Origin of the sequence: Prevotella sp. FD3004 (assembly GCF_000746155.1) — a bacterium.
In the GTDB taxonomy this organism is placed as follows: domain Bacteria; phylum Bacteroidota; class Bacteroidia; order Bacteroidales; family Bacteroidaceae; genus Prevotella.
This window is the reverse complement of record NZ_JQKR01000008.1, coordinates 288,358-346,028: the sequence shown is the minus strand read 5'-3', so window position 1 is coordinate 346,028 and position 57,671 is coordinate 288,358. Positions and strand designations below refer to the sequence as shown.

At 49.0% G+C, this 57,671-nt stretch carries 44 protein-coding genes (2 of these 44 only partly in view); 29 read left to right on the top strand and 15 right to left on the bottom strand.

Features of this window, described 5'->3' with window-relative positions:
* The 9 genes from T325_RS01615 to T325_RS01575 form a co-directional block, all read left to right on the top strand.
* A protein-coding gene (locus T325_RS01615) for a TonB-dependent receptor domain-containing protein (protein ID WP_036909784.1) crosses the window boundary here: on the top strand, positions 1-1,099 show its 3' portion. 1,208 nt of this gene lie to the left of the window's left edge; 1,099 of the gene's 2,307 nt are visible here — the last part of the coding sequence; its start codon lies off the left edge, out of view; the stop codon is at positions 1,097-1,099.
* A gap of 20 nt (positions 1,100-1,119) precedes the next feature.
* Positions 1,120-1,989, top strand: coding sequence for a DUF6734 family protein (locus T325_RS01610; protein WP_036909782.1), 870 nt, complete (start codon positions 1,120-1,122; stop codon positions 1,987-1,989).
* On the top strand, positions 1,986-2,483 hold the full coding sequence (locus T325_RS01605) for a hypothetical protein (RefSeq protein WP_036909781.1): 498 nt from the start codon (positions 1,986-1,988) through the stop codon (positions 2,481-2,483). The genes T325_RS01610 and T325_RS01605 overlap by 4 nt, the downstream gene beginning before the upstream one ends.
* 84 nt (positions 2,484-2,567) lie before the next feature.
* A complete protein-coding gene (locus T325_RS01600) occupies positions 2,568-2,777 on the top strand; it encodes a hypothetical protein (protein ID WP_036909780.1) in 210 nt (69 codons plus the stop codon).
* Between the two features lie 86 nt (positions 2,778-2,863).
* Positions 2,864-4,363, top strand: coding sequence for a radical SAM/SPASM domain-containing protein (locus T325_RS01595; RefSeq protein WP_036909779.1), 1,500 nt, complete (start codon positions 2,864-2,866; stop codon positions 4,361-4,363).
* Positions 4,360-6,267 (top strand): S46 family peptidase, encoded by a 1,908-nt coding sequence (locus T325_RS01590; RefSeq protein WP_036909778.1) that lies wholly within the window; start codon positions 4,360-4,362, stop codon positions 6,265-6,267. The genes T325_RS01595 and T325_RS01590 overlap by 4 nt, the downstream gene beginning before the upstream one ends.
* A 2-nt stretch (positions 6,268-6,269) precedes the next feature.
* The gene (locus tag T325_RS12300; RefSeq protein ID WP_051949644.1) at positions 6,270-7,127 is read left to right on the top strand and encodes a glycosyltransferase family 2 protein; all 858 of its coding nucleotides are present in this window, start codon (positions 6,270-6,272) and stop codon (positions 7,125-7,127) included.
* Positions 7,124-9,304: a peptidase domain-containing ABC transporter gene (locus T325_RS01580; RefSeq protein WP_036909776.1), complete on the top strand. Its 2,181-nt coding sequence runs from the start codon at positions 7,124-7,126 to the stop codon at positions 9,302-9,304. The genes T325_RS12300 and T325_RS01580 overlap by 4 nt, the downstream gene beginning before the upstream one ends.
* Positions 9,305-9,592: 288 nt before the next feature.
* Positions 9,593-10,066, top strand: a complete 474-nt coding sequence (locus T325_RS01575) for a cysteine peptidase family C39 domain-containing protein (RefSeq protein ID WP_036909774.1) — start codon at positions 9,593-9,595, stop codon at positions 10,064-10,066.
* Between the two features lie 2 nt (positions 10,067-10,068).
* On the opposite strand, the gene T325_RS01570 is transcribed toward T325_RS01575, so the two are convergent.
* Genes T325_RS01570 through dxs form a run of 4 tightly spaced genes read right to left on the bottom strand, consistent with a single transcriptional unit; the run spans position 10,069 to position 15,769 of the window.
* Complete coding sequence (locus tag T325_RS01570; RefSeq protein ID WP_036909773.1) at positions 10,069-11,046, bottom strand: type I phosphomannose isomerase catalytic subunit; 978 nt, start codon at positions 11,044-11,046, stop codon at positions 10,069-10,071.
* Positions 11,047-11,067: 21 nt separating this feature from the next.
* A complete protein-coding gene (locus T325_RS01565) occupies positions 11,068-12,525 on the bottom strand; it encodes a TrkH family potassium uptake protein (protein ID WP_036909772.1) in 1,458 nt (485 codons plus the stop codon).
* Complete coding sequence (gene trkA / locus T325_RS01560) at positions 12,519-13,874, bottom strand: Trk system potassium transporter TrkA (RefSeq protein WP_036909771.1); 1,356 nt, start codon at positions 13,872-13,874, stop codon at positions 12,519-12,521. The genes T325_RS01565 and trkA overlap by 7 nt, the downstream gene beginning before the upstream one ends.
* Positions 13,871-15,769, bottom strand: coding sequence for a 1-deoxy-D-xylulose-5-phosphate synthase (dxs, locus tag T325_RS01555; protein WP_036910130.1), 1,899 nt, complete (start codon positions 15,767-15,769; stop codon positions 13,871-13,873). Before dxs ends, trkA begins: the two co-directional genes overlap by 4 nt.
* A gap of 106 nt (positions 15,770-15,875) precedes the next feature.
* Here dxs and T325_RS01550 point away from each other — a divergent pair, with 106 nt between their 5' ends.
* The 7 genes from T325_RS01550 (at position 15,876) to T325_RS01520 (ending at position 23,059) form a co-directional block, all read left to right on the top strand.
* Positions 15,876-16,781, top strand: coding sequence for a putative 2-dehydropantoate 2-reductase (locus tag T325_RS01550; RefSeq protein WP_036909770.1), 906 nt, complete (start codon positions 15,876-15,878; stop codon positions 16,779-16,781).
* Between the two features lie 88 nt (positions 16,782-16,869).
* Positions 16,870-17,580 (top strand): lipoate--protein ligase family protein, encoded by a 711-nt coding sequence (locus tag T325_RS01545; RefSeq protein WP_036909769.1) that lies wholly within the window; start codon positions 16,870-16,872, stop codon positions 17,578-17,580.
* A 3-nt stretch (positions 17,581-17,583) separates the two neighbouring features.
* On the top strand, positions 17,584-18,693 hold the full coding sequence (gene gcvT / locus T325_RS01540) for a glycine cleavage system aminomethyltransferase GcvT (RefSeq protein ID WP_036909768.1): 1,110 nt from the start codon (positions 17,584-17,586) through the stop codon (positions 18,691-18,693).
* Positions 18,690-19,070, top strand: coding sequence for a glycine cleavage system protein GcvH (gene gcvH, locus T325_RS01535; protein WP_036909767.1), 381 nt, complete (start codon positions 18,690-18,692; stop codon positions 19,068-19,070). The genes gcvT and gcvH overlap by 4 nt, the downstream gene beginning before the upstream one ends.
* A gap of 56 nt (positions 19,071-19,126) precedes the next feature.
* The gene (gene gcvPA, locus T325_RS01530) at positions 19,127-20,443 is read left to right on the top strand and encodes an aminomethyl-transferring glycine dehydrogenase subunit GcvPA (RefSeq protein ID WP_036909766.1); all 1,317 of its coding nucleotides are present in this window, start codon (positions 19,127-19,129) and stop codon (positions 20,441-20,443) included.
* Positions 20,440-21,849, top strand: a complete 1,410-nt coding sequence (gcvPB, locus tag T325_RS01525) for an aminomethyl-transferring glycine dehydrogenase subunit GcvPB (protein WP_036909765.1) — start codon at positions 20,440-20,442, stop codon at positions 21,847-21,849. Before gcvPA ends, gcvPB begins: the two co-directional genes overlap by 4 nt.
* Positions 21,836-23,059, top strand: a complete 1,224-nt coding sequence (locus T325_RS01520) for a dihydrolipoyl dehydrogenase family protein (RefSeq protein ID WP_036909764.1) — start codon at positions 21,836-21,838, stop codon at positions 23,057-23,059. Before gcvPB ends, T325_RS01520 begins: the two co-directional genes overlap by 14 nt.
* Here the strand turns inward: T325_RS01520 and T325_RS01515 are convergent.
* The gene (locus tag T325_RS01515) at positions 23,056-23,628 is read right to left on the bottom strand and encodes a phosphoribosylglycinamide formyltransferase (RefSeq protein ID WP_036909763.1); all 573 of its coding nucleotides are present in this window, start codon (positions 23,626-23,628) and stop codon (positions 23,056-23,058) included. The genes T325_RS01520 and T325_RS01515 overlap by 4 nt on opposite strands.
* A complete protein-coding gene (locus T325_RS01510) occupies positions 23,625-24,524 on the bottom strand; it encodes a diaminopimelate dehydrogenase (RefSeq protein ID WP_036909762.1) in 900 nt (299 codons plus the stop codon). Before T325_RS01510 ends, T325_RS01515 begins: the two co-directional genes overlap by 4 nt.
* A 200-nt stretch (positions 24,525-24,724) precedes the next feature.
* Here T325_RS01510 and ruvA point away from each other — a divergent pair, with 200 nt between their 5' ends.
* The 4 genes from ruvA to T325_RS01490 all read left to right on the top strand — a co-directional run bounded on the left by ruvA (position 24,725) and on the right by T325_RS01490 (position 36,818).
* Complete coding sequence (gene ruvA / locus T325_RS01505; RefSeq protein WP_036909761.1) at positions 24,725-25,327, top strand: Holliday junction branch migration protein RuvA; 603 nt, start codon at positions 24,725-24,727, stop codon at positions 25,325-25,327.
* A 112-nt stretch (positions 25,328-25,439) separates the two neighbouring features.
* Positions 25,440-32,645 (top strand): T9SS outer membrane translocon Sov/SprA, encoded by a 7,206-nt coding sequence (sprA, locus tag T325_RS01500; RefSeq protein WP_081911001.1) that lies wholly within the window; start codon positions 25,440-25,442, stop codon positions 32,643-32,645.
* Positions 32,646-32,770: 125 nt separating this feature from the next.
* Entirely contained in the window at positions 32,771-34,570 is a 1,800-nt protein-coding gene (locus T325_RS01495) for a fimbrillin family protein (RefSeq protein WP_036909760.1), read from the top strand.
* Between the two features lie 7 nt (positions 34,571-34,577).
* Positions 34,578-36,818 carry a fimbrillin family protein gene (locus T325_RS01490; protein ID WP_197051294.1) on the top strand — a complete coding sequence of 747 codons (2,241 nt, stop codon included), beginning with the start codon at positions 34,578-34,580 and terminating at the stop codon, positions 36,816-36,818.
* A gap of 409 nt (positions 36,819-37,227) precedes the next feature.
* Here the strand turns inward: T325_RS01490 and nadB are convergent, their stop codons facing one another.
* Positions 37,228-38,814 (bottom strand): L-aspartate oxidase, encoded by a 1,587-nt coding sequence (gene nadB, locus T325_RS01485; protein WP_036909757.1) that lies wholly within the window; start codon positions 38,812-38,814, stop codon positions 37,228-37,230.
* Positions 38,815-39,003: 189 nt separating this feature from the next.
* Here nadB and T325_RS01480 point away from each other — a divergent pair, with 189 nt between their 5' ends.
* From T325_RS01480 to T325_RS01455, 6 genes are all read left to right on the top strand, one after another.
* Positions 39,004-40,218 carry a carboxypeptidase-like regulatory domain-containing protein gene (locus T325_RS01480; RefSeq protein ID WP_036909755.1) on the top strand — a complete coding sequence of 405 codons (1,215 nt, stop codon included), beginning with the start codon at positions 39,004-39,006 and terminating at the stop codon, positions 40,216-40,218.
* Positions 40,219-40,232: 14 nt separating this feature from the next.
* Entirely contained in the window at positions 40,233-41,453 is a 1,221-nt protein-coding gene (gene dacB / locus T325_RS01475) for a D-alanyl-D-alanine carboxypeptidase/D-alanyl-D-alanine endopeptidase (protein ID WP_036909753.1), read from the top strand.
* A gap of 15 nt (positions 41,454-41,468) precedes the next feature.
* Positions 41,469-42,740 carry a phosphoserine phosphatase SerB gene (gene serB, locus T325_RS01470; protein WP_177172098.1) on the top strand — a complete coding sequence of 424 codons (1,272 nt, stop codon included), beginning with the start codon at positions 41,469-41,471 and terminating at the stop codon, positions 42,738-42,740.
* 114 nt (positions 42,741-42,854) lie between these two features.
* Entirely contained in the window at positions 42,855-43,859 is a 1,005-nt protein-coding gene (gene mutY / locus T325_RS01465) for an A/G-specific adenine glycosylase (RefSeq protein ID WP_036909752.1), read from the top strand.
* Positions 43,856-45,004 carry a porin gene (locus T325_RS01460; RefSeq protein WP_036909750.1) on the top strand — a complete coding sequence of 383 codons (1,149 nt, stop codon included), beginning with the start codon at positions 43,856-43,858 and terminating at the stop codon, positions 45,002-45,004. The genes mutY and T325_RS01460 overlap by 4 nt, the downstream gene beginning before the upstream one ends.
* A gap of 25 nt (positions 45,005-45,029) precedes the next feature.
* On the top strand, positions 45,030-45,797 hold the full coding sequence (locus T325_RS01455; protein WP_081911000.1) for an acid phosphatase: 768 nt from the start codon (positions 45,030-45,032) through the stop codon (positions 45,795-45,797).
* An 18-nt stretch (positions 45,798-45,815) separates the two neighbouring features.
* Here T325_RS01455 and T325_RS01450 read toward each other — a convergent pair whose 3' ends face one another.
* The 4 genes from T325_RS01450 to T325_RS01435 all read right to left on the bottom strand — a co-directional run bounded on the left by T325_RS01450 (position 45,816) and on the right by T325_RS01435 (position 50,015).
* The gene (locus T325_RS01450) at positions 45,816-46,295 is read right to left on the bottom strand and encodes a C-GCAxxG-C-C family protein (protein ID WP_036909749.1); all 480 of its coding nucleotides are present in this window, start codon (positions 46,293-46,295) and stop codon (positions 45,816-45,818) included.
* 82 nt (positions 46,296-46,377) lie between these two features.
* On the bottom strand, positions 46,378-48,108 hold the full coding sequence (locus tag T325_RS01445) for an acyl-CoA dehydrogenase family protein (RefSeq protein WP_036909747.1): 1,731 nt from the start codon (positions 48,106-48,108) through the stop codon (positions 46,378-46,380).
* 2 nt (positions 48,109-48,110) lie between these two features.
* On the bottom strand, positions 48,111-49,136 hold the full coding sequence (locus T325_RS01440) for an electron transfer flavoprotein subunit alpha/FixB family protein (RefSeq protein WP_036909745.1): 1,026 nt from the start codon (positions 49,134-49,136) through the stop codon (positions 48,111-48,113).
* Positions 49,137-49,142: 6 nt separating this feature from the next.
* Positions 49,143-50,015, bottom strand: a complete 873-nt coding sequence (locus T325_RS01435) for an electron transfer flavoprotein subunit beta/FixA family protein (RefSeq protein WP_036909744.1) — start codon at positions 50,013-50,015, stop codon at positions 49,143-49,145.
* Between the two features lie 227 nt (positions 50,016-50,242).
* Between T325_RS01435 and T325_RS01430 the strand changes: the two genes are divergently transcribed.
* The gene (locus tag T325_RS01430; RefSeq protein WP_036909742.1) at positions 50,243-50,617 is read left to right on the top strand and encodes a DMT family protein; all 375 of its coding nucleotides are present in this window, start codon (positions 50,243-50,245) and stop codon (positions 50,615-50,617) included.
* A gap of 36 nt (positions 50,618-50,653) precedes the next feature.
* On the opposite strand, the gene T325_RS01425 is transcribed toward T325_RS01430, so the two are convergent.
* Positions 50,654-51,217: a hypothetical protein gene (locus T325_RS01425; RefSeq protein WP_036909740.1), complete on the bottom strand. Its 564-nt coding sequence runs from the start codon at positions 51,215-51,217 to the stop codon at positions 50,654-50,656.
* Positions 51,218-51,331: 114 nt separating this feature from the next.
* A complete protein-coding gene (locus tag T325_RS01420; RefSeq protein ID WP_036909738.1) occupies positions 51,332-52,990 on the bottom strand; it encodes a GDSL-type esterase/lipase family protein in 1,659 nt (552 codons plus the stop codon).
* Between the two features lie 161 nt (positions 52,991-53,151).
* Here T325_RS01420 and dnaG point away from each other — a divergent pair, with 161 nt between their 5' ends.
* The gene (gene dnaG / locus T325_RS01415; RefSeq protein ID WP_036909737.1) at positions 53,152-55,089 is read left to right on the top strand and encodes a DNA primase; all 1,938 of its coding nucleotides are present in this window, start codon (positions 53,152-53,154) and stop codon (positions 55,087-55,089) included.
* Position 55,090: 1 nt separating this feature from the next.
* Positions 55,091-56,503: a cardiolipin synthase gene (gene cls / locus T325_RS01410; RefSeq protein WP_036909736.1), complete on the top strand. Its 1,413-nt coding sequence runs from the start codon at positions 55,091-55,093 to the stop codon at positions 56,501-56,503.
* Here cls and T325_RS01405 read toward each other — a convergent pair.
* Both T325_RS01405 and T325_RS01400 read right to left on the bottom strand, forming a co-directional pair.
* Positions 56,475-57,026 carry an RsmD family RNA methyltransferase gene (locus tag T325_RS01405; protein ID WP_036909735.1) on the bottom strand — a complete coding sequence of 184 codons (552 nt, stop codon included), beginning with the start codon at positions 57,024-57,026 and terminating at the stop codon, positions 56,475-56,477. The two genes, cls and T325_RS01405, sit on opposite strands and share 29 nt — an antisense overlap.
* Positions 57,023-57,671: the 3' portion of a DUF3822 family protein gene (locus tag T325_RS01400; protein ID WP_036909734.1), read on the bottom strand. Its footprint extends 149 nt past the window's final position; only the last 649 of its 798 coding nucleotides appear in the window; the start codon falls outside the window, past its right edge — the gene reads right to left on this strand; the stop codon is at positions 57,023-57,025. The genes T325_RS01405 and T325_RS01400 overlap by 4 nt, the downstream gene beginning before the upstream one ends.

Genomic DNA, 57,671 nt, shown 5'->3' with positions numbered 1-57,671 from the left:
CAGGAGTCGAATGATTGCCGAGAAGTTAGTGCTATCTTACCCTGTTGGAAAAGGTGTGTTGAGGTTGGGCGAAGAATACATCAGTTCTCGAACCTACAACCATTTCAATACGGCATATGCAGGTCTGGATAATGCTTCTTCAACGATAAAGGAGGAAAATACAGCCTGTTTCTTGGAGGTGGTACAACAAGTTGGATTATTTAGCTTGGGTGCAGGTCTGAGGTATGAGTATGTGGACTATGATTATGCTGATAAAGTGCATTCAGACTATCACCTCAGCAAGAAGTTTAACAATGTGTTCCCATCGTTCAATGTTGCCACACGACTGGGGCAGGTACAGATGTCATTGTCGTATAGCGGCAGAGTGGAGCGTCCGACCTATTCGAACCTGAATGCAAACGTCTCTTATCTGAACAGGATGACATACGAGTCGGGTAATCCGCGCCTTCTGCCCACCAAACTGCACTCCCTGGAGTACATGTCTGTATGGAAGAACTATTTTGCACAGGTGTCGTATTCCTATTTTGACAATCCAATTGTGAACACCACCAAACCATATAGTGAAGATGGTGAGATGACGATTCTGACTTACGATAATTTTAAGAAGAAGCATTTCCTGCAAGCCTTTGTGGGGGGACAGTTTAAGGTTGGTGTTTGGCAGCCACGGGTTAATGTGGGTATGTTTACACAATGGTTCAGTATTCCAGTGGGTGGTAGGAATAAAAGCATGAATATCCCCATAGGAATCCTACAATGGCAGAATGCAATCCATCTGCCTCAGGACATTTGGCTGAACATTGATGGGCAGTGGACTACATCTGGTCATGACAAGAACATCTATCTCAGCAGTTCTTCCTATGTCAATGCCAAGTTATATAAGGAATTCTGTAAAAAGAGACTAAGTGTCACTCTGGAGGCTCGCGATATCTTTAACGGTTCACGTCCTGATGTCACACTCTATAATGATGCTGTCACCATGTTCCAACGGAACTTCAGTGAAATGCGTTGTGTGATGCTGACACTACAGTATAATTTCAACGTCACTCATGACCGTTATCGTGGTACGGGTGCAGGAAATACAGAGAAAAAACGTTTCTAATCATTATAATATCCAGAATTATGAAGAAACCAAAGATCGTACAGAGCTACTGGAGCAAAGCGTATCAGAATTCGCCGAACGGTGGATGGGCATGCAAGGAGGCTCATTATATGAGCTGGGCACTGAGTTGCCTGCAGCTGAAACAGTTCTACGACGAGGTGGAGTTGGTGACGGATAGTGAAGGCGCTGATTTGCTAATCAATAAGCTTCATTTGCCTTATACGTCATGTAATACCACCTTGGATAAACTCTCCGACGAGAATCCGGCACTTTGGGCGCTTGGTAAGATTGCTGCCTATGAGGCACAACAGGTTCCATTTATCCATGTGGATGGTGATGTCTATATATGGAAGCCATTTCCCACGCGAATGGAGAATGCCGATATCCTGGCCCAGAACATAGAGAGGAATTATCCCTATGGCATCAACTTGCTGAATGAGATGTATGAAAAGAATTTTTCATTCCCTTTCCAGCCTTCGTCGGCTGATATGTGTGAGACGAATATGGGAATTATTGGTGGTCATGACCTCGGTTTTTTCAACGATTATTGTTCCTTGGTTTATCGTTTCCTGGATCTGAATCGGGACAAGTTGGGAAATCTTTCGGGTGGCGTAAGCAGTGTCAACACTATCATGGAACAATATCTGATGTATGAATTTGCAGAGATGCGTGGTAAAAAAGTGGAATACTTGATTGCTGACCTACCTCATACCGAGATGTATAAACTCACTCTGTTCAGTTTGTTGCCCAGAGATGTCAGCTTCGTACATAACATTGGTACTAACAAAAAGCGGGAACTAACGAGTGATCGTCTGGCAAGACTGTTATACTGTGCACATCCTGAGTGTTATGCACATATTATAAACTTATTGAAACAGCATACAATATGATACTAAATAAAGAACATCAGTTATATCGCGTAGATACGGCAGCCGATCTGGCTTATCTGAAGTCTTTGTATGTCAAGGAACTGGATCGCACGTTAGATGCCTCATTCGAGGCCGAAGCTACCCGTAGCATGTACAACTATAAGTTTCAGAAGGGGGCAGAACAGGCGACTTTGAGATTAAGACTGAATCCTTATCTCGTGTTTTTTGAAAATCAGTTCGCAGATAAGAACCATACACTGAACAAAGGGTTATGCGTGTTGTATCCGTCAACGTTGGTAACAGGTAAGACTGAAGGCCATGCCAAGTTCGTTGGCAACTCCGGAGCATTGTTATATGCTTGGTCAAAACAATATGAGAAATCGTCTTTCAGTGTAGATGAGGTCATATCGATGTTTGTGGCAATCTTTGGCGGAGTAAATACGGAAGTCGCGATTCGGAAAATGAGAAGAATTATTGAGATGTATATAACAGATTTACTCTTGGTGATTGAATAAAAAAAGAAAAAGACAAAGGGATAGCTTGTGCGCAGAGATATTCTAACGTCTATATAGTGTTTAACAATTTAAAATTTTACAACAATGAAAACAACAACTAAAAAAGAAGAGAACGTAATGAATGTAGCTAACCCAACAGAGATGAAGGAGAATCCTGTTCTGTCTTCAGAAGAACTGTTCAATGTTGAGGGTGGTGAGGATGTTGATCTGGACGAAGACTGCTATACTCAGCAGTGCGTAATTGGTGCCAATATTTGCATCAATGTATCAACAGCTTGTGTGATTGCGAACTAAAAAGAAGAAGGTTCTAATCAGAAGGGAAGTGATATGCATGTTTTGATAACAGGTATATCCTTCCCTTATCAAAAAAAGGAATTAAAATGGAAACAAAATATTATTTAAATCCTGACTATACCATTCGTAAAGATGGTAATAGGTATCTGCTTCACTCCAGATTCATGAAGAAGTATGATTCAGATACGGCAAAGACTTTGATCCATCCTTATCATGCTAGATTGTTGTCGCTGTTCTCAGGTGGTAGTTCGGCAGAGCAGGCCGCAAGCGTTATAGCTGAAGATTTGGGCGTTACTCAGGCAGAGGCAAGGAAAATCCTCGTTCCTTGGATGAATAAAGAAAAGTTTTGCATTAAGATAAACAACTCTAATGTGAAGATTCCCAAGAATGTTTTGGTTCCATCCGATAGTATCGTAGACCAGCGTGACATCGTACCATTCAGTATTCCTAAATCCCTTGTCAAGGATGTGGATTTGTCAACTAAGAGACTTCAAATTCCTTATCTGATGACGTTCATGCTGACGAACACCTGTGTCACGAAGTGCTGTTATTGCTATGCTGATACTCAGACCAAGGTGAAGCAGCACCTTTCCACAGAACGAATCTTCGAGATTATCAGGGAGGCTAAGCGTCTTGGTGTTTACAATATCTTCCTAATTGGTGGTGAGGTGTTCTTGCATCCTGACTGGGAGCTTGTTCTGAAAGAACTCACTGATAATGGTTTCGGCCCTGATACTATTTCAACGAAGGTACCTATCACGCCAAGAATCGTAAAGGGATTGTTGGAGAGTGGTTATAAGGGAACGCTCCAGTTGTCGATAGACACCCTTATTCCAAATATTGCTGTTGATACGTTACATGTCAATCCATGCTATGTGTCAAAAGTAAGGCAAGGTTTGGATTTGTTGGAAGAAGCAGGCATCTCTTATAGAGTAGAGACCGTTCTGACCAAGGCTACCTGCACAAAGAAAAACATCGATACCTTGTTTGATTTTCTGAAGGGAAAAGAACATATCAAGAGCTGGGAAATCAGAACAGCCATGTTCTCTAACCAGAAGTCCATGGATAACTTCAACTCTATTAAGGCAACGGTGCCTCAGCTGGAAGAGTTATATGCTTATGCAGAGGATACACTCGGAAAAGAAGCTTCATTCTCAATTTTGTTCCCACGTACAGAAATTGATAAGGCATATTATTCAGCAGAGGGTGGAAGCTCTACATTCAGAGGTGCAAAATGTTCGGCTTTGAATGATCACCTGTTTGTTCTGCCTGATGGCAAATGCACTATTTGTGAACAGTTATACTGGAATCCGAATTTTATTATTGGTGATCTGACGAATGAAAGCATTTCGGAAGTCTGGAATTCTGCAAGAGCAAACAGACTGTTGAATCTGAAGCAAGAGACAATAAACAAACAGAGCCCATGTAGTGCTTGCAAATTGTTTGATGATTGTTTCAGAATCAACAGAAACAGATGTTGGACTGATGTCATCAAGGCTTATGGTGCCGATCGATGGGATTTCCCTGATCCCAGATGTAAGTTCGCTCCCAAAATGAATAACAACATATCTTATAAGGCCGGATGAGACAATTACTGATCTTCTTGACTTTATTCGTAGGGCTGCCGACTAAGGCTGATGAGGGCTTATGGGCTATCCATGACTTCCATCCCTCAACACGGGGTTCTTCTCTTTGTTTCTACTCAGAGAACGTACCTTCCATAAAGGATGCTATAGTGGCTGTAGGTGAGGGCGGATCGGGTAGCTTTATTTCTAATACAGGACTTGTATTGACCAATATGCATGTCATCAGGTCGTTGGTGGCAAAGGGTAGTGGGATGGAGCATGTCATGGAAAATGGTTTCTGTGCCAGTCCAACAGCTCCGGAATTTAAACTGAAAGGCCTGTATTTGAAGCAATTGGTTAGGACAGTCGATGTGTCTGCTGAGGTTGCTCAAGGGTTGTCAGAAGGTCAGAAATGGGATTCTCTGGTAAAAGAGATTTGTTTAAGATACCCACCTCGCCAAAAGGGGAATATTCAGGAAGTCAAGCGAGAGTTCTATGGTACCAGTCATTTTCTGCACGAATATTCTGTGATAGATGATGTCCGTCTTGTTTTTTGTCCTCCCCGGCACATGGCTTTTTATGGTGGCGATGCTGTCAACTGGCATTGGCCGCGGATGAGTGCCGACTTTGCGATATTGCGGGCTTATGTGAGAAACGGTGATGGTGAGTCACAACCATACTCCCCCGGATATTATCTGAAAATGTGCGAACATGGGGTTCTTCCCAATGAGGAAGTCTATGTGTTAGGCTTTCCTCGTGGTGCCTCTAATGACTGGATTTCTGCAGATGTAGATGAAAGCATTCTTTATAGTATGGTAAGGCGTGCAGAGATTCTGGCGTTGAGAATAGGCGTTATCAAGAAATATCAGGGTGATGTGTCCTCATTGGATAACGAGCGACTTAAGATTCTTGGTAGAATTACAGGGGCTATGCGCTATATGGTACCTGAGAAACTGCTGGCCAGGGAGGATTCGTGCAGTGTGTTGCTCCGCAAACAGGATGTAGGAAAGTTCCAGGATTTCTGTCGTTTACGGCATCAGGCCGATTCGCTGGTCAGATTGATAGGCCCTTTAATAGAATATGACGATGACTATCGTAGATGTATTCAGGCTATCCAATTCATCAACTCGGCAGGACTGGTAAAAAATAAGAATAGGTTTACGACAAATGTCTTAAGTCAATTAGTTGATAGAGTGTTTAGCTCGTCGGATATTGCAATGGAGAAAGCAATGACAAGATGTATGCTGAACTATCTTTCTCGTAAACATAGTATATTTGTCCCGAAGCCCATCAGAAATGGGGAAATGGGGGTGAATGATTATGTTGAAGACGTATACAGCCGTTCCTCTTTAGTCCAGAAAGATACAGTAAGGTCTATATTGTCAGGTAGTCGACAAGTGCACCATGATCCAGCCATTAGCTATCTCGAGTATACAGACTCGGTTTATCGGTCTGATGTCGGCACACGTTTGGTCTCTTATGCCAGCCAACTTAATGGAGTGAGAGATAGAATTCTTGCTATGCTTTATGATTGTGGCTTGATTCGCTGGTCAGGTACAAATGGAACTTTACGGGTGTCATATGGAAGAACTGGTGTGCAGTGTTGGGCTACAAGCCTGAATCGTGAGATAGGCAACGCTTGGTCAGGCTATGGCTATAAGTTAGGAGATCATTTGTCTGATGATAAACAGGTAGTGATGAACTTTACTACTAATTGCCATACATCAGGCGGGAATTCCGGTAGCCCAGTAATCAATGAACGTGGCGAGATGGTTGGACTCAACTTTGATAGAGTTTTCGACGGCCTTTGTGGAGATTACTATTATCTGCCCTCTGTTTGTCGGAATATATGTGTAAGTGTTGATTATATCATACAGATATTGCTGTCAAGGAATGATTCAAAACGAATACTTAAAGAACTTTGAATATGAAAGATAGTCATAACGAAATATTTATATCTGCTGTGCTCACCATGCACAATGAGGAGTCGTTTATATGTCAGTGTATAGACTCTGTTCTGGCTCAGGACCATAAAAATTTTGAGCTTATTATCGTTGACGATGGATCAACTGACAGATCGTGTGAGATTGTGGCATCTTACCGTGATCGTAGGATCCGGTTGTACAGAAACCATCAGAATTATATCCAGTCACTGAATCTGGGCATATCCAAGGCGTCTGGAAAGTATATTGCTCATATTGATGCCGATGATGTGATGTGCAAGTCACGGTTTTCAGAACAGATTCATTATATGGAGCAACATCCTGATGTTGATATCTGTGGAGCTTTTATGGATTCCTTTGGTCGGTTAAATACTGACTATACGGCTCCAACGGAGAACTTACGTATTATTTCCGATCTGCTGTGGGGTGTACAGATATTCCATCCTGTTATGATGTTTCGGACTTCATCGTTAATTGCTCGCGGTATGAAGGACCGGCTTTATAATCCACAATGTCCCTTGTGTGAGGACTACGACCTTCTTGTTTCTTCTGCATTACAGGGTATGTCGTTTGGTAACGTCGCGCAGAAACTGGTTCATTATCGACTTTCTGACAAACAGTTGACATGTGCCAAGGCCAAACAGGTGAGATACTATATGCTTCAGGTTAGAAAGAAATACTATGATTATATAGTGGCGGCCTTATTGAACTCAAATAAGGAACAGAATATGCCTGCTATCCAGGCATTAACCGATAGGTATGTAAGGAAAGAGATGAAGAAAACGGATTTCCTGAAGGGTATATCGGATATGTATTATCATTATTTATCTGAGGTTAGATGAAGGTTATCCGACAAAGAGATGCTATGCAGTGTGGAGTAGCTTGTCTGGCTATGATCTCCTGTCATTTGGGTAAGAAAATATCCTTGACAGAGGTCTCTAACTATTGCCATGCCAGAACGACTGGAGTCTCTTTAAAAAGCATCTCCGATGGTGCCAAGGCTATCGGACTGAATAGCTGGGCTTCATGTATATCTGTTGATAAGCTTTCGCATGGTGACAAGCCTTGTATACTTCATTGGAATCAGAAGCATTTTGTGGTTCTGTATAAAGTTAAGGACGGAAACGTTTTCTATGTTGCAGATCCAGGAAAAGGACTGATAAAATATAATCGTGAGGAATTTGAACGTCATTGGGTCAGTACCAAGGGAAATGGTCAGCATATGGGTATTGCCATGTTCTTTGAGCCTACATCAGAATTCTATGAAAAGAATGAAGATCGTATTGATGAAAGGCGTTCTTTCAGATTCCTTGCCAGCTATATCATGGAGTATCGGCGGTATTTCATGCAAGTCTTTCTTAGCCTTCTTTTTGTATGTCTGCTGCAGTTGGTCATGCCATTCCTTACACAAGGTATTGTTGACCTTGGAATAGCACATAAGGATGTTCACCTCATTTTTGCTATATTGTTGGGTGAGTTGGCAATTGTTATCGGCAAGACCTCAACAGATTTCATCCGCCGCTGGTTGCTGTTACATATATCCATGCGAATCAACATTTCCTTGGTAAGCGATTTCTTTATTAAGCTGTTACGACTTCCGATGTCTTTCTTTGAAACAAAGCTGATGGGCGACTTGCTTCAGAGAATGAACGACCATTCCAGAGTACAATTGTTCCTAACCAACCAACTGTTGGGCGTAATGTTTACTTTCTTTAGCTTTATTGTCTTTGGTAGCGTCCTCTTGGTCTATAATAAATTGATTTTTGGCGTATTCTTGTTGGGAAGTATTATCTATGGCCTTTGGATTGCCTATTTCCTGAAAAGGAGAAAAATCATTGACTATGAACTATTTGAGCAGCAGGCTATTAACAAGAATAGAACCTATCAGTTTGTTACCTCTATGCAGGAAATCAAGTTGCAGGATTGTGAGAAACGTCGTAGATGGGAATGGGAAGATACACAGGCTGATCTTTTTAATGTCCAGATGAAGTCACTCAAGTTACAACAAACTCAGGAAGCTGGAAGTGTGTTTATCAATGAGGTTAAGAATATTTTTATAACAGTGCTGGCTGCAACTGCGGTTATTAATGGACAGATAACTCTTGGTACGATGCTAGCCATACAGTATATTGTCGGGCAATTGAACTCGCCAGTGGAGAACCTGATGACCTTTGTCTATTATCTTCAGGATGTCAAGATATCATTGGACCGAATTAACGAAATCCATCAGGCAGACAATGAGGAAAGTGGGGATGTTAAGCTGGATAGCTTCGATGGACACAAGGACATTATCATCGATCATGTGGATTTCAAATACGATATGCATGCCCTTCAAAATACATTGAATGATATCTCATTCACCATTCCTGAAGGCAAGGTTACAGCTATTGTTGGCGCCAGTGGCAGTGGCAAAACCACCTTAATGAAGTTGCTGTTAGCCTATTATCCGGTTCTGGCTGGGTCAATTCGGATTGCGGGACATCAGATAAAGGACTATAGCTTGAAGTGGTGGCGTCGGCACTGTGGCGTTGTAATGCAAGAAGGCATTATTTTCTCAGAATCTATCGCTCGTAATATTGCTGTTAGCGATGGAGCCGTGGATGAACAGCGTTTGGATGAGGCTGCCAAGATAGCCTGTATCTATGATTTCGTAATGTCTCTTCCACTGAAATATGATACGAAGATAGGACGTGATGGGCTAGGGCTGAGTCTTGGACAACGTCAGCGCATCCTGATTGCTAGGGCGGTCTATAAAAATCCAGATTTTATTTTCCTGGATGAGGCTACTAATTCACTTGATGCTAAGAACGAACGTGAGATTGTAGATAACCTTGACAAGTTTTATCGGGGAAAGACCGTCGTCGTTGTGGCTCATAGGCTAAGCACTATCAAAAATGCGGATCAGATTATCGTGTTGGATCATGGTCGTGTTGCTGAAAGTGGTAACCATGTCTCTCTGATACAAAAGAAGGGATTGTACTATCATCTGATAAAGAACCAACTAGAATTAGGAAATTAATGATGAGTAGAAAAAATATAAATCAGAGCCATATCGAGATAAGATCAGAGAAGGTTCGTAGGATCATTGGCGCCAATCCTCCAAAGTTCGTAAGTTGGGGCATTATTGTTATCATGTTACTGTATGTGGCATTGTTCGTTTTTGTGTTGAGTCTTCCTTATCCTTATGGCGGGGGAGAAACAATTTTTCAACATCTTTTCCGGATTTGATACACTTAATAATTCCGTCGTGGGATAGAAAGTGTTAGAGGAAATTCATGATGTGTAATCATTATAAAAAAGAAGTGCAATGAGAATAACAGAAATAATAAAGAAGGTATGGGAAAGGCTTAGAAGGTTTCCTTGTTACATTCAGTCTGATATGATGGATAGCAGGCCAGCGGCTTTGGCCTCGATGGCTTCATATTATGGTAAGAGGTATAGCCTTTCTGAACTTCGGGAACTATGTTCCCCTCCTGAAAATGGTGTGAGTATGCAGGGAATAGAAGATGCCGCAAGAAAGATCGGCTTTGAGACCCAGTCAATAAAGACAACTATCGCAAGACTTTGCCGGAAGAACCCTATTCCTTGCATTCTTCTTTGGGATAATGCTCGTTTCGTTGTGCTTTATGACATCAGGAAATCACTGCTCACAGGTCAGAGATACTTTTATATCTCTGACCCGAGCTGTGGTAGGATGAAAGTCAATGAAAACGAGTTCTGCTTGTATTGGTGTAATGAAGACGGAGAAGGCATAGCCTTACTCATGACGCCTTCTGTATAAGTTTACACGTAAGTCTCGAGAAACTTTACTTCGCCCTCGACCTTTACCTCGCTTGTGGTGGCGGGTAGTAACACTGTGTCACCCATTTGGAAAGGCATCTCCTCGCCATTGCAGATGAGACGGCCTTCGCCCTTTACGGCTATCAGGATGACAAATGAGTCGAGCTCGGAGTAATCGAGAGTCATGGGCTCGTTGAGGTCGTAAACGGCAGTGGTGAAGTAGGGGCATGTAGCCACCTGTACGCCCTCGTTCTTTACAGGTTCGTATTCTGCACGGTAGTTGGGCAGTACAGTGTAGTCGATGCTCTCTGCGGCCTCTTTGGTGTGAAGCTCACGATAGTTGCCGTTTTTGTCCTTGCGCTTGAAGTCATAGATACGATAGGTTACATCGGATGTCTGCTGAATCTCGGCCACGAAACAACCTGCACCAATGGCGTGAATGCGGCCTGCGGGGATGAAGAACACGTCGCCCTCGTTTACCTCATAGCGTGCAAGTGCGTCGGTGATGGTGTCGTTCTCTACCATCTGCTTATACTGCTCGGGAGTAATCTGCTGTTTCAGTCCGTTGTAGAGTTGGGCACCAGGTGTGGGTTCTAGGGCATACCACATTTCTGTCTTGCCACGGCTCTTACCTTGGCGATGGGCTATCTCGTCGGTGGGGTGTACTTGGATGGAAAGGTCTTTTTGGGCATCGATAAACTTGATAAGTAGGGGAAACTCGTCGCCAAAACGCTCATAGTTTTCCTCGCCAACCAGTTGGCCTTTCAGTTCACGTACCAGCTGGTTCAGACTCTTGCCCTTATGTGGCCCGTTGGCTACAATGGTCTCGTTGTCTTTCACACCAGAGATTTCCCAGCTCTCGCCTACGTTCTCGCATCCCTCCGATAGCGAGCGCTCAAGTTGCGAGTCTAAATGTTTGAAGGGGATGATCTTGTCACCTCCCCATAGTGTCTGCTTCAGCAGCGGTTCAAATTTAATCATTGTTTTGGTTATATTAATTAATCAGTTTTCTTTCCAGAAACTTCGGGTGAATAGCACCAGCACGGTCATAATCTCTAAACGTCCCATGAGCATCAGTAGACAGAGAATCCACTTGATGTATTCGGGAAGAATCGACCACGACATGACGGGGCCTATCTGAGTGCCGAGGGTGGGGCCTACATTGCTGACACAACTCAAGGCTATGGTGATGGCGTTTGTATTGTCAATGCCTGCCACAATCATGATTGTGGCGGTGACGAGTATCATTAGCATGGTCAGTGTGAAGAAGGCGAAAAGCGTGATGAGCTTTGACTGCGGGATATTTTGGCCGTTTACCTTCACGGGCAGTACTGCATTAGGGTGCAGGCTCTGCCTGAAGTTGTTGCGTACTACCTTCAGCAGCATCACGCCACGAATGCACTTGAAACCACCACTTGTACTACCGGCACATGCTCCGAGATACATCACGACGCCTAAAATCACCCAAGTGACATGAGGCCATGTTCCTGCATCTTCATTAAACATACCTGTGGTTGTCATGAATGATACCACTTGGAATAGGGCACTACGAAATGCATGTTCGAAATCGTAATCCATCCTGCTGATGAGCAGGTACATGATCCATAGCGTGGCACCAGCCATAATGCTGATGTAGAGCCTGAATTCGGAGTTTGTGAATAGCGATTTCAACTTCATCTTGAAGATTGTTATATATAATAAGGTGAAGTTGATACCAGACAGGAACTGGAATGTAATTGATATGTAGTCGATAGTGGGAGAGTGGAAAAACTCCGTACTCTCATTGTGGATGGAGAAACCGCCTGTGGCCGTTGTTGTCATCGAATAGTTCAGTGCTTCGAACCAGTTCATGCCTGCGGTCCAGAATGACAGGCCGCAAGCAAAGGTCAGGATGAGATATATGCTCCATATCCATTTTGCCGTCGTGCTGAGTCGCGGGTGCATCTTTGCCTTGATAGGGCCGGTGGCCTCTGCGGCAAACACCTTCACGCTACCACCTACCAGTGAAGGCAGGATGGCGATGGTGAAGAACACGATTCCCAAACCGCCTATCCATTGCATCAGCGAGCGCCAGAACAAAATGGCATGCGGCAGGCATTCCACGTCGTCGAGAATGGTTGCTCCTGTTGTTGAGAAGCCCGACATGGTTTCGAAATAGGCATCGGTCACGTTGGTGATGCTACCATGGATGAGGAAAGGGAACATGCCAAAGAACGAGAAAACCACCCAAGCCGCTGTCACCACCACATAGGCGTCGCGACGGCTGAGACTGTTTTCTGAGTTACGTCCTAAGTACAAGAAAAAGAAACCACTTCCGAACGTCAGCAACAACGACATCAAGAATGCCATCAGATCATCCTCGTGATACGAGAAAGCCATCAGGGCGCAACTCGACATGAAGAATGCCTCGATAAACAGCAGTGAGCCTATGATTTTGCTGATGATACGGAAGTTTACCATATCGCGTTTTTCTTAAAGAACTTCTCTATATGATTAAGTTTAGCCTCGTGGCAGAATACCATGACGGAGTCGCCTGCCTCGATCTGTGAGTTACCGTTCACGAGCATGCCCTGCCCCTTACGGACCAGTCCGCCAATGGTGACACCGAAAGGCATGCCCAAGTCTTTGACGGGCTTTTTGGTGACCTTTGATCCCTCAGCAGCCGTGAATTCTGCCACTTCTGCATCGACCAGCATCAGTGACCGTAGATTGTCGACATCTGCATCAAGCATCATCTGGAAGATGTGGCTCGCTGCTATGGTTTTCTTGTTGATGATTGTACCTATATCAAGGCTTTCGGCCATACTTACATAGTCGAGGTTCTCAACCATGGCAATGGTCTTACGCACACCTACCTTCTTTGCTGTCAGACAAGCCAGAATGTTGGTCTCGGCGTTGCCTGTCAGTGCCACAAAGGCCTGAGTGTTCCTGATGCCTTCTTCCTCAAGCAGGCCTAGGTCTCGTCCATCACCGTGTATTACCATTGTGTCGTTGTTCTCTAGCAGTTCGTTTAGCCTTTCGCAACGGGTAGCGTCTTTCTCTATGATTTTCACGTTCATATAGTCGGGCGCTGTCAGAGCAGCACGTACGGCAGTTTTTCCGCCCCCCATGATGATGACGTTTTTCACGTCAGTATAGTGCTCCTTACCCACAATCTTGCGGATGTAGGGTATGTAGTCCTTCGTTGTCATAAAGTAGGCGAGGTCGTTCACGCGCAGTTCATCCATACCTGCAGGGATAATCGTCTCTCCGCCACGCTTGATGGCTACGATGTGATAAGGATCGTCGGGGCCGCAAAGGTCTCTCAGCGGCAGATTCAGAATCTCGGCCGTCTCACGCAGTTTAATACCCAGCAGAATCAAGGCTCCATCATGCACATCCCAACGCTGACGTACCCACGACATCTTCAGTCCGTTGTTGATGTCGGTGGCAGCAAGCACTTCGGGATAGATAAGAGAGTCGAGCCCTAGGTTTCTGAAGAATGGCTGTAGGCTGGGCGACAGGTATTCATAGTTGTCGATACGCGCCACGGTTTTTTTAGCGCCCAGAGCATGAGCCAGTATGCAGGCATTGATGTTGGTGCTTTCCTCTGGAGTTACACCTACAAACAGGTCGGCATGCGGCGTACCAGCCTCTTTCAGTGCTTTAATGCTCGTGGGAAGTGCGCAATAAGTCATTACGTCGTACTCGCTGAGACCGCTCAGGCGATCCTCGTCAGCGTCTATCAGTACACAGTCCTGATGCTCGCGCGACAGCAGTTTCGACAGATGAGTTCCTACGGCACCTGCACCGACAATAACGATTTTCATATTTCTTTGATAGCCTTGATGATGCTTTCTTCGTCGAGTCCGACAATTTTCTGTAACTCGCAGACCTTACCATGTTCTACGAAGCTGTCGGGAAGACCCAGTCTCACGATGCGAGGTTCATAGCCGTGGTCGTTCATCCATTCCAGAACAGCTGATCCTAGTCCGCCGCTCTTTGTGCCGTTCTCCACGGTGATAATTTTTTTGAACTTCTTGCCAACTTCTTCCAGAATATTTTCGTCGATGGGTTTCAGGAAACGCATATCGTAGTGAGCCACGCTGATAGTGTCGCCTTCTTGCCTCATCTGTTCTATGGCGCGTGTTACATTATTACCTATCGGACCGATGCTCAGTACTGCTACGTCGCTGCCGTCGTGCAGTTTGCGACCTGTGCCCACCTCGATTTCCTCCAACGGACAACGCCAGTCTTGCAACTCACCGCCGCCTCTGGGGTAACGGATTACGAACGGTCCCTTATTGGGCAACTGGGCTGTATACATCAGTCTGCGCAACTCGTGCTCGTCTAATGGCGAGGCAATTGTCAGGTTCGGTATGGGGCGCAGTGCTGCCAAATCGAAGGCACCATGGTGTGTGGGACCATCTTCGCCTACCAGCCCTGCGCGGTCGAAGCAGAACACCACGTTAAGATTCAGCAGGGCTACATCATGGATGATGTTGTCGAAGGCACGTTGTGCAAAGGCACTGTAGATATTACAGAACGGCAGAAGTCCGTCTTTGGCCATACCACCAGAGAAGGTTACAGCATGTCCCTCTGCGATACCGACGTCGAAGGTGCGCGAAGGCATTTCCTTCATCATAATGTTCATAGAGCATCCACTGGGCATGGCGGGCGTCACACCCACGATTTTCGGATTCTGCTTGGCCAGCTCCAGCAGGGTATGTCCAAACACATCCTGATATTTCTGAGGTTTCGTGGGGTCGTTGTCCACAAGGCGCTCGCCCGTATCAGGATTGAACTTGCCGGGAGCATGCCATACGGTCACGTCTTTTTCTGCGGGCGCATAACCATGTCCTTTCTGCGTGTGCAGATGGAGCAACTTTGGGCCCTTCATATCCTTCATCTGGCGTAGAATACGCACCAGCTCCTTCACGTCGTGTCCATCGAAGGGGCCGAAGTAGCGTATGTTCATTCCTTCAAAGATGTTCTGTTGGTGCGAGATGGCACTCTTCACGGCATTCGTCAGACGGATGATGCCCTTGCGGCGATCTTCGTTCAGCATGCCTTTGCCATGTAACCAGCGCGCGGCCTTGAAGCGTATGGCGTTATAGGTCTCGTTGGTACTCAGGTTCAGCAGATATTGTTTCATGCCGCCAACCGAACGGTCGATGGACATGTTGTTGTCGTTCAGGATAATCAGCAGGTCGTTGGGTGATGACGATACGTTGTTTAGACCTTCGAAAGCCAGTCCGCCACTTAGGGCGCCGTCGCCGATCACTGCCACCACATGGCGATTGTCTTTGCCCTCCAACTTGGCTGCCACAGCCATACCAAGGGCTGCTGATACAGAGTTGCTGGCATGTCCGCATGCAAATGTATCATACTCGCTCTCAATTGGCGATGGGAACGGCTTGATGCCGCCTAGTTTACGATTGGTACAGAATTGATCACGTCTTCCTGTTAATATTTTGTGACCATATGCTTGATGGCCCACATCCCATACAATACGGTCTTCGGGCGTGTCATACACATAATGCAGTGCCACGGTAATCTCTGCCACGCCAAGACTCGAAGCCAAGTGTCCGGGGTTTACTGCAACTTCCTCGATAATGTCGCGACGCAACTCATTGCAGAGTTGGGGTAACTCATCGACAGAGAGCTTACGCAAATCCTCAGGGTATTGGATCTTGTTTAAGAGTGTAAATTCAGTTTTTTCCACACAAATCATTGTTATTTTGGCGGCAAAGTTATACAATTTTTATCAAAATACAAAAAAAATCAGTATTTTTGCACCCTGAAATCTGAATAGAACTTAAATTATATATATGAGATACGGAATTATTGGCGTTGGTGCCATTGGTGGCTTTTATGGAAGTAAACTGGCTTATAGTGGGCAGGAGGTCCATTTTCTGTTGCATAGCGATTATCAGTTTGTGAAAGAACATGGTATGCAGGTGGATTCGTGCGACGGGTCATTCCATCTTGACCATGTGAATGTCTATCAGAATGTTGAAGATATGCCCAAGTGCGACGTCGTTCTTGTGGGATTGAAAACAACCAACAATCATCTGCTTGCTAAGTTGTTGCCGCCTCTACTTCACGAACATACCATTGTTGTACTTATCCAGAATGGCATCGGTGTTGAGGCCGATGTACAGCAGATGTTCCCTAAAACACAGCTTGTAGCAGGACTGGCGTTTATTTGCTCGGCCAAGACGGAGCCAGGACGTGTAAACCATCAGTGCTATGGTAGCATCAATCTTGGTAACTACTCTTGTAAGGATGAAGCACGCTTCCAGCAGATTTTAAACGATTTTACAAATGCGGGTGTTCAGGCAGCTTCCGTACCTTACGAAGAAGCTCGCTGGAAAAAGGCTGTCTGGAACATGCCCTTCAATGGCATGACCGTAGCTCTTGACACGCAGACCGATCTCTTGCTGAAGAATCCCGACACCCGTCAGCTCATCCGCGATCTGATGATGGAGGTGATTGGAGCAGCTCAGCATTTGGGTGTGACAGGTCTTACCGAGGCGTTTGCCGATAAGATGATTGAGACCACCGACGTTATGACACCCTATTCACCTTCGATGAAACTCGACTACGATTTCCACCGTCCGATGGAGATTCACTATCTTTACAGTCGGCCTATAGAAATAGCCCGCGCAGCAGGTTATCGCATGCCTAAACTTGAGATGCTTGAGGCCGAATTGCGTTTCAAGGAGCAGGCTTGATTTTCTTTCTATAATAAATGCTAAAAGGTTTGGTAGTTACATAAAAACTTCATATTTTTGCAGAAAGTTTAATGACTGCACCTAAAATATGAAATATGTCGCCTTGCCATTTACCGAAACCCGTCGCCTGTCGTTCTATCTGGCGATGGAGGAGTATGCGGCGCGCCATTTCGACGAACCCGACTACTTCTTTATGTGGCAGGTAGAACCAACGGTTATCATCGGGCGTAATCAAGTGCTTGAGAATGAGGTGAATATTGATTACTGTCGTAGTCATGATATCAAGGTGTTTCGTCGCAAAAGCGGAGGAGGCTGCGTTTATGCCGATAGGGACAACGTGATGCTTTCATTTGTCTCTTCTGAGGAAAATGTCGGTCTGGCTTTCAACCGTTTTATCAATATGGTGTTGCTCGTGCTCAGAAAGATGGGCATCGAGGCCACAGGCACCAGTCATAACGATGTGCTGATTGGCAATCGTAAGGTGTGTGGCACAGCCTGTTATCATTTGAATGGCCGTAGCATCGTACACTCAACCCTGCTCTACGATACTAATATGGATCACATGCTCCAAGCCATTACCCCAGGACCTGAAAAGTTGGAGAAAAAGGGCATTCAGAGCGTGCGTCAGCGCATCACCTTATTAAAGAATCATACATCGTTCTCTCTCTGCGAAGTGAAGGCGTTGATTCGCGACACTTTATGTGTGGGTGAGCGTGTGCTTACTGCCGAGGAGGTGAGCGGAATAGAGCAGTTGGAACAGCAGTATTTTCGTGAAGACTATATCAAACAATTACAATAATCTATGGCAATCAAACAAGAAATAGAAAAGAAAGAGAAGCGTACTTGTCTTTATGACAAGCATATCTCATTGGGAGCTACGATGGTCACCTTCGGCGGCTTCGACATGCCCCTATTATATCAGTATGCAGGCATTGCGCCCGAGCATCTGGCCGTGCGCGAGAAGGTGGGTCTGTTTGATGTATCTCACATGGGCGAGGTCACAGTGAAGGGGCCGGATGCTGAGCGTTATGTGCAGCACATTTTCACCAACGATGTTGCAGATGCCCCTGTTGGCAAAATTTACTATGGTATGATGTGCTATGAGAACGGAGGCACTGTTGACGATCTGTTGGTATATAAGATGGGTGAGAACGATTTCTTTCTCGTTATCAATGCCGCCAACATCGATAAAGACTGGGCTTGGATGCTGCAACAGGCCGAAGGTTTCGACATAGATTTGCAGAACCGCTCCGACTATTATGGTCAGATAGCAGTTCAAGGTCCTGAGGCAGAGCATACCGTCGAGGTGGTGCTGGGACTGCCTTGTGCCGAACTCACTTTTTATACTTGTAAGGTTATAGGCGATGTCATCATCTCCCGAACAGGTTATACTGGTGAGGATGGCTTTGAAATCTATGCCTCTCACGACTACATCCGTGACTGCTGGGACAAACTCATTGCTGCTGGAGTACAACCCTGTGGCTTAGGTTGTCGCGACACCCTGCGCTTCGAAGTCGGCCTGCCTCTCTATGGCGATGAGCTTTCTGAGGACATCACCCCCGTGATGGCTGGTCTTACACTGTTTGTAAAGTTTGACAAGCCTGAGTTCGTTGGCCGTGAGGCTTTGTTAAAGCAGAAGACCGAAGGCCCTCAGAAAAAACTTGTGGGTATCGAACTCTTCGACAAGGCCATCCCCCGTCATGGCTATACTGTACTGAATATGAATGACGAGCCAATTGGCGAGGTAACGACAGGCTATCACACCTTGTCAACCGACAAGAGCGTATGTATGGCACTTATCGACGCTGCCTATGCTAAACTTGATACCGAGGTGCAGATTCAGATCCGTAAGAAGGTATTCCCTGGTAAAGTGGTCAAAAAACAATTCTATAACAAAAGCTATAAAAAATGAGTAAGGTAATTGAAGGGCTCTACTACTCGGAGTCACACGAATTTGTAAGAGTAGAAGGTAACGTTGGTTTCGTAGGAATCACAGACTATGCCCAGAATGCATTAGGTAATGTGGTTTATGTAGATATGCCCGAGATTGACGACGAGGTCACGGCAGGTGAGGAGTTTGGAGCTGTTGAAAGTGTTAAGGCTGCCAGCGATTTGATCTCACCCGTCAGTGGAACCGTTATCGAGATTAACGAGGCTCTTGAGGATGAACCCGAGCTCATCAACCAGGATGCTTTCGAGAACTGGATCATCAAAGTCGAACTCAGCGACAAGTCCGATCTCGACAACCTCATGGATGCAGCTGCTTACGAAAAGTTCTGCGAGAAGTAATTTATTAGGCACGGATTCTTAGTTCGTCCAGGAATCCGTGCCAAAAAGAATATTTTATGGAATATAAATATTTCCCCCATACAGAGGATGACCTGCAGGCGATGATGGCGAAGGTTGGGGTGGAGAGCCTTGATGGCTTATATGCTCAGATTCCAGAGACCATCCGTTTCAAGGGCGACTATGAGATGCCGCTTTCTATGAGTGAGCAGGAGGTGCGTCAGGTGTTCGAGAAACTCGGCAACGAGAACAGACAGCTCACCTGTTTTGCTGGCATGGGTGTCTACGATCATTACACCCCGTCAGTCATTCCCAGTCTGCTGCAACGCTCCGAGTTCCTCACCTCCTATACTCCCTATCAGGCAGAAATCTCACAAGGTACGCTTCACTACATCTTCGAGTATCAGAGTATGATGGCTGAACTTACGGGTATGGACATATCCAATGCCTCGATGTATGATGGTACCACAGCCTGTGCCGAGGCCATGATGATGGTTGTTGCCGCAGGTAAGAAACAGAACAAGGTGCTTGTTTCGGGTTGCCTCACCCCTCAGAATCTTAAGGTGCTTAAGACCTATGCCCTCCATCGGGGCATTGAAGTTGAGGTGTTGCCCATCCGCGATGGCGCTACTAGCCTAGACGATGTGAAGACCCGTCTTGCTGAAGGTGGTTATGCCGGTGTCATCGTTCAGCAGCCTAATGTCTATGGTATCGTGGAAGACTTTACAGGCTTTGCTGATGCCTGTCATGAGCAGAAAGCCCTCTTGGTAATCGATAGTGTTGCTGCCGACCTCGCTGTATTGAAGACCCCAGGAGAATGGGGGGCTGATATCGCCGTTGGCGATGGTCAGAGTCTTGGTATACCTATGCAGTTCGGTGGTCCTTACGTGGGCTATATGTGTTGCACAGAGAAACTCATCCGTAAAATGCCAGGTCGTATCGTCGGCATGACCAAAGATAATCGTGACCAGCGCGCCTTCGTGCTCACTCTCCAGGCCCGCGAGCAGCACATCCGTCGACAGAAAGCCACATCAAACATTTGTTCCAATCAGTCTTTGATGGCGCTCTTTGTAACGGTTTATATGTCGCTCATGGGACGTCAGGGCTTGAAAGAAGCTGCAGAGCTCTCCTATGCTGGCGCTCATTACCTCTGTGACGAACTACTGAAAACGGGGCGCTTTAAACTGGCTTACAACCAGCCGTTTTTCAATGAGTTCTTTGTGAAGTACGATGGCGATGTTGATACGCTCTATCAGCGCTTCATCGAAGCAGGGATCCTTGGTGGTGTCCGTATCGAAGATGGCTTACTTTTCACTGTCACAGAGAAGCGTACGAAAGAAGAAATTGATAACCTCGTAAAAGTTGCTGGATTATGAATAGTCGACTTTATGGAAATCTGATTTTCGAACTCTCGAAAGAGGGCCGTAAAGGCTATAGTCTGCCAAGAAACAATTATGGCACTTATGAGATTCCTGCCTCGATGCGGCGTGCTGAGGAGGCAGCCCTGCCCGAATGCGATGAGTTGACGGTGGTACGTCACTATACCAACCTCTCTAACAATAATTTTGGTGTCGATACCGGCTTCTACCCCCTCGGCTCGTGTACAATGAAGTACAATCCGAAGATTAACGAGGAAATGGCTGCTCAGCCGCAGTTCCAGAACCTGCATCCCCTGCAGCCCGAACATACTGTTGTCGGTGCTAGGGCGCTTGTCATCCTGTTGGAGAAGTCGCTCTGTGCTCTCACAGGATTGGCGCACTTTACCTTCAAACCCTATGCTGGTGCCCATGGCGAGCTCACAGGTTTGATGGTGATCGATAACTATCACCGCTCACGTGGCGACATGGCCCGTAAGAAAGTGATCGTGCCCGACTCTGCCCATGGAACCAATCCTGCCTCGGCAGCTGTCTGCGGATTAGAGATTGTTGAGGTGAAATCATTGGCTAATGGTCAGGTGGATTTCGAGGACCTGCAGCGTATTGTCGCTGAGCAGGGCGCTGAGATTGCCGCTATGATGATGACCAATCCCAATACGTTGGGCCTTTTTGAGACCCGCATTCCTGAGATTGCAAAGCTCATCCATGACTGTGGCGGACTGATGTACTACGACGGGGCGAACCTCAACCCGATGCTCGGTGCCTGCCGTCCTGGTGATATGGGTTTCGACGTGATGCACATCAACCTCCACAAGACGTTCTCTACGCCTCATGGCGGTGGCGGTCCCGGTTCCGGTCCTGTGGGTGTACGTGAAGGCTTACAGGAACACTTTCCTTTCGTATCGCCCTATCATGGCAATTTCGGTGTCATGATGCGCGCCTATGCCTATATTCTCTCATTGGGGCGCGATCAGGTCAAGATGGTTGGTCCTTTGGCTACGCTTAATGCCAATTACATCAAGGAGTCGTTGAAGGATGTCTATGAACTTCCCATCGACACCACATGCTGTCATGAGTTCGTGTTCGACGGTCTGAAGGATAAAAGTACGGGTGTCACCACGATGGATATCGCCAAGCGTTTGCTCGACTACGGCTATCATGCCCCCACCATCTATTTCCCGCTGCTCTTTCACGAGAGTCTCATGATTGAACCTACAGAGAATGAGTCGAAGGAGACACTCGATGGTTTTATCACCGTGATGCGTCAGATAGCAGAGGAAGCTAAAGCCGATCCAGAGTTGGTGAAGTCGGCACCCCACACGACGCCTATCGGCCGTGTCGACGATGTCCTTGCTGCCAAGCATCCCGTAACAACGTATAAACAGTTGAGGAATGAACAAAACTGATTTGATTATCATCGGCGCGGGCCCTGGCGGTTACCGCGCCGCAGAATATGCTGCTAAGCAGGGACTGAAGGTTACGATTTTCGAAGGCGATGAGGTGGGAGGTACTTGCCTCAATGTAGGTTGCATCCCCACGAAGACCTACGTCCATTCTAAAACGTTTGCCGAGGCCCGTGAGCGCATGACTCAGGTGGTGTCCCAGCTCCGTCAGGGCGTCGATGGAATCCTGTCGCATCCTAATATCACACTGGTGCGCGAGAAGGGCGTTTTCATTGATGCCCATACGGTAAACGACTTCACTGCCCCTAACATCATTATTGCAACAGGTTCCGAAACCAAATGGCTTCTTCTTGAGGGCGTTAAGACCGATTCGCGTGTGGTCGATTCCACTGGCTTGCTTAACCTTAACACCCAACCAAAGCGTCTTGTGATTATCGGTGCAGGTGTCATTGGTATGGAGTTCGCCAGCGTCTTTAATCGCTTCGGCTCCGAGGTAACGGTGATTGAATACATGAAAGAGTGTCTGCCAGCCCTCGATAGCGATATTGCCAAGCGTCTCCGTAAGACGCTTGAGAAACGTGGCATCACCTTCAATATGAAGACCGCCGTACAGAACCTTGCCGATATCGATGCCGACGTTATTCTGATGGCTACAGGTCGTAAACCCCGTGTGCAGGCTGATTTTTCCAAGGCTGGCATTGAGTTTGATGAGCGTAAAGGTGTAGCTGTAGATGATAACTTCAAAACTACCGTGAATGGCATTTATGCCATTGGCGATGTGAACGGCTGTCAGATGTTGGCCCATGCTGCCGAGATGCAGGCCGTCCACGCCGTCAACCAGATTCTAGGTAAGGAAGATGGTATCCGTTTTGATATCATGCCTGCTGCAATTTTTACAGAACCAGAGGCAGCTTGCGTAGGATCTACGGAAGATCAGCTTAAGGAACAAGGTGTCGCTTATACCTGTCGGAAATCTTTCTGGCGTGCCAACGGCAAGGCCCTTGCCATGGGGGAGACCGAGGGATTGCTGAAACTTTTTGTGGCCGATGATGGTCTGATACTCGGCTGTCATGCCTATGGCGCTCATGCTGCTGATATTATCCAGGAGGTCTCGGTCCTGATGTGCAAGCACACAACTGTCACAGAACTGGCTGACATGGTCCACATTCACCCGACATTGTCTGAAATATTAAAAAACGCTGCAGAAAACTAATCTGCAGCGTTTTTTAATATGTCTTCTACCACTTTGGGGAAGTGTTTCATTTCGAGTTGGTGCTCTTTCTCGGCGATGTCATCAACAGTGTCATCGGGGGAGAGGGCTACTTTGAACTGGGCAATGATCTCACCCGCATCGCAGACGGGAGTAACCCAATGGACGGTCATGCCTGTCTCCGTCTCGCCAGCAGCCTTCACAGCCTCGTGTACATGGTGCCCCCACATGCCTTTGCCGCCATATTTGGGCAACAGGGCAGGGTGGATGTTGATGATCTTATGGGGATAGGCCTCAATCAGAAAATCGGGTATCAGTGGCAACCAACCTGCTAAGACAATGAAACCGATGTCGTACTTCTGAAGCAGAGGGAGCATGACATCGGGATTGTGGAGGTCGGCCTTCGGCGCTACTGCCGTGGGCACGCCTAAACGCTCGGCACGGACCAGTGCGTAGGCATCAGGCTTATTACTGACAACGAGAGCGCAGTGTACGCTCTCGGAGTCAGTAAAGTATTTTATCAGGTTTTCGCAGTTAGTACCGCCGCCTGAAACAAAAATCGCTATATTCATACTAAATGTTCAATCAAATCGGCGCGGTCGCCAGGAAGCATGTCGATGACAGGAATCTCAACCATGGTGTAGCATCCAGGCTGTAGGCGCATTGATGCACGGGCCACATTGACAAGAACCTGACCTGTCAGGGCGGGGTTGTTGATTGACATGTTGAACTCGAGGCGCTGGTTCTGGGTCTTACCGCTCACACCCTTGCGAACAAGGTTTACGCCATGACCCATATCGCGCACGTCGTCGACGCTTTCTACCTGGAATACGTGGGTTTCGTCGCTGGCGAAATAAGGATCGGCTTTGATGTCCTTCGTCACATCTTCGAGTTTGGCACCCTCTTCGAGCTCTACGTATACCATACGGCGGTGAATGCCCTCACCGAGGGGAATGGTCATGGAAAGCGCATTCTTGACACCCTTCTTAGAACGTACGCATACGCTGTGACCCATTGACATACCAGGGCCGAAGTTGGTGTAGCTCAGTCCTTTGGGAGCGAGGCTCTGCATCAGGGTGCGTACGATAGAGTCGGAACCTGGATCCCAACCTGCAGCAATCACGCTGACGGTATTAGTTTCCTGATTGAGCTTCATCAGACGCTCACGGTAGCCACGGATATTGGTGTGGATGTCGAAAGAATCGACAGTGTTGATGCCGAGGGGCAGAATCTGGTTGGCATACTCCTCACAGCTACGGGTTGGGGTGGCCAGAATGGCTACGTCTACATCCTTAAGGTCGCGGATGTCTTTCACTACTTCGTACTGTGCGAGTTCTGCAGGCTTGTTCTCAGCGCCATTGCGGCGTACGATACCTGCTACTTCCATGTCGGGGGCTGTCTCCAGTGCCTCGAGTGCATACTTACCAATGTTGCCGTAACCTACGACGGCTACTCTGATCTTCTTCATATCTTTTATAGTCTTTGTTTAAAATTTCCTCGTTTGCGGTTGCAAAAGTAATGCTTTTCTATTAAATACGTTACAAATTGACGAAATAAATTATCTAAAAACTTTCAATATGTGATAAATCGCAAGCTTATGCACCCGAAATACAATAAATTGTTAGTAAAGCGCGTTTAAATAGGTGTATATATACAAAAGTGTAAGTTATGATAGAATACATTAAGGGGGAACTGACCGAACTGACCCCTGCCTTGGCAACCATCGAGGCGGCTGGTATCGGTTATGGACTGAATATCTCGCTCAACACGTTCAGTGCCATTCAAGGAAAGAAAGAAGTGAAGCTTTATGTCTATGAAGCTATTCGAGAGGATGCTCATGTTCTCTTCGGGTTTGTGAGCAAGAAGGAACGCGAAATGTTTCTCCTGCTGATTACCGTGAATGGTGTAGGGGCTAATACGGCGCGTATGATGCTCTCGGGTATGAGTGTGCCCGAGTTGTGCAATGCCATATCTACGGGTAATGCGCGACTGATACAGAACGTGAAGGGCATTGGAAAGATGACTGCCCAGCGCATCATCGTTGACCTGAAGGAGAAGATTGTGTCGCTTGGCATTGCCGAGGAGATACCGAGTGGCGGACAAATCAGTGTGCCAGTAAACAATCAGGTGAAGGACGAGGCCGTGTCGGCTCTCACGATGTTGGGCTTTGCCCCGGCTCCCTCGCAGAAGGTAGTGCTTGCCATTCTGCAAGAACAACCTGATGCCCCTGTGGAACAAGTTGTGAAGTTAGCATTAAAGATGATTAAATAGTAAATTATAGGCACGGATTAACACGGCTCTCTTATGGAGAGACACTGCTTTTTCTCGCAAAGAGCCGTGTCTTTATTTATAAAGCTGTGTTAATCCGTGCCAAAATTATTCAATGAATCGCTATATTGGAATACTCTTGGCTGTTTTTCTCGCGTGCGTGAGCGCGCGGGCACAAAAGCCGACTCTCAGGATGCCCGATAACATCCGTGAGACGGTGGAGTATGACGACCAGCGAAACATGTACTACGTGGGACAGAAGTTGGGCAACACTTACCTTACCGTCCCTACGCCCATGACACCAAAGGAATATCAGAAGTGGGTGGAGGCCAAGGCCCTGCGCGAATTTTTCCGACAGAAAGATTCTACCAGTCTGCAGACGGGCGGTAAAGACAAGTTCTCATTCTCAGAAATGCATTTCGACCTTGGACCTGCCGAGAAGATCTTCGGTCCTGGTGGCGTGCGCATCAAGACACAGGGAACGGCCGAGCTGAAGGTTGGAGGGAATATCAAGAATATCGACAACCCCTCGTTGCCCATTCGTAACCGTAAGACCACGGCCTTCGACTTCGACGAGAAGATTAACCTCAATGTGAATGGCAGGGTGGGCGACAAAGTGAACATGAACCTGAACTACAACACCGACGCAACCTTCGACTTCGATACGCAGAACTTGAAAATAAAATACGAGGGCAAGGAAGACGAGATCATCAAACTCGTAGAAGCAGGTAACGTAAGTTTTCCTTCCAATAACTCGCTTGTCAAAGGTGCCAGTAGCCTTTTTGGTGTACGTACCGACATGCAGTTTGGCAGACTGAAACTGCAGACGGTGCTCTCGCAGAAAAAGTCATCGACCAAAAGTGTATCTTCCAAGGGTGGTGTACAGACGACAGCTTTCGAGCTCGATGTGGCCGATTATGAGGAGAACCGCCACTTCTTCCTGTCGCATTATTTCCGTGACCGCTACGATCAGGGCATGTCAACACTGCCCAATCTCACGACGGGTATTGAGATCAAGCGCGTGGAGATATGGGTAACCAACAAGACGGGAACTACCTCGAACACACGTAATATCATTGCCCTGACTGATTTGGGCGAGAACCGGCGGCTGAGCAACGGTATATGGCACACCACAGGTCAGAGCGTGCCGGGCAATGGCGCCAACGACGAGTATGCCGTCTTAGCGAATAACTATGCCGAGGCACGCGACATAGATATGACAAACACCGTACTGGGAGGCATTGCGGGTTTTGAGAACGGCGTGGACTATGAGAAACTGTCGAGCGCCCGCCTGTTGACCTCCTCAGAATATTCTATCAACAAGGCGCTTGGCTATGTATCGCTGAGAATGGGACTGCAGACCGATCAGGTGCTGGCTGTGGCCTACGAGTTTACGTCGGGTGGTGTAACCTATCAGGTCGGTGAGTTTGCTGCCGATCTGACCGATACCAAGAGCGCTCTCTTCGTGAAATCTCTGAAGAACACTTCGAACACCCCTGCTCAAGGCAACTGGCAGCTGATGATGAAGAACGTGTATTATCTGGCGTCGCAGGTGGAGAAGAGCAAGTTCCGACTCGACATTAAGTTCCAGAGCGACACGGCAGGTGTCTATCTCACCTATATCCCCGATGAACGCGTCAAGAACACAACGCTTCTGAAACTCCTGGGTTGCGACCGCTTGGATAATAACAACAAGCCTAATCCCAATGGCTATTTCGACTTCGTAGAGGGCTATACCGTGAGCGACGGTCGTGTGTTCCTGCCATCTGCAGAGCCTTTTGGCAACTATCTGCGCAAGAAACTCCAGGCCGCAGGTCTCGACTCGGTCACAGCAGAAAAGTATGTCTTCTCAGAGCTTTATGATCAGACAAAGACCATTGCCAGACAGACGGCAGAGAAAGACAAGTATCTGCTTGTGGGTCAGTATAAGGGCACCTCGGCCAACGTCATCTCCCTTGGTGCCTATAACGTGCCTCAGGGTTCGGTCGTCGTCACTGCTGGTGGCATGGTGCTCACTGAGGGCTCTGACTATACGGTCGATTACAATGCGGGCGAAGTGACCATTCTGAATCAGAGTATCATCGACGCTGGAACTAACGTCAATGTATCGCTTGAGTCGAATACCGAGTATGGCATGCAGCGCAAGACGATGGTGGGTGTGAACTGGGAATACGACTTCTCGAAGAGTTTCCAGATAGGCGGAACGCTGATGCATCTTCACGAGCAGGCCCTTACCTCGAAAGTGGCCATGGGATCGGAACCTCTGAGCAACACAATCTGGGGACTGAGTATGAACTGGAAACAAGAGAGCCAATGGCTTACCTCAATGCTTAACAAGATTCCCTTCCTGCACGTAAAAGAGCCCTCGCATATCTCGTTTACGGGTGAGTTCGCTCAGCTTGTTGCGGGTACGGCCCGTGGCACACAGGATAATGCCTCGTATATCGACGACTTCGAGAATACGAAGAGCTACATAGACCTGAGCAACCCCAAGTCGTGGACCCTCTCGAGCGTGCCCTCCATGTTTCAGGAGAGCAGCGACAAAACAGGTGTCAGCAGTGGCATGAACCGTGCCCTGCTGGCGTGGTATAACGTTGACCCGATCTTCACCCGTCGTAGTAGCACGCTCACGCCGGCTCACATTAAGAGTGATTTGGAACAGCTCTCCAACCACTACGTGCGTGAGGTGTATGTGAAGGAACTCTATCCCAACCGCGACCAGAGTACCTATAACGGCGCCACTTCTACGCTGTCGGTGCTCAACCTGGCCTACTATCCCCAGGAGCGAGGTCCTTACAATCTGACGCTTGGACTGAACAGCGACGGTTCGTTACTACAACCAGAGACGAAGTGGGGCGGCATGATGCGACGTATCGATACCAACGACTTCGAACAGGCCAATATCGAGTATATTGAGTTTTGGATGCTCGATCCCTTTATCTATACCCGTCAGGACGGTACGGCTTCCGAGTATAGCGGTGATCTCTATTTCAATCTGGGTGAGGTGAGCGAGGATATTTTGCGCGATGGCAAGAAGTTCTACGAGAGCGGCATGCCCGTCGATGGCAGTCAGGCTTTTACCACCACCCAATGGGGTAAGATTCCCCAGCAGACCACGCAGACCTATGCCTTTGCTACCACCTCGGGTTCGCGCCGCCAACAGGATGTGGGATTCAATGGCCTCACTGACGATGAGGAACGTCAGTATGGTGCCTATCGTGAGTGGCTCGACGCCGTAAGTGGCATGATTACTAACGACAGCATCCGCACGGCATGGCAGAACGACCCTGCAGGCGATGACTACCACTACTTCCGTGGTCGTGACTACGATGCCGAGCAGAAGAGTATCCTCGACCGTTATAAGCGCATCAACAACCCTCAGGGCAACTCACCCGACTCTGACCAGCAGACCGAGGGCTACGACACCAGCTATAAGAGTGGGCCTGATGTGGAAGACATCAACCAGGACTATACCCTCAACGAGTATGAACGCTATTACCAGTACAAGGTGCGCATCTCGCCAGAGGTCCTTGATGCCTACCGTAATGGGGTGGCTCCCGACGACTGTTATATCACCGATATGCGTACCAGCAACGTGAAGCTTCGCAATGGTCAGACCACCGACGTGAACTGGTATCAGTTCCGCATCCCTCTCTCTGACTATGAGAGCAAGGTGGGCTCTATCAGCGACTTCACCAGTATTCGTTTCGTGCGTATGTTCATGACAGGTTTCCAGCGCCCCATCGTGTTGCGCTTCGGCTCGCTCGATCTGGTGCGTGGCGAGTGGCGCGTCTACAAGCAGAGCCTGAATACCTCGGTGGCTGAAGGCGGAACGCTGGAGGTTAGTGCGGTAAATATTGAGGAGAACAACGATAAAGTGCCTGTCAACTATGTACTGCCGCCAGGCATCAGTCGGGTCACCGACCCTTCGCAGCCCCAGCTGGTAGAAAACAATGAGCAGGCTCTCGACATGGTGGTCAAGGAATTGCAGCGTGGCGAGTCGAAGGCCGTCTATCGTAATATGAACCTCGACTTGCGGCAGTACAAGCATATGCAGATGTTTACCCATGCCAACCACCTCGTGCCCGATGTTACAGGTCTGCAGGATCATCAGTTGGCTGTGTTCATCCGTCTGGGCAGCGACTATAAGAACAATTACTATGAATATGAGATACCACTCGAACTGACACCCGATCGCAGTGACTACAGCCGTTATTCCACGGCCGACCGCCGTATGGTGTGGCCCGAGGCCAATATGCTCTACATCAACCTTGACGTGTTCACCCGTTTGAAGAAGGCCCGTAATCATGCGAAGGCATCTGGCGCAGCTGCTTATAATCGCCTCTATAGTGAATATGACGCCGAACACCCGTCAAACACGATCAGTATTCTCGGTAATCCTACGTTGGGCGAGGTGAAGGTGATGATGATAGGTGTACGTAACATCTCGGGCGAGGTGAAGTCGGGTGAGGTGTGGGTCAATGAGTTGCGCCTGCTCGATACCAACAACGATGGCGGTTGGGCAGCCTCAGGCACCATGAACGTGCAGCTTTCCGACTTCGGCATGGTGAACCTCTCGGGCCGTTATATCAGCGATGGCTTCGGCGGTTTGGAGGAAGGGGTGATGCAGCGGTCTACCGACACTCAGAAAGAATACTCGGTCACCACTTCGCTCGAGTTGGGTAAGTTCTTCCCCGACAAAGCCAAGGTGAGCGCTCCCCTCTATTATTCTGTGACGAAAGAGGAGACGCGTCCCCGCTACAATCCGCTCGATTCCGACATGCGTCTTGACGAAGCCCTCGACGGTGCTGCCGACCGCCATGAACGCGACAGTATAGAGTCGATAGCCGTCACCAAGACCCGTAATACCAACTTCTCGCTCTCTAATGTGCGCTGGGGATTGAAGACCAAGCGCCATCCGATGCCCTACGACCCGGCCAACTTCTCTTTCTCCTACAGCCACGCCCACCGCAATACCTCGGGCAAGACTACAGTCTATGAGCGTGAGGATCAGTGGCGCGGTGCCCTTAACTACAGCTACTCGCCGGTGTATAAAAGCTGGGAGCCTTTCAAGAACCTGAAAGGCAGGTCGAAGTGGCTGAACCTTCCTAAGGCACTGGGCTTCAACTTCCTGCCACAGAACATTGCCTTTAACTCTGAGATGACGCGCAACTACTACGAACTTCAGGAGCGCGACCTCGAGAATCTGGAAAGCCAGAAGCTGCCCCTCACGTTCTCGGAGCAGTTCCTCTGGAACCGCGATTTCTCCGTGCGCTGGGATTTCACGAAAAACCTGCACTTCAACTTCCAGAGTGCCACGCGTGCCGAGATAGAGGAACCTTATACCCCCATCAACAAAGACCTTTATCCCGACCAGTATCATGCTTGGAAAGACTCTGTGAAGCAGAGCATCCGTAACTGGGGTACACCGCTAGATTATCAGCAGCAGGTGACGGCCTCTTATCAGTTGCCACTCAACAAGTTGCCCATCTTTGACTGGGTAAACAGCGACGCCTCTTACAGTGCCCACTATACATGGGTTCGTGGAACGGAACTCGACAACGGTACCTCGCTGGGCAATACAGTCACGAGTAACCGCAACCTCAATATCAATGGCTCGTTCAATCTCGAGACGCTCTACAACCATTCGCCGTTCCTTAAGAAGGTGAACGAACGTTTCCGTAAGGCTCCCTCTGTATCAAGACAGAGCGTGAAGGCCGTAAGTAGCAAGGCTACATCAGGGAATCCCGAAGAAAAGCTGTTGCCAAAGAACAAAAATGCCTATCAGCGTGAAATAACCCTCAAGACCGATACCACCCTGATAGTGGCCCATAACAAGAATTCCAAGCGTCTCATCGTGTCGGCCCGTACCAAGGATGGCCGCCTCTATGAGTTAAAGTACAAGGTCGTCGACCAGAACAGGATACTTATCAAGAACCGCGACACTGTGCAGCTGAAGCTCAGCATCACCGCCAAGCCTTCGTCGGAGAACGAGTGGTGGTATAAGCCTGCCCAGAATGTGGCCCGCGTGCTCATGATGCTGCGTTCTGTCAACGTCAGCTACCGCACCCAATACGCCATGCACCTGCCAGGCTTCCTGCCTTGTGTCGGTGATATGCTGGGGCAACGCACGGGCAGTGTCATGTCGCCGGGACTCGACTTCGCTTTCGGCTTGATGGGCGACGGCTATATCGATAAAGCCATGGACAACCGCTGGCTGCTTATGAACGACAGCGTCGCCACGCCTGCCACCATCAATAGTACGAAAGACCTGCAGATACGTGCCGTACTGGAACCTGTCCGCGATCTGAAGATCGACCTTAATGCCTCACGTACCGACAACCGTTCGCAGAGCATCCAATATATGTATGAAGGGCGCCCCACCACCTATAGCGGCTCGTTCAACATGACCACCATCTCTCTTCGTGGTGCCCTGGCAGGCATGGGCAATGCCAACAGCGGCTACCACTCTTCGGCCTTCAACCATTTCCTTGATGTGCTGACGGGCTTCCAGGCAGGAGCCGACAAACCCTATGCCGCCGAGGTGCTGGTACCGGCCTTCCTCTCAGCCTATACTACGGGAGCAGGTAAGTCGCGCGCCATTTTCCCCGCCATCACACGCTTGCTGCCCAACTGGACCATCCGTTATAGCGGACTTTCTAAACTGCCTTGGGTGCAGGAACATCTCAAGAGTCTGAATCTGAATCATGCTTATAAAAGCGTCTATAGTGTGGGCGGCTATACCTTGCCCAGCATCCCCACCGTCAGCATCAACGAGTCGTTCTCGCCCTTGCTGGGTGTCGATGCCACCTTCCACAACGACCTTACGGCTAAGATGGAATACCGTACCACTCGTACGCTCAACCTTTCGATGACCAGCATCCAGCTCAACGAGGCTCTCAGTCGCGATTGGGTGGTTGGCCTTGGATATAAAATCAAGGACTTCAATATCTTCGGAACCAAGGGCAACCGCGTGGTGAAGAAAGCGCAGACAGGCAAAGGCAGTCGCAGCTCACAGCGCTCTGCTGCCGCCACACAGTCGTCGAAGACTGGTGTGAACCACGATCTGAACCTGCGCCTCGATATCTCCATGCGCAAGCAGGCGGCCATCACCCGCGACATCGCATCAGGCGTGTCATCGGCTTCCAGCGGCAACTCTGCCTTTAAACTCTCCTTCATGGCCGACTATACCCTTTCGCGCCTGCTCACGCTCACCGCCTACTATGACCAGCAGACCAACACGCCGCTGCTTTCTTCATCGAGCTATCCCACTACGACCTACGACTTCGGGCTCTCTATGAAATTCTCGCTTACCCGATAATTATCAGTCTACTTTGACCTAAATCAATATAAAGCGGTCGTCTATTAACTTTCTTTAGCGTTTTTTTTTTTTGATTCACACATTTCTTCGTATATTTGCCCCCAAGTAAGATAAATCTATCGGTTATGAACATGAAAGCTAATATAACTATTCTGGCTGTAGTGTTACTATTTGGGGCTTGTACTTCCGACGATGAAGGCGGGCAGAAGGGACTCGTGCCTATCACCCTTACGACAACCACCCTTGTGAACACCTCTCTGGCTACCCGCACCACAAGTACCGACCTTCAGTCGTCGCAGTTTGCCAGCGGCCAGACGTTCTATGTCTATTTCCATAACAGCGGCACCACATCGATCGATCATGCGACGTATACGGCAGATGGCTCTGGCGGCACCACGACCACGACAACACCTTACTTTACTTTGTCGGGCGCAAGCACCGACGTGCTGGCCTATTACCCCTCATCGGTAACAGAGGCCACCACCTCGTTTGTCGTGGAGGCCGACCAGAGTACTGATGCCAGCTATCGCGCCAGCGACCTGATGTATGCCTCAGCCACTATTCCTAAGGTCTATCCCGTTTCTACCGGTGCGCTCACCTTTGCCCACAAGATGGCGAAGATACGCGTTAATGTCACTGTTAACGCAGGTGTCAGTGTGAGTAGTGTTAAGTTGAAGAACATCAAGCGTCAGGCTCCCTTTACGGCCTCTACCGGTGCGGTCGGTACGGCAGTGGCGTCGGGTAGCACCGATGTCACTATGTTCACCTCGGCAGGCGAGACGTCGAATTTCAATTGCGTGGCGCTAGTGCCGCCTCAGAGCATTACAGCCAATACCACCTTGGTTACGGTCACCACGGCCAACCACACGTTGGTCTATGAAGTGCCGTCAACCGTCACCTTCGCCAGTGGCTATCAGTATGTGTATAATGTATCAGTGTTTGACACTCAGCTCATTGTAACAACCAACGTCACCGCCTGGGATACTACTCCTGCCGACCAGGCAGGTCAGGGCACGCTCAACCGCCCCAAACTCCCCATAGAATACATCGCCCCATACAACATGCAAACCGCCACCCTCATGGCAACGGATAATAATGCTGATCATAGTGGGTATTTTTGTTGGAATGAAAGCCCGGATGTAATCGGTGGCGTTGGCACTCCATCAGACTGGACACATGGTGCTAAAGATAATATTAAGGCTATGATTAGAGGAACCGCCGTTCCTGGTTATCACATGCCATCAAAGGCGGAGTGGTGCTCAATTATGGCACCATATTTTGCACAGACCACAGATAGAACCGATATGAGTATGGGTGGCGAAACAGGTACACGTATTAAATATAAACTTGGTTCTAAAGATTCAAAAAATTTGGTTGAAAGGGTTGTTTGGGGTGTTAAGAACGATAACGGAACTTATACTCATGATGTAAATCGTGACTTCTATAACGATTATTACTGTCCTGCCGATTTGGACCATGTAGGTTATGGCTTGCGTTTCAAAGAATCTACGGGTAATGGTCAATATACTTGTGCCTATCGTTATGAATATAAAACATCAGACGATGCTGTAGGTGGCGTAGGCAGAGCGTCACTTACTGTTCAAGTAATATATGTTGGAGCTAATCCAAATATTACTATTGATACAATTAGCGATGAAGATTGGTGGACTAATCCCGAATATACTGTGGTTCTGCCTTGCTGCGGTTTTTCTACATATACTAATCATTGCGACATTCTGATTGCTAATTCTTATAGTAATGATGCACGTGTAACAAGTAAGGCTGACGGTTGTTACTGGGCAGCTACTGCGATGGATGCGTCAAAGGCCTATCACGTGGCCTTGACTCCAACAGCTGTAGTTGGTAACCATAGGAATCCACCAGGTCACGGCTTCTCCGTCCGCCTGTTTAAGGATGCAAATTGATTATAGTATGAAGAAGAAAAACATACTGATGACAGCGGTTGTTGTGCTGCTGGCTGCCTGTACCTCGGACGACGAGGCACGGTTTGGGAAGTCTATGCCTATCAGACTGGCTGTAGCTGTGGAGGAGAGTGCGCAGACTCGCGCAGGCAGCAACGTGCAGAACACCGAGCTGCTTTCTGGCGAGGCCGTCGACGTTTATATCAAGAACGCCAGCACCAGTGCCTGGATAGCGAACCCGCTAGCGTGCACCGTCTCGGGCACCAGCGGCGACCTTACTTCTGCCAGTACCTTGTATTATCCTTACGACGGGTCGTCGGTCAGCATGTATGCCGTGCACCCCAGCGTAGCCTCTGGCGCCACGTTCACCGTGAGTGCCGACCAGACCAGCGATGCCAATTACGCTCAGAGCGACCTCACCTTTAGCAAGGCGGCTACCTATACTTACTCGACGGCTGTCCAGACGCTGCCGATGACGCATCTGATGGCGAAGGTCATCGTCAATATCAGTCTGCCCACAGCCACCCCGGCCTGGACCCTGACCAATCTGAAGCTCCATGCCAAGCGCTCGGCGGTGGTGACCTATCCTGTCGACAACAGCGACGGCTACACGCTCTCGGCTGCCTCGGACGACGGTGAAATCAGTATCTCTGAAGGTGGAGCAGTGCTCATCCCGCCGCAGACCGTCACCAGTGGTTCGGCCTTCGTCAGCTTCGACATCCCGGGCGTAGGTCCCTACGTCTACCGCCTGCCTGCCGACCGCACCTTCGAACCCGGCAAGCAGTACGTTTACACTATTACGGCCATGTCAGGCACGTTGACGTATGCTGAGACCTCTATATCCCAAACCTATAACACCACCCCGTTTACCAATCCGCTTACCAATACCGGTAGCGGGCAGGTTGTCTATACCAGCAGCAATACCAATGTGGCTACTGTTCATTCCACCACAGGCGAGGTAACGCCTGTTAGCGTAGGTTCCACCACCATCACCGCCCAGATCGTTGACGGCTTAAATAATTATTACACCACAAAGACGGCCAGCTATACGTTTACAATGACAAAAGCCGCCCCCACCTATACCGCGCCCACAGCCAAGTCCCTAACATACAATGGCTCGGCACAAGTGTTGATCAATGCCGGTAGTGTTACGGGTGGTACTATGTACTATAGTCTCGACAACTCTAACTGGTATACTTCCGTTGATAATTCCAACATGAAGAAAACCGATGCCAACACCAGCGGCTATACCGTATATTACAAGGTCTTTGGTGATGCTAACCATTCAGATATTGCTAGTCAAAATCTTAAGGTGACTATTTCTAAATACACACCTACTTGGGGCAGTTGGAGTAATAGTACGGCATCGGTAGGTGTTGGCTCTACGTTTACCCGTACCATACCATTGTATGGCGTTAATAATACTGCACTCACTGTTTCCTATTCGTCAAATGCCACAGGTAAAGCAACGGTAAACAGTAGTGGAGTTGTAACGGGTGTAACTATCGGTTCTGCCACCATCACGGCCTCGTATACTGCCACGACGAATTATAACGCCCCATCATCGCAGTCATATACGGTGAGTGTGACAGATCCAGGCGTGGCGTTTAATAGCGTTACCAGTTCACATCTGAAGTACTTTATTGCAAGGAATGGAAAAGCATATAAAACAGCAGCAATAGCAAAGACCTGTAGCGGTTATGATGCTGTAGGCGTTATCTGTTATGCAGGAGCAGTTAGCAATTACTTCAACAAGTTTATCGCCATTGCTCTGCAAGATGTGGCAGCCTGCACATTCCCCAATGTTACGTCTGGAGTCAACACTTTTGCGAACAATCGTCCTGTAACGGTGGGAAGTACAACTTACAAGACTTGTACGATAAAATATTATGATAGAGTAACAAATCAGAGTAGTTATAAAACTAGAACAAGCGGTGTTGTTCAGGGTTGGCGTAATCCGAGTATGACTGATTGGCGTTATATTATCCATGGATTAACTAATGGTAATCCTAGTGCTACTAACCCTTCTACATTTGTTTCAGGTCTTGTGCTTGTTAATCCTACGAATATGCTCAATTATATAAATACTGCCTGTGGCAATACTAATCTACAGGCTCAATATTATTGGACTAGTACGGAGCTTTCGACTGCGATAGATAATGGTGCCGTTGTCTTTGGCTTTACTCATGGAGAATTTGGCTATGACGTTGGCACGAATCCAAAATTGGTTCGTCCCGTATTCGCATGGTAGGTATGTGCTAACTCACATAGAACTCATACAGGGACAGGAGTCCTATTAGGAAAAATAATCATCCCCGCCGTGTGGCAGGCGGCGAGGGTAAAATCTTGTTCGAGTCATGACTACAGCTAATAGTGACGGGTTCTTGTGTGGCAGATGGTAGTTGAAAAGTTGTCAGAGAACAGGTGTATTATTGACAGAGACTATCTCTTTGATTGCAAAATAGACTAAATTGCTGACCAATTTAGTCTATTTTGCTCTGCAATTTAATCTAAATTGGTTTGCAAAATAATCCAAATTACATTTAAGGGTGTAATGAATGCCATGACGGGTGCCTATGTCTGTCGGACAAAGCACCTGTCATTGTCAATTATATAAGGGGTATATGGATGGCGTTTGCCTTCCTTGCCAGAATACTTAATTACTTGTCGTAAGCGTGGAGAGGGTAGTCGGTGGTATAGTGGAGACCGCGACACTCCTTGCGCTCCAAGGCCCAGCGGGTGATAAGATAACCCACGTTGATCATGTTACGTAGTTCGCAGATGTCTTTCGACGCCTTTACACGCTTGAAGAGGCGCTCGGTCTCCTCGTAGAGCATGTCGAGGCGGTCCCAGGCGCGATGCAGGCGCAGGTCGGAGCGAACGATGCCCACGTAGTTCGACATAATCTGGTTGACCTCTTTGACGCTCTGGGTGATGAGCACCTGTTCCTCGTTGGTCATCGTACCCTCGTCGTTCCACTCAGGCACCTTCTCGTTGAAGTCGTAGAGATCGATATGTGCCAGTGAGTCCTTGGCAGCCGTTTCAGCATAGACTACGGCCTCGATGAGAGAGTTGGATGCCAGGCGGTTGCCGCCGTGCAGACCGGTACACGAGCACTCGCCGAGGGCATAGAGGCGCTCGATGGAGGTCTGTCCGTTGAGGTCGACCTTGATGCCGCCGCACATGTAGTGGGCTGCGGGACGTACGGGGATATAGTCGGTAGTGATGTCGATGCCGATGGAGAGGCACTTCTGGTAGATGTTGGGGAAGTGCTTGCGGGTTTCTGCGGGATCCTTATGGGTGACGTCGAGGCACACGTGGTCGAGGCCGTGGATCTTCATCTCCTTATCGATGGCGCGGGCCACGATGTCGCGTGGTGCCAGCGACAGACGCTCGTCGTATTTCTCCATGAATGTCTCGCCGTTGGGCAGCTTCAGGATGCCGCCATAGCCGCGCATGGCCTCGGTGATGAGGTAGGCGGGATGTGTCTCCTTAGGATTGTGGAGCACGGTGGGGTGGAACTGCACGAACTCCATGTCGGCAACCGTTCCCTTGGCACGGTAGACCATGGCGATGCCGTCGCCAGTGGCGATGACGGGGTTTGAGGTGGTCATGTAGACCGCACCACAGCCGCCGGTACACATCACGGTGACTTTCGACAAGTAGGTGTCGACCTTCTGTGTGTCGGGATTGAGCACGTAGGCGCCGTAGCAGTGGATGTAAGGCGAGCGGCGGGTGACCTTGGCACCCAGATGGTGCTGGGTGATGATTTCGACGGCGAAGTGGTTCTCCTTGACGGTGATGTTCGGGTCGTGGCGCACTGCCTCCATCAGTCCGCGCTGTATCTCGGCGCCAGTGTCGTCGGCATGGTGGAGGATGCGGAACTCAGAGTGCCCGCCCTCACGATGCAGGTCGAACTGACCGTTACTCTTCTTGTCGAAGTTAACGCCCCAGTTGACGAGCTCACGTATCTGTTCAGGTGCCTGGCGCACCACCTGTTCTACGGCCTGACGGTCGGAGATGTAGTCGCCCGCGATCATGGTGTCCTCGATGTGCTTGTCGAAGTTGTCGAGCTCGAGGTTGGTGACCGATGCTACGCCACCCTGTGCGAAAGAGGTATTGGCCTCGTCGAGCGAGGTCTTGCAGATCATGCAGACACGGCCCTTCTGGGCCCTTGCCACCTTGAGGGCATAGCTCATACCAGCCACACCAGCACCTATCACGAGAAAGTCGTATTTGTAAACCATCTGTTGACTTGTTTTGTTCTGTTATCTGCTGCAAAGGTAACAAAAAAGTGAAAAAGTAATAGGGTAAAAAGGTGAAAAATATAATAAATAGGCTAAAAAAGGAAGAAATCCTTTTATTTTTTTACCATTTTACTTTCTTCACTTTAATTATTTTTGTATCTTTGCACCGAACCCCAAGCACAATAAATTATGAAGAGACTATGGCTAATCATCATGCTGCTGGCTCCTTTGGCTGTGTTCGCCCAACAGGTTGTTGTGAGCGGCAGTGTAACGAATGACAAGACGGGCGAAGGTTTGCGACAAGTAAGTATATCTGCCGGCCGCGTGTCGGTAGTCACTAATGAAGACGGCGCTTTCTCGCTGAAGCTCGATCAGCTGCCTGCTACCATCACGGTATCGCATATCGGATATAAGACACGCAAGGTGGCGCTGACAGAGGGTAAGGCCGAGAACTTGAAGATCAGCCTGGCGCCAACGACCATCCAGCTGCGTGAGATTGTGGTAACGAAAGCCAACCCCAGGGAGCTGGTAGACATCGCCATCAAGAAGATTCCCGACAACTACAGCAGGGTGCCAGAACTGCTGCAGACGTTCTATCGCGAGACGGCCATGAAGCGCAAGCACTATATCTATGTGGCCGAAGGTGTGGAGGATATGTACAAGACACCTTACACCCGCAACATAGGCAGAGACCGAGTGGCGATTGTGAAGGGACGCCGTCTGCTGAGTCAGAAGCAGGGAGATACGCTGGGAATCAAGGTACTGGGCGGACCAGTGCTGCCGGTGCAGCTCGACGTGGTGAAGAACCAGGAGATGCTGCTGAATCCGGAAGACCTCGACACCTACGACTTTGCCATGGGTGTGCCGGAGTATATCAACGACCGCCTGCAATATGTGGTGAAGATCTCGCCGAAATATCCGATGCCCTATGCCCTCTATAACGGCACGCTCTACATTGACAGTGAGCGACTGGCCTTTACACGCATTGAGCTCGACCTCGACATGAGCGATAAGGACAAGGCCACAAGGACCATGCTGGTAAAGAAACCTATCGGCGTGAGGTTCAAGCCCCGTGAGCTGTCGTGCGTGGTTGACTATCGCTATGAAGACGGTGTGACGCGCATCAGCTACCTGAGGAATATCTTCCGCTTCAACTGCGACTGGAAGAAGCGCCTCTTCAGCACCTCGTTTACCGCAACCTGTGAGATGGTGGTGACCGACAGTCAGTCGGATAGCGTGCTGCCGATAACGAGTCGTAACTCGTTCGACTCAAGGGATGCGTATTATGACAAAGTAGAATATTTCATGGATCCGGAATACTGGAGCAAATATAACATTATAGAACCGTCGGAATCGCTGGATAAAGCCATTAAGAAACTGGTAGCGACATACCGACGAAACTGAATGATAAGTTTAAAGTGAAAAGAATATATATTGCAACTCTCTTTGTAGTAAACTGTTTTGTTGGTTTGCAGGCGCAGACCGACAAAATTGTTTCTGATACTATAGTAACTGATACCATGGCGGTAGAACTGCCGTGGCCGCAGAATATCCAGGCAAGACTCGACTCGCTGGTGCAAGACCCGCTGTTGCAGCGGACACAGCTCGGACTGATGGTGTATGACCTGACGGCCGACTCGACGCTGTATGCATTCAATGCCAAGCAGACCATGAGGCCCGCCTCGACCATGAAGCTGCTGACGGCTGTGACGGCCATCGACCAGTTGGGGGGTAACTATAAATTCCGCACCACTCTGCGCTATAAGGGCGAGGTGAGAGACAGCGTGTTTACGGGCGACATCTATTGTGTGGGCGGCATGGACCCCATGTTTGAAAGCAAGGACATGAAGGCTTTTGTAGAGAGCGTAAAGGCTCTTGGGGTGGACACCATCCGCGGGCGACTGGTGGCCGTGAGCAACTTCAAGGAGGAGAACTTGCTGGGCGAAGGCTGGTGCTGGGATGACGACAACCCGCAACTGGCTGCGCTGCTCGTAGATAGGAAAAATGAGTTCATGCCCCGCTTCGTTCAAGGGCTGCGTGATGCCGGTATCGTAGTTGAGGCGCCCTGTAGCAGCGATGTGGTGCCCAGGGATGCGCTGACTCTCAGCGTGTGTAGTCATTCCATCAAGGAAATACTGGAGCCCATGCTGAAAGAGAGCGACAACCTCTATGCCGAGTCGATGTTCTTCCAGATAGCTGCCCTTCAGGGAGTGCGCCCTGCTAAGGCTGCGCATGCCCGACAGCTGATAAAGAAAACATTGGGCAAGGCGGGGGTGAGTGAGATTCCCTATAGAATAGCCGACGGTAGCGGACTGTCGTTATACAACTATGTGACGCCCGAGATACTGACCCGTCTGCTGACTTATGCCTATCGCAATACCAACCTCTTTATGAATCTCTATACAGCACTGCCCATTGCCGGTCAGGACGGTACGTTGAAGAAACGTATGAAGGAGCCTGAGACCAATGGTAAGGTGAGGGCCAAGACGGGTACGCTGGCGGGCATCTCGTCGCTGGCGGGGTATGCCATGACGCCCAACTACCACATGCTGGCTTTCTGCATCATCAACCAGGGAATCATGAAGAACGCTGAGGGCCGTGGCTTTCAGGATAAGGTATGTGCTGCACTTTGTAAGTAAGAAAAAGAATAGAATATGGATAATAAGCAAGTAAACGATTTATCGCTTGCTACTGAAAGGATGCAAGAACAGATATTAGTAAGGATAACAGGTCAGGATCGCCCGGGACTCACAGCTTCTGTGATGGCGATTCTCGCTAAATACGATGCGCAGATACTTGACATCGGTCAGGCCGATATACATTCAACTCTCTCGTTGGGTATTCTCATCCGTATGGACGAGATACACTCGGGACAGGTGATGAAAGAACTGCTGTTCAAGGCCACCGAACTGAATGTGAACATCGGATTCTCACCTATCAGCGACGATGAGTATGAGGACTGGGTGGGGCATCAGGGTAAGAACCGTTATATACTGATGGTGATGGGACGCCAGTTGGAGGCCCGCCAGATAGAGGCTGCCACGAGGGTGATAGCCGATCAGGGACTGAACATTGACAGTATTCTGCGCCTTACAGGTCGCAAGAGTATCAAAAACCCCTCTAAACATACCCGTGCCTGCATAGAGTTCTCACTGCGTGGTGAGCCCGCTGACCGTCAGGAAATGCAGTCGAAGCTGATGAAACTGTCGAGTGAGATGGAGATTGACTTCTCTTTCCAGAAAGACGATATGTTCCGTCGCATGCGCCGACTGATTTGTTTCGATATGGACTCTACACTCATCCAAACGGAGTGTATCGACGAGCTGGCTGAGCGTAACGGGGTAGGAGCTGAGGTGCGTGCCATCACAGAGAGTGCCATGCGTGGCGAGATAGATTTCAAGGAGAGCTTCACCCGTCGTGTGGCCTTGCTGAAAGGACTCGACGTGAGTGTGATGCAGGAGATTGCCGAGAACCTGCCCATCACTGAGGGTGTAGACCGACTGATGACTATCCTGAAGCGTTGTGGTTATAAGATAGCCATCCTCAGCGGTGGATTTACCTATTTCGGTGAATACCTGCAGCGTCGCTATGGCATTGATTATGTGTATGCCAACGAACTGGAGATTGGCGAGGACGGTAAACTCACTGGCCGTTATGTGGGCGAGATTGTTGATGGCCAGCGTAAGGCTGAGCTGCTGAAGCTTATCGCCCAGGTGGAGAAGGTGAATCTGGCTCAGACGATTGCCGTGGGTGACGGTGCTAACGACCTGCCCATGATCTCTGAAGCTGGTTTGGGCATCGCCTTCCATGCCAAGCCTCGTGTGGTAGCTAATGCTAAGCAGAGCATCAATACCATCGGTCTCGATGGTGTCCTCTATTTCCTCGGCTTCAAGGATTCGTATCTCGGCGATCAAGGAAAATTGTAATTTATAATTAGGCACGGATTAAACGGATTAACACGGAATTGTCTTTTTCTTGATACGAAATCTGCAATAAGATAACAGCGTAATCCGTGTAATCCGTGCCAAAGATTTGATTCGATGGAATTTGCAAGCGCGTTGTTGGAATGGTTCCGTGAGAACGGGCGCGATCTGCCTTGGCGACAGACACGTGACCCGTATGCCATCTGGCTCTCGGAGATTATCCTGCAACAGACTCAGATAAAGCAGGGCTGGGACTATTGGGAGCGTTTTATGCGCCGCTGGCCCAGCGTGGAGAATCTGGCGGCAGCTACGGAAGATGAGGTGCTGCGGGAGTGGCAGGGCTTGGGCTACTACAGTAGGGCACGCAACCTGCACTTTGCTGCCAAGCAGATCGTAGCTCTTGGACGTTTCCCCAATACTTTAGAAGAGATTAAGCGGTTGAAGGGTGTAGGCGACTATACCGCTGCTGCCATTGGCTCTATAGCTTTCGACCTGCCTGCGGCGGTGGTTGATGGTAATGTATACCGTGTCCTCGCCCGTCACTTTGGAATCGACACTCCTATCAACACTACGGAAGGAAAGAAAGTGTTTATGGCGATGGCGCAGAGTCTGCTACCACCGAAAGAAGCATCAGCCTATAATCAGGCCATCATGGACTTTGGGGCTATTCAGTGTACGCCCCAGTCGCCTCGATGTCTGCTCTGCCCTTTGGCTGAGAGTTGCGAGGCTCTACGCTCAGGCAGGGTGGGTGAGCTGCCTGTGAAACTGAAGACGCTGAAAGTGCGTGAGCGCCACCTTATTTATATATATGTGCGCTGTCATGGTGAGACTGCTATTCGCCGTCGTGGCTCAGGTGATATCTGGCAAGGACTGTGGGAACCGGTGTTTGCCGAGACTCCCGCTGATGTTCCGGCCGGTGCCTTGTTGTTGCGCCAGAATGTGAAACATGTGTTGACTCACCGTATTATATATGCCGACTTCTACCTGTTGGAAGTCGGAGAGAAGCCAGTGCTTCCCTCTGATTATATCTGGATTCCCGAATCCGAGATAGATAACTATGCCTTACCTCGACTGATTGAGATCATGCTCGAAAATATTACTAACAATTTTAATCTATTATGAAGAAGTTGACGATTCTGATGACAGTATGGCTGACAATGGCCGCTACTGTCCAAGCACAGGAAGAGCCTAAACTCGTTGTTAAGCCTTCCGGACGTATCCTCATGGATGCTTCCTATGTAGATTCAGAGCATCAGGAGGACAAGTTGAAAAGTGGTGTTGGTATCCCTGACATGCGTGTGGGCGTGGGCTTCACCTACGGCCAGTGGAAGGGAAAGATTGACATGGGCTATGCCTATGGTAAGGTGAACATGAAAGATGTGTGGATACAGTATGACTTTGATAAGAAGAACTTTGTGCGTGGAGGCTATTTTATCCACCAGTACGGCTATCAGAGTTGTACCAGCTCGTCGTTCAAGGAAACGATGGAAGAGCCACAGAGCAACGCTGTGTTTAATAATGACCGCATGCCGGGTCTGATGTTCGAACATACCGACAACTCGTTGCTGGCTACGCTTAGCCTGGTGGTTGAGACCGATGCCATGAAGCAGACCACCGACCAGACAGGCGATGAGGCTGTAGGTGCCCTGACTCGTCTGGTATATCATCCTTATACCGAGCGTGGCAGGATGTTTCATGTAGGTATAAGTGGTGGCATCGAAGGTGCTCGCTATAGTAGCGACGAGACACTGAACCACAAACAGTTCACACTCACCAGCCGTTGGCCTATGCGTGTGGCTAAAGTCAATGCTCAGCAGGCGGTGGTTACAGATGCCAAAGTGATGTATAAGTTCTCGCCCGAGGTACTCTATTCCTCTGGACGCTTTGCGGTGGCGGGTCAGTACTTCTGGAACAGGATCACCCGCGAAAACGGTTTGCAAAGCTTTACGGGCAGTGGCGCTTATGTCACCCTGCGCGGTCTGATCAAAGGGCGTAATTACAGCTATACGATGACCGACGGCGGTCTGGCTACACCAGATCCGGGCAATATGGAACTCTGTCTGCAGTACAACTATACGTCGCTCTCTGATGCCAGTGCAGGCATCCGTGGCGGCTATCTTAGCGATTGGGCGCTCTGCTACAATTATTACCCTAATAAGTATATGATTTGGCGTGTGCGTGCCTCATGGACCAAGGTTACCAATCGCAGTGGCTTCGACGATAATAGCGCAACCATTCTCGAAACCCGTTTCCAAGTTAAGTTCTAATATATTAACATTAAAAATCCTGATTATGAAAAAGCTAATGATGATGGCTGTCTTCATGGTAACAGCCGTAAGTGCCCAGGCACAGAGTGATGCAGAACCGTATTTCACCACAAAGGAGATGCCCGACATGCTTAAGTGGTGTCCTGCTCCCCCTGATACTGTAGGAACTCACTTTGCCTATGATATCATGCAGTATTTCTGGGGAAAGGAGATGAGAAACTGTAAGGAACGTGCCGACATTGCTATCCGCGATGCCGTCTATGGACTCGATTGTATTATTCGTGAGTTCAGCGAACCTTTCGGACTGACAATCTCAAAAGAAGAAACACCTGAGATCTATAAGGTGATGCGCGATGGTACGGCGACTTGTGACAGTATTTGTACACTACCCAAACGCTACTACATGCGTAAACGCCCCTTTATGCGCTTCCACGAGCAGACGCTCACACCTGATGACGAACCGGCATTGAGCCGTAATGGCAGCTACCCGTCAGGTCATACATTGCTTGGCTGGAGTTCTGCTCTGTTGTTGTCTGAAATCAATCCCGAGAGAGCCGACACGATTCTGGCTCGTGGTTTGATGTATGGTGACAGTCGTGTTATTGTTGGAGCTCACTGGCAGAGTGATGTTGATGCAGGACGTCTGGCGGCTTCGGTGGCTTATGCCCGTCTGCATACCAGTGAACGTTTCCTTTCACAGATGCGTTTAGCTCGTCTGGAGTTCCGTGTTAAGACGGGTCTTGCTACGCCCGCCGAAATCAAAATGTACAAGAAGTCTCATGCTAAGAAATAAAAAACAAAACCGCGTTTCTTACGCGGTTTTGTTTTTCAGGTATTCTGCAAATATCCTTGCGGCGCTTTCCACTTTGGCGACGCAAGGTCTTGTCTTGTAATATTCGGCTGTACGCTCTGAGGCAACATAGTTGCATGCCGCCTTTTCGTAACCTTCCAGTCCCAGTATCTCGGCGCATATCAAGCTGCCGTTCTCCTCTTTCGATTTCGCCAGCAAGTCCTGCACCACCTTGTAGCAGGCACTCTTACCCTCACGGTCTGGGCCTTCCGTCTGTCCGCAGTCGAGACCTACAAGCATCACGATGCCCGACACGGCGCCGCACATCATCCTCATACGTCCTACACCGCCACCAAAGCCTGCGGCTATCTTCTTGGCCAACGTATCATCAAGTCCATATAAGTCGGCAAACGCCGCCACCACACTCTGGCAGCAGCCATAGCCCGCCATAAAGTTCTCTACAGCCCGTTCTACTCTCTCGTCTAATTCTTCATCAGTCATGTTCTTATTATTTTTTTTAAGACATAAAAGGAGCATACTCATCAAGAGAATGCTCCTTCTTATTGATGTAAGAGGGCTGCGATTACTCGGCAGCCTCTTTCTCTACTGCACGGAAGCTGTCGAGATCCTCTACCTGGAAGTTCTTGATGTAAGCAGCCTTACCGCAAACATCCTCCTCGGTCATGCGAACATAGACGTTGGCGCTCTTCTTGAAGAGCTCAGGAGCCTTGCTGGCATCGCGGATGATAAGCAGCGACATCACGAGCTCGGCAGTCATATCGTAGAGACGACGAGCCAGGAAGTCCTGAGCGTCCTGATTCTCCAGAGCCTTGACATTAGCCAGAGCCTCCTCGTAAACGGGGATGAGCTTCTCGACACGAGCCTTCAGACCAGCTACGCAGTCGCAGCACTCGATAGAAGCAGCCATCTCCTTGATGTTGTTCAGCATGGTGCCGTTGGTGATGTAACGGATAGCAGCCACTACCTGCAGCTGAGTGGTACCCTCGTAGATAGAGAAGATACGTGCGTCGCGGAACAGGCGCTGGCTCTTGTACTCCATGATGAAGCCCGAACCACCATGGATGCTGATAGCATCGTAGGCGTTCTGGTTGGCATACTCGGAGTTCATACCCTTAGCCAGTGGGGTGAAGGCATCAGCCAAACGCTGGTACTTCTTCAGCTCCTGCTTCTCCTCGGGTGTGAGCTTGCGGTCGCGCTCGATATCCTCGAGGCATTTGTATATGTCTACATAAGCGGCTGTCTCGTACAGCAGTGAACGACCAGCATCGAGCTTAGCCTTCATGCGAGAGAGCATGTCATAGACAGCGGGGAAGTTGATGATAGCCTCACCAAACTGCTGACGCTCCTTGGCGTAAGCCAGTCCCTCGTTGTAAGCCTCCTGCTCAACACCTACACTCTGTGCGGCGATACCCAGACGGGCACCGTTCATCAGAGCCATCACGTACTTGATCAGACCGAGACGAGTGCTTCCGCAGAGCTCTGCCTTAGCATTCTTATAGGTGAGCTCACAGGTAGGTGAACCGTGGATACCCAGCTTGTGCTCGATGTGACGAACGTCAACACCACCCTGGCGCTTGTCGTAGATGAACATCGACAGACCACGTCCGTCCTTGGTGCCCTCCTCAGAACGAGCCAGCACGAGGTGGATGTCGCTATCACCATTGGTGATGAAACGCTTCACACCGTTCAGGCGCCAGCAGTTCTCCTTCTCGTCGAAGGTAGCCTTCAGCATCACGCGCTGCAGGTCAGAACCGGCATCTGGCTCAGTCAGGTCCATTGACATACCCTCACCAGCGCAAACACGGGGGATATACTTCTGGCGCTGCTCTTCGCTACCGAACTCATAAAGGGTATCGATACAGCTCTGCAGACTCCAGATGTTCTGGAAACCAGCATCGGCAGAAGAAATCATCTCAGAGAGCATTGAGAATACGGTGTTAGGCAGGTTCAGACCGCCGTAACGACGAGGCATAGAAACACCCCATAGACCTGCCTTACGGGTGGCGTCGAGGTTCTCGTAAGTCTTAGAGGCGTAGATCATACGACCGTTCTCGAGGTGTGGACCTTCCAGGTCAACGCTCTCAGAGTTAGGCTCGATGATGTTAGCAGCCACGTCGCCGGTGATGTCGAGAATCTGCTTGTAGTTCTCGATGGCATCGCCCAGGTCAACGGGAGCGTAATCGTACTTCTTGGCATCTTCGAAGTTGCGCTCCTTGAGCTCAACGATGCGCTTCATCAGAGGATGGTTCAGATAGAATCCAATCTCTGGGTGGTCACTATAATAGTTTGCCATTGTTATTTCGAATTTTGCTTGTAATACTTAATGAGCTTGGGTACAACCTCCTCGACAGTGCCGTTGATGACATAGTCGGCAATCTTGTTGATAGGGGCATCGGGGTCACTGTTCACAGAGATAATGATACCAGAATCCTGCATACCAGCGATGTGCTGAATCTGTCCAGAGATACCGCAGGCGATGTAAACCTTGGGATGAACGGTAACACCTGTCTGGCCAATCTGACGGTCGTGGTCCAACCAGCCTGCATCAACAGCAGCACGGCTACCGCCAACCTCACCATGCAGCACCTTAGCCAAGTCGAACAGCAGGTCGAAGTTCTCCTTCGAGCCCATACCGTAACCACCGGCAACCACGATGGGCGCACCCTTCAGGTTGTGCTTAGCAGCCTCAACGTGGTGATCGAGCACCTTAACTACGAAGGCCTCGGGGCTAACATACTTGCTTACCTCTGGGTAAACAACCTCCTTGCGGCACTCGCCATCGTACAGAGCCTTCTGCATAACGCCAGAGCGTACAGTAGCCATCTGTGGACGGTGGTCGGGGTTAACGATGGTAGCTACAATGTTACCACCGAAGGCAGGACGAATCTGATAAAGCAGATTCTCGTAGGTTTTGTTGTTCTTCTTATCCTCGAAAGGACCAATCTCCAGCTCTGTGCAGTCAGCAGTCAGACCAGAGGTCAGTGATGATGATACACGTGGACCGAGGTCGCGACCGATAACGGTAGCACCCATCAAGCAGATCTGTGGCTGCTCCTCCTTGAAGAGGTTAACCAGAATATCAGTGTGGGGAGCTGAGGTGTAAGGGAACAGGTCCTTAGCGTCGAAAACAAACAGCTTGTCAACACCGTAAGGCAGAATCTGATCCTCTACCTTACCCTTGATGCCAGTACCGGCAACAATGGCGTGGAGCTCAACCTTGAGTTCATTGGCGAGCTTGCGACCCTTGGTCAGCAACTCCTGAGATACTTCCTGTACCTGAGTACCTTCAATTTCGCAATATACAAATACGTTATTAGCCATATCTCGTTATCCAATGATTTTCTCGTCCAACAATTCTTTGATCATTCCCTCGATATCAGCATCAGAAGCCGTCAAAGTCTTCGACTCCTTAGCCTGGAACACGATGTTCTTGATGGCCTTTACCTTGGTTGGTGAGCCATTCAGACCGCACTGGTTTACATCGCCATCCACGTCGGCCACGCTCCACTGGTTCAGCGTGAGCTCAGGGCGCTCGTCGTACAGATAGTCGTAAGCAGTACCCTCGGCAGGACGCTCCATAGGACAGGTAGCGCGCTTATACTTCATCACCAGCTTAGCATTCTGGGGGCGACAGGGAGCTGCGCTTCCGTTAACGGTGATAACAACAGGCAGAGGAGCCTCTACAGTCTCTACACCACCATCGATCACACGCTTGATAGTAGCCTTACCATCCTTTACTGAGAGAACCTCCTCAGCGTAAGTAACCTGGTTAAGACCCAGTTTCTGAGCCACCTGAGGACCTACCTGAGCGGTATCACCGTCGATAGCCTGACGACCACCGATAACGATGTCAACATCGCCAATCTTCTTGATGGCAGTAGCCAGAGCGTAAGAAGTAGCGAGGGTATCAGCACCTGCGAAGAGACGGTCGGTAAGCAACCAACCTGTATCAGCGCCACGATAAAGTCCCTGACGGATGATCTCACCTGCACGTGGGGGACCCATCGTGAGGATTCCTACTGTTGAGCCTGGGTTCTGCTCCTTCAGGCGAAGGGCCTGCTCCAAGGCGTTCAAATCTTCTGGATTGAAGATGGCGGGCAGGGCAGCGCGGTTTACGGTACCTTCGGCTGTCATTGCGTCCTTACCCACGTTTCGGGTGTCTGGCACTTGCTTGGCCAGCACAACAATCTTTAAAGCCATATAATATTAATAATGTGTAAATATTGATGTCCTTTTTTTAATCGAGCGCAAAGGTAGTTCTTTTTGAGGATATAGCCAAATAAAATGCACAAAAACAATTGAAATGTGCACAAAAGAGCCGATTTGTGCAATAATAACTTCATAGCTATAGTAAATTTTTCACTATTCGCTATTCACTTTTCGCTTTTCTTTGTATCTTTGTCCCCGTTTTCTTAAGATAGATTGTTATGACAAATGGTATTTATACGATTCTGTTGCTCATTATGAGCAATGTGTTTATGACCTTTGCCTGGTATGGGCATTTGCGCCTTCAGCAGTCGGGTATCTCTACCAACTGGCCCCTCTATTTGGTGATTGCCTTCTCATGGATGATAGCATTCTTCGAATATTGTTGTCAGGTTCCTGCCAATCGTCTTGGCTTTGTTGACAATGGCGGACCTTTCAACCTTGTTCAACTCAAGGTGATTCAGGAATGCATCTCTTTGGTGGTCTTTGCAGTTATAGCCAACTTGATCTTTCAGAAGGAACAGTTACACTGGAATCATGCCGCAGCTGCCCTTTGCCTGATAGCTGCCGTCTATTTTGTATTTATGAAACCATAAATAAAGATTCCCGCCAATTGGCGGGAATCTTTACTATCATTGTTGCTTGTCGATATACTTCAGTATTTCTGCACGTTCGTCAAGTTCTTTGATACCATCAGTATCGGGAATAGTGTTGCCATCCTCGTCGTAGTCTGATCCCTCATAGAACGAGTGGAAATTGTCAACATACCAATCGTCGCGTTCAAATACCAAGTCGAGAATCACCTTCTGGTCGGCATAGTTATGAATGGTCAGCGTTACGGTAGCGGCAGAGTCGCTGATACTGTTCACCTGATCTAACTCATATCGCCACTCGGGGTCAATGTCTTGCCCCATTACCCAGTGATCGAAGTCGCGATAGATGGTACCGTCCTTTTCGCTCAGTTCCTGCGCTTCGCTGTCGAGTCTCAGGAAACTCAGTGAACAGCATAGGCTGTCGTTCTTGTAACTGTAGATTGTGTCAATACGCTGTGAGATATACTCCTGCGAATGTTTGTCAAAAGCAGTCGTGTCTGTACTCGAAGCGTAAACATAATCGTTAGTTCCCTGCTTGTTGCCACAAGCAGACATGACGATGGTAGCCACGGCTACCATACTGAAAACAATCAGTTTCTTCATCATTTCAATCTCTCTCTAATATATTTTGGTTTATAGCTATTTGGCCGCAAATGTACAACTTTATTTTTAAATAACCAAAATAAATCTAAGAAAATCAACGTCTGGGCTGATTTGCTATCTCTTGAGATAGGAGGCGAGTGATGAGTGGTTCTGTTTCAGACCCTTGGCTAGGCTACGGGCATTCATTTGGGCTCCCTTGTAGGAAGTGTGTGTGTGGTCGTGGTTGAAATAAACGGCGGCCTTCTGCTTACACTTCTCAGAATCGCGCCCGGCATATTTCTTATCCAAAAAGTCGGCAGATATGTTATGGACGTCGATAAATTCTACGCCAGTCTGACGGATGACCTCGCGATACCAACGGCCATAGCTGTCATCGCGGCGCTCAATCTTGCCACCAGGCCATTCGTTGCGTGGTGTGAGAGAGAGTAGGATGGGGGTGGCTCCCTTCTCGCGAACATCGTCGATGAATTTCTTCAGATACCAGCCGAAGGAGTAGATGAGCTCATAGCGCCCTTCATCCTCAATCTGATAGACATGACAGGTGTCTTGGGCGCTGGCAATGACGGCGCGTGCCTTTTTACTGGTTAAGTCGCCAATGTCGTTGTGACCAAACTGTAGCAGCACGAAATCGCCAGGCTGAAGACTGTTATAGATTCGTTCCCAACGGCCTTCGTTCAGGTATTTACGTGTGCTGCGCCCGGCAATGGCCTGATTGGTGACGGTGATTTTGAGGGTGTCGAACACGGTGTTGGCCAGTGTCCCCCAGCCCCACATGCCGGAATGGTCGGACTTGTCGATGTTCTTCACGGTGGAGTCGCCACAGATAAACACCACGGGTTTGCCCTTCTGACGCTTTACGTTTGCCATAGGCAGTGCTACGCCTATCATCATCTGTTGCAAGGGCTTGAGTTGGGGATTGTTTGAATAGTAGATTCCCTCAGCGGCAGAGCGGGCGTTAAGGCGGGCTCCGAAGGCAGAGGTGTGAATCTTGTCGCCGTAGAAGTGGTATTTCTGTTTCCAGAGACTATAGCTGTCGAGTTTTGCACCCGAAATCTCATTCAGGTCGACGAAAGGCACCCCCTCAGTAGCAGCAACGTAGGCCGCCCACTGGGTTTGTGGTTTGCGGATGATTAGTCCTTTATCGTCGCGAGCATCACGTGGGGTGAGCGACATGAGGATGGGGTTGGCTCCTGCCTCACGGATCTCACGGATATAGCAGCGCAGGTAGTGCCCATAGCTGTAGACGGTGTCGGGGATTTGCTTGCGGATGTTGAAACCTACTATCATGGTGTCTTCGGCCACACCGTCGATGACACCACGGGCACGCTTCGCATCGAAGAAGTCAGCATGGTCGTTATGACCTATGGATACGATAACCCAATCTCCAGGTTTCAGGGCTTGGCGAACGGCTGGCCACAGGTCGGTATAGAAATTGCGGGTAGACATACCACCCAGAGCCTGATTCTCAACGGAAATCTTACGGCCGTCGAAGAAGTCACTGGCATAGTACCCCCAGCCCCACTGGCCATTGCTCCCATTGCCCAAGGTGCCGTTGCGCATGGTACTGTTACCTATCAGGAATAGTACAGGGTTCGATCCCTGACGGGTGGAACCGGGGGCAGGGCGATTCATCAAAGCCTTGGCGATGGAGTCGGGCGTGTTGTCTATCACCTTTTCTTCACCTCCGGGCGTGGGCAGATCGTCGAAACGTTGTGCATTGGTTTGCAGGACATAATAAGTTGAGAGTGCTATAAGCAGTAGTAGTCTTCTCATCGTCGAAAATATTTTTAAGTGTTTGCGCTGCAAAGTTAATAAGAATTTTGCAAATTACAAAATTATTCGTAACTTTGAGCATTGCCCGAAGGTACTTTCGCTCGAGAAAACCCAAATAAAATTTGGATTTCTCCTCGCTTATTCGTACCTTTGTCGGCGTTATGATAGATAGAGCGACGATAGATAAAATCATGGACGCCACGAACATAGTCGACGTGGTGGGAGAGTTCGTGACCCTGCGAAAGGCTGGCGTGAACTATAAGGGCCTGTGCCCCTTCCACGACGATACCACCCCTTCGTTCATGGTGTCGCCATCGAAGCAGATATGCAAGTGCTTTGCCTGTGGAGAAGGAGGAACAGCTATCAACTTCCTCATGAAGCATGAGCAGATTACTTATCCGGAGGCCCTGCGCTGGTTGGCAAAGAAATACAATATCGAGATACAGGAGAAAGAACTGACTGACGAAGAAAAACGGGAGCAGAGTGACCGTGAATCGATGTTTATTGTCAACGAGTGGGCACAGAAGTATTTTCAGGACATGCTGAAGAACGACCCTGACGGCATTGCGATAGGAAAGCAATACTTCCGTAGTCGAGGCATCCGTGATGATATCATCGAGAAGTTCGGACTAGGTTATGCCCTTCAAAAGCGCGATGCCCTCGCCCTTGCTGCTCAGAAGGCAGGATATCAGGTAGAGTTCCTTTTAAAGACAGGTCTGTGTATTGATGGTGAGAAAGGCATTCATGACCGATATGCAGGGCGTGTGATCTTTCCTTGGCTGAATGTGAGTGGAAAAGTAGTGGCCTTTGGAGGCCGACTGCTTGACTCGCGTACTAAGGGCGTACAACAGAAGTATGTGAACTCGCCCGACTCGGAAATCTATCATAAGGAACGTGAACTCTACGGACTCTATCAGGCCAAGAAGGCTATCGCCAAGGAAGATTGTGTGTTTATGGTAGAGGGTTATACCGACGTGATAGCCATGCACCAGTGCGGACTGGAGAATGTGGTGGCTAACTCGGGTACGGCACTCTCTATCCACCAGATTAAACTGCTAAGGCGGTTCACGCAGAACATTACCTTATTATATGATGGTGATGAGGCCGGTATCCATGCTGCCATGCGCGGTACCGATATGCTGTTGGAGGAGGGTATGAACATCAAAGTGCTTTTATTGCCTGACGGAGACGATCCCGACTCATTCAGCCGTAAGCACTCTGTCCAGGAGTTTAAGGAATATATTGAGCAGAACCAGACAGACTTCATCACCTTTAAGGCTAAGGTTACGGTTGAAGGCATCACTGATCCTGTGAAACGCTCTGAGGCCATCAGCGGCATCTTGAAGAGTATCTCGGTGATTCCTGATAAGATGTTACGTGACGAATATGTACGTATCCTCTCTCAGCGACTGCAACTGAAAGAACAGACCCTCGTAAATGCGATGAACGATATGATTCGCAAGAGTCATGAGGAGAAAGAGAAACAGGCTGAGCGTGACGCAGAACGTCAGAGCTCAGAGAATGCCTCCCCGACATTTATCGGTCTGCACACCATCGATGAACAGACCCACGAGGTGGAGCGTCTGTTGGTGCAGTGCATCATCCGGGATGGCGAAAAGGTAATATATAAGGATATTGAGACCGAAGACGGAGGAAAAACCGATTTGACGGTGGCTCAATATGTGGCTTTCGACCTCGGATCCGACGGGCTCTCCTTCCACGACGACCGATATAACCAGATACTGCAAGAGGCCGTAGAACATAGTGGCGAGGAAGGCTTTAAGGCTGAGACCTATTTTATGCAGCACCCTGACATCCAAATCAGTCAGCTGGCTGTAGAACTTGGCATCGACCGTCATCAGTTGGGTAAGAGCTTCCAGTTGAAAGACCGCGATGGAGCCTTACTGCAACATGTGCTCCATCTGGTGCTTGACTTGCGACTCGACATCGTGGAGAAACGGTTGAAGGACATTCAGGCCCAGCTGAATACGGTGGGCTCTGATATGGAGAAAGTAAAGGCCTTGTTGGCCGACTACAAAGAGACTCAGCAGTTGCGTGACGCTTTGGCTAAACAACTTGGCAATGACATAGTAGTATAGGATGATAAGTTGGAAACTCATATTATTCAGTGTCTACCAGATAATCGTGATTGTGGCGATTATCCATGTGATACTCGACAATCGTCAACCTGCGAAGACGATGGCTTGGGCACTGGTGATATGGTTCGTACCTGTGGTGGGTATTGTGTTCTACCTCTTCTTTGGCATCAACACCCGCAAGGAACGTTATGTGAGTGAGCGCAGCATGAACCTGCTGACCAAACGCTCCATGCTGGAGTTCGCTGAGCAGCAGGATCTTAAGCTACCCGATAAGCACAAGCCACTGATCGATCTTTTCGTGAACCAGAGCCTGGCATTGCCTTTTAAAGATAATGAGGTGGATATCTGCACCAATGGCTATCAGTTTTTTACCGCCCTGCTGGCTGACATACGGAAGGCCAAGAGCCATATACATATCGGTATGTATATCATTGCCGACGATGCGCTTGGCAGACTCTTCAGCGATGCCCTGATAGACAAGGCGCGTGAGGGTGTCGAGGTAAGACTGATATACGATGATGTGGGATGCTGGAAGGTGAGGCACCGCTTCTTTGAACGTATGCGTGAGGAAGGTATCGAGGCAGTGCCGTTCATGCCGGTACACTTCCCGCAGTTTACGAGTAAGGTGAACTATCGCAACCACCGTAAGATCATTGTCATCGACGGACAAATAGGCTATATTGGCGGCATGAACATTGCTATGCGCTATTGCAGCGAGTCATGGCGTGATACCATGTTGAGGGTGACGGGTGGCGGTGTCTATGGACTCCAGCGCGCTTTCTTGGTCGACTGGTATTTCGTTGACCGCTCTTTGTTGTCTGATAGGAAATATTATCCCCCCATTGTCGCCGATATTGCCAACGACGTGATTGCTCAAGTGGTAACCAGTGGGCCGGTAACGCCCTATCCTGAGATTATGCAGGGCTTTGTGCGAATCATTCTGGGAGCCCGTCGCTATCTGTATATCGAGACACCATATTTCCTTCCCAACGACTCTGTGCTTTTCGCTTTGAAAACAGTGGCCTTGGCCGGTGTTGATGTCAGGGTGCTCTGTCCCTTGCACAGCGATGCCCGTTTTGTGGAGTGGGCCAGCAGGTCGTATCTGCGTGAAGCCATGGAGGCCGGTGTACAGGTGAGTCTCTATGAAGGCGGTTTTCTTCATTCAAAGCTGATGGTATGCGACGATGCTATTTCCACCTGTGGCTCTACCAATCTTGATTTCCGTAGCTTTGAGAACAACTTCGAGGCTAACATCTTTTTCTTCGACGAGCAAGTTGCTTTGCGCCTGAAGGATGTCTTCCTTCAGGATATGACACATGCCAGACTTTTGTCGGATATACCTGAACGAATGAACGCGAAGTTCCTCGCTCGTCTTTGGGAGAGCCTTACAAGGATGCTTTCCCCGTTGCTCTGAAAATCGAGAAGTTCACGCTGCCATAGCTGCGATGCTCTACGAAATGGAGATCGTTTGAGAAGTCGTAGTCCTTGCCGTGCTCAAACACAAAGACCCCATCGGGCTTCAGCAGTCCTTTCTCGAAGATAAGTGAGGGAATGGTGCCAAGCTCTTTGAGCGCATAGGGAGGGTCGGCAAAGATAAAGTCGAACTGATGCTTGCACGACTTAATGAAGCGGAACACGTCGCCGCGGATGGGCACGCATACCTGGGTGTTGAGCTTCTTCAGACATTCCTGTATGAAACGGTGGTGATCGCGATCCATCTCTACACTGAATACATGACTACAGCCACGCGACACTAGTTCGAGCGATATGCTGCCGGTACCAGAGAAGAGGTCGAGAGCCGTGGCATCCTCAAAGTCCATGTAGGCAGTCAGGACATTGAAGATGTTCTCCTTGGCAAAGTCGGTAGTGGGCCTTGCCTTAAACGAACGGGGAATGTCGAAATGCCGTCCCTTGTATATGCCAGTGATTATTCTCATCGTCCTTTAGTAAGTAATGTCATGAGGTCATAGGGCATGCCGGCAATCTTGGTGGCAGGTGCCTGCTGGAAGTCGGCAGAGGGATTGATGACGTATGCCTTCTGCAGATAGCGTTTCAGCTCAGGAACCAACCAGTCCTGTTCGGGAATGTTGCCTACGATGTGCAGCTCGTCGTGTTCTGCTTCCAGGTGAAGCTGTTTCCAAACGTAGAGCAGGAAGTAGAGTGCATCGTGAGCATGCGAGGCCTCAAAGGTGTTACAGAACTTGAAGCGGTTCTGCTGGAAACTGAATACATCGAGATGCTTGTTGTGGAAATAAGCATAGAGCTTATTGCGGTGACCTGTAAAGCTGCGCTGATGCAGATGGTTCCATACAGGCACCATAGCATGGATAAACTGAACGTCGTCGAAGCGGTCGTCGATGGCCCCCTGTACCTCCTTGACGATTCCGAACAGGCATACCGTCTTCAGATTGGGCAGCACATTGTAGTGCACGATGCGTTTAGCCGACTTCATTGGCAGGGCGTGGTTGAGGATGGTTTCCATATCCTCTTCCTCAAACTGCTCGATAGGCACCAGTATCGATGGGGTGTCGACCAGCAATTGGCAACGGCGGATATCGGGCGTCAGCAGTTCAACGCTCTTG

Bases quoted from the DNA above. Each gene is read 5' to 3' on its own strand.
- T325_RS01455 (WP_081911000.1), top strand. From the start codon at position 45,030: ATGAAAAAGCTAATGATGATGGCTGTCTTCATGGTAACAGCCGTAAGT.
- gcvT (WP_036909768.1), top strand. From the start codon at position 17,584: ATGGCAATCAAACAAGAAATAGAAAAGAAAGAGAAGCGTACTTGTCTT.
- T325_RS01405 (WP_036909735.1), bottom strand. From the start codon at position 57,026: ATGAGAATAATCACTGGCATATACAAGGGACGGCATTTCGACATTCCC.
- T325_RS01595 (WP_036909779.1), top strand. From the start codon at position 2,864: ATGGAAACAAAATATTATTTAAATCCTGACTATACCATTCGTAAAGAT.
- dnaG (WP_036909737.1), top strand. From the start codon at position 53,152: ATGATAGATAGAGCGACGATAGATAAAATCATGGACGCCACGAACATA.
- gcvH (WP_036909767.1), top strand. From the start codon at position 18,690: ATGAGTAAGGTAATTGAAGGGCTCTACTACTCGGAGTCACACGAATTT.
- T325_RS01445 (WP_036909747.1), bottom strand. From the start codon at position 48,108: ATGGCAAACTATTATAGTGACCACCCAGAGATTGGATTCTATCTGAAC.
- T325_RS01460 (WP_036909750.1), top strand. From the start codon at position 43,856: ATGAAGAAGTTGACGATTCTGATGACAGTATGGCTGACAATGGCCGCT.
- trkA (WP_036909771.1), bottom strand. From the start codon at position 13,874: ATGAAAATCGTTATTGTCGGTGCAGGTGCCGTAGGAACTCATCTGTCG.
- gcvPA (WP_036909766.1), top strand. From the start codon at position 19,127: ATGGAATATAAATATTTCCCCCATACAGAGGATGACCTGCAGGCGATG.
- T325_RS01420 (WP_036909738.1), bottom strand. From the start codon at position 52,990: ATGAGAAGACTACTACTGCTTATAGCACTCTCAACTTATTATGTCCTG.
- T325_RS01590 (WP_036909778.1), top strand. From the start codon at position 4,360: ATGAGACAATTACTGATCTTCTTGACTTTATTCGTAGGGCTGCCGACT.
- gcvPB (WP_036909765.1), top strand. From the start codon at position 20,440: ATGAATAGTCGACTTTATGGAAATCTGATTTTCGAACTCTCGAAAGAG.
- T325_RS01580 (WP_036909776.1), top strand. From the start codon at position 7,124: ATGAAGGTTATCCGACAAAGAGATGCTATGCAGTGTGGAGTAGCTTGT.
- mutY (WP_036909752.1), top strand. From the start codon at position 42,855: ATGGAATTTGCAAGCGCGTTGTTGGAATGGTTCCGTGAGAACGGGCGC.
- cls (WP_036909736.1), top strand. From the start codon at position 55,091: ATGATAAGTTGGAAACTCATATTATTCAGTGTCTACCAGATAATCGTG.
- T325_RS12300 (WP_051949644.1), top strand. From the start codon at position 6,270: ATGAAAGATAGTCATAACGAAATATTTATATCTGCTGTGCTCACCATG.
- T325_RS01565 (WP_036909772.1), bottom strand. From the start codon at position 12,525: ATGGTAAACTTCCGTATCATCAGCAAAATCATAGGCTCACTGCTGTTT.
- T325_RS01430 (WP_036909742.1), top strand. From the start codon at position 50,243: ATGACAAATGGTATTTATACGATTCTGTTGCTCATTATGAGCAATGTG.
- T325_RS01520 (WP_036909764.1), top strand. From the start codon at position 21,836: ATGAACAAAACTGATTTGATTATCATCGGCGCGGGCCCTGGCGGTTAC.
- T325_RS01610 (WP_036909782.1), top strand. From the start codon at position 1,120: ATGAAGAAACCAAAGATCGTACAGAGCTACTGGAGCAAAGCGTATCAG.
- T325_RS01545 (WP_036909769.1), top strand. From the start codon at position 16,870: ATGAAATATGTCGCCTTGCCATTTACCGAAACCCGTCGCCTGTCGTTC.
- T325_RS01425 (WP_036909740.1), bottom strand. From the start codon at position 51,217: ATGAAGAAACTGATTGTTTTCAGTATGGTAGCCGTGGCTACCATCGTC.
- T325_RS01605 (WP_036909781.1), top strand. From the start codon at position 1,986: ATGATACTAAATAAAGAACATCAGTTATATCGCGTAGATACGGCAGCC.
- ruvA (WP_036909761.1), top strand. From the start codon at position 24,725: ATGATAGAATACATTAAGGGGGAACTGACCGAACTGACCCCTGCCTTG.
- T325_RS01575 (WP_036909774.1), top strand. From the start codon at position 9,593: ATGAGAATAACAGAAATAATAAAGAAGGTATGGGAAAGGCTTAGAAGG.
- T325_RS01550 (WP_036909770.1), top strand. From the start codon at position 15,876: ATGAGATACGGAATTATTGGCGTTGGTGCCATTGGTGGCTTTTATGGA.
- T325_RS01480 (WP_036909755.1), top strand. From the start codon at position 39,004: ATGAAGAGACTATGGCTAATCATCATGCTGCTGGCTCCTTTGGCTGTG.
- T325_RS01510 (WP_036909762.1), bottom strand. From the start codon at position 24,524: ATGAAGAAGATCAGAGTAGCCGTCGTAGGTTACGGCAACATTGGTAAG.
- T325_RS01440 (WP_036909745.1), bottom strand. From the start codon at position 49,136: ATGGCTAATAACGTATTTGTATATTGCGAAATTGAAGGTACTCAGGTA.
- T325_RS01600 (WP_036909780.1), top strand. From the start codon at position 2,568: ATGAAAACAACAACTAAAAAAGAAGAGAACGTAATGAATGTAGCTAAC.
- nadB (WP_036909757.1), bottom strand. From the start codon at position 38,814: ATGGTTTACAAATACGACTTTCTCGTGATAGGTGCTGGTGTGGCTGGT.
- T325_RS01570 (WP_036909773.1), bottom strand. From the start codon at position 11,046: ATGATTAAATTTGAACCGCTGCTGAAGCAGACACTATGGGGAGGTGAC.
- T325_RS01490 (WP_197051294.1), top strand. From the start codon at position 34,578: ATGAAGAAGAAAAACATACTGATGACAGCGGTTGTTGTGCTGCTGGCT.
- T325_RS01515 (WP_036909763.1), bottom strand. From the start codon at position 23,628: ATGAATATAGCGATTTTTGTTTCAGGCGGCGGTACTAACTGCGAAAAC.
- T325_RS01450 (WP_036909749.1), bottom strand. From the start codon at position 46,295: ATGACTGATGAAGAATTAGACGAGAGAGTAGAACGGGCTGTAGAGAAC.
- T325_RS01435 (WP_036909744.1), bottom strand. From the start codon at position 50,015: ATGGCTTTAAAGATTGTTGTGCTGGCCAAGCAAGTGCCAGACACCCGA.
- serB (WP_177172098.1), top strand. From the start codon at position 41,469: ATGGATAATAAGCAAGTAAACGATTTATCGCTTGCTACTGAAAGGATG.
- sprA (WP_081911001.1), top strand. From the start codon at position 25,440: ATGAATCGCTATATTGGAATACTCTTGGCTGTTTTTCTCGCGTGCGTG.
- T325_RS01495 (WP_036909760.1), top strand. From the start codon at position 32,771: ATGAACATGAAAGCTAATATAACTATTCTGGCTGTAGTGTTACTATTT.